The 42,982-nt window shown below is 70.6% G+C and carries 39 protein-coding genes; 13 read left to right on the top strand and 26 right to left on the bottom strand.

What is annotated here, in order from left to right; all coding sequences use genetic code 11:
- On the bottom strand, positions 1-1,437 hold a 1,437-nt coding region (locus IZR01_RS21100), incomplete at its 3' end, for a M20/M25/M40 family metallo-hydrolase (RefSeq protein ID WP_194924832.1).
- Positions 1,438-1,550: 113 nt separating this feature from the next.
- Between IZR01_RS21100 and IZR01_RS21095 the strand changes: the two genes are divergently transcribed.
- Positions 1,551-3,218: a hypothetical protein gene (locus tag IZR01_RS21095; RefSeq protein WP_194924831.1), complete on the top strand. Its 1,668-nt coding sequence runs from the start codon at positions 1,551-1,553 to the stop codon at positions 3,216-3,218.
- A 30-nt stretch (positions 3,219-3,248) separates the two neighbouring features.
- On the opposite strand, the gene IZR01_RS21090 is transcribed toward IZR01_RS21095, so the two are convergent.
- Positions 3,249-3,761 carry a mycothiol transferase gene (locus IZR01_RS21090; protein ID WP_194893642.1) on the bottom strand — a complete coding sequence of 171 codons (513 nt, stop codon included), beginning with the start codon at positions 3,759-3,761 and terminating at the stop codon, positions 3,249-3,251.
- 97 nt (positions 3,762-3,858) lie between these two features.
- On the opposite strand from IZR01_RS21090, the gene IZR01_RS21085 reads away from it, so the two are divergent.
- Positions 3,859-4,653 carry a crotonase/enoyl-CoA hydratase family protein gene (locus tag IZR01_RS21085; protein WP_194924830.1) on the top strand — a complete coding sequence of 265 codons (795 nt, stop codon included), beginning with the start codon at positions 3,859-3,861 and terminating at the stop codon, positions 4,651-4,653.
- A 120-nt stretch (positions 4,654-4,773) separates the two neighbouring features.
- Complete coding sequence (locus IZR01_RS21080) at positions 4,774-5,415, top strand: VOC family protein (protein WP_194893640.1); 642 nt, start codon at positions 4,774-4,776, stop codon at positions 5,413-5,415.
- Positions 5,416-5,612: 197 nt separating this feature from the next.
- Here IZR01_RS21080 and IZR01_RS21075 read toward each other — a convergent pair whose 3' ends face one another.
- From IZR01_RS21075 to IZR01_RS21060, 4 genes are all read right to left on the bottom strand, one after another.
- Positions 5,613-8,324: a CHAT domain-containing protein gene (locus tag IZR01_RS21075; RefSeq protein ID WP_194924829.1), complete on the bottom strand. Its 2,712-nt coding sequence runs from the start codon at positions 8,322-8,324 to the stop codon at positions 5,613-5,615.
- A gap of 127 nt (positions 8,325-8,451) precedes the next feature.
- Complete coding sequence (locus IZR01_RS21070) at positions 8,452-8,919, bottom strand: hypothetical protein (RefSeq protein ID WP_194924828.1); 468 nt, start codon at positions 8,917-8,919, stop codon at positions 8,452-8,454.
- 76 nt (positions 8,920-8,995) lie between these two features.
- Positions 8,996-9,577 carry an RNA polymerase sigma factor gene (locus tag IZR01_RS21065; RefSeq protein WP_194924827.1) on the bottom strand — a complete coding sequence of 194 codons (582 nt, stop codon included), beginning with the start codon at positions 9,575-9,577 and terminating at the stop codon, positions 8,996-8,998.
- A 47-nt stretch (positions 9,578-9,624) separates the two neighbouring features.
- Positions 9,625-10,821 carry a S8 family peptidase gene (locus IZR01_RS21060; protein WP_194924826.1) on the bottom strand — a complete coding sequence of 399 codons (1,197 nt, stop codon included), beginning with the start codon at positions 10,819-10,821 and terminating at the stop codon, positions 9,625-9,627.
- Positions 10,822-11,248: 427 nt separating this feature from the next.
- On the opposite strand from IZR01_RS21060, the gene IZR01_RS21055 reads away from it, so the two are divergent.
- Both IZR01_RS21055 and IZR01_RS52445 read left to right on the top strand, forming a co-directional pair.
- Positions 11,249-11,926 (top strand): uracil-DNA glycosylase, encoded by a 678-nt coding sequence (locus IZR01_RS21055; protein ID WP_194924825.1) that lies wholly within the window; start codon positions 11,249-11,251, stop codon positions 11,924-11,926.
- 118 nt (positions 11,927-12,044) lie between these two features.
- Positions 12,045-12,725: a LysR family transcriptional regulator gene (locus IZR01_RS52445; RefSeq protein WP_194924824.1), complete on the top strand. Its 681-nt coding sequence runs from the start codon at positions 12,045-12,047 to the stop codon at positions 12,723-12,725.
- A 147-nt stretch (positions 12,726-12,872) separates the two neighbouring features.
- On the opposite strand, the gene IZR01_RS21045 is transcribed toward IZR01_RS52445, so the two are convergent.
- From IZR01_RS21045 to IZR01_RS21025, 6 genes are all read right to left on the bottom strand, one after another.
- Entirely contained in the window at positions 12,873-16,880 is a 4,008-nt protein-coding gene (locus tag IZR01_RS21045; RefSeq protein WP_438939701.1) for an ABC transporter ATP-binding protein, read from the bottom strand.
- A 262-nt stretch (positions 16,881-17,142) separates the two neighbouring features.
- A complete protein-coding gene (locus IZR01_RS21040; protein ID WP_194893633.1) occupies positions 17,143-17,631 on the bottom strand; it encodes a MarR family winged helix-turn-helix transcriptional regulator in 489 nt (162 codons plus the stop codon).
- Between the two features lie 228 nt (positions 17,632-17,859).
- A complete protein-coding gene (locus IZR01_RS52440) occupies positions 17,860-17,991 on the bottom strand; it encodes a hypothetical protein (RefSeq protein ID WP_267254857.1) in 132 nt (43 codons plus the stop codon).
- Positions 17,992-18,184: 193 nt separating this feature from the next.
- The gene (locus tag IZR01_RS21035) at positions 18,185-19,294 is read right to left on the bottom strand and encodes a hypothetical protein (protein WP_194924823.1); all 1,110 of its coding nucleotides are present in this window, start codon (positions 19,292-19,294) and stop codon (positions 18,185-18,187) included.
- Between the two features lie 51 nt (positions 19,295-19,345).
- Positions 19,346-21,703 (bottom strand): 2OG-Fe(II) oxygenase, encoded by a 2,358-nt coding sequence (locus IZR01_RS21030; RefSeq protein WP_194924822.1) that lies wholly within the window; start codon positions 21,701-21,703, stop codon positions 19,346-19,348.
- 83 nt (positions 21,704-21,786) lie between these two features.
- Positions 21,787-22,539, bottom strand: coding sequence for an SDR family NAD(P)-dependent oxidoreductase (locus IZR01_RS21025; RefSeq protein ID WP_194893630.1), 753 nt, complete (start codon positions 22,537-22,539; stop codon positions 21,787-21,789).
- Between the two features lie 88 nt (positions 22,540-22,627).
- Between IZR01_RS21025 and IZR01_RS21020 the strand changes: the two genes are divergently transcribed.
- Positions 22,628-23,218 (top strand): TetR/AcrR family transcriptional regulator, encoded by a 591-nt coding sequence (locus IZR01_RS21020; RefSeq protein ID WP_194893629.1) that lies wholly within the window; start codon positions 22,628-22,630, stop codon positions 23,216-23,218.
- A gap of 58 nt (positions 23,219-23,276) precedes the next feature.
- Here IZR01_RS21020 and IZR01_RS53370 read toward each other — a convergent pair whose 3' ends face one another.
- Positions 23,277-24,563, bottom strand: coding sequence for a cytochrome P450 family protein (locus IZR01_RS53370; protein WP_323747062.1), 1,287 nt, complete (start codon positions 24,561-24,563; stop codon positions 23,277-23,279).
- 28 nt (positions 24,564-24,591) lie between these two features.
- Positions 24,592-25,077, bottom strand: a complete 486-nt coding sequence (locus IZR01_RS21010; RefSeq protein WP_194924821.1) for a hypothetical protein — start codon at positions 25,075-25,077, stop codon at positions 24,592-24,594.
- 129 nt (positions 25,078-25,206) lie between these two features.
- Here IZR01_RS21010 and IZR01_RS21005 point away from each other — a divergent pair, with 129 nt between their 5' ends.
- Together IZR01_RS21005 and IZR01_RS21000 are read left to right on the top strand one after the other, a co-directional pair.
- The gene (locus IZR01_RS21005) at positions 25,207-25,812 is read left to right on the top strand and encodes a TetR/AcrR family transcriptional regulator (protein ID WP_228554407.1); all 606 of its coding nucleotides are present in this window, start codon (positions 25,207-25,209) and stop codon (positions 25,810-25,812) included.
- A 117-nt stretch (positions 25,813-25,929) separates the two neighbouring features.
- Entirely contained in the window at positions 25,930-26,649 is a 720-nt protein-coding gene (locus IZR01_RS21000) for a VC0807 family protein (protein ID WP_194893627.1), read from the top strand.
- A gap of 52 nt (positions 26,650-26,701) precedes the next feature.
- On the opposite strand, the gene IZR01_RS20995 is transcribed toward IZR01_RS21000, so the two are convergent.
- From IZR01_RS20995 to IZR01_RS20980, 4 genes are all read right to left on the bottom strand, one after another.
- Complete coding sequence (locus tag IZR01_RS20995) at positions 26,702-27,337, bottom strand: dihydrofolate reductase family protein (RefSeq protein ID WP_194893626.1); 636 nt, start codon at positions 27,335-27,337, stop codon at positions 26,702-26,704.
- Entirely contained in the window at positions 27,337-27,903 is a 567-nt protein-coding gene (locus IZR01_RS20990; protein ID WP_194893625.1) for an SRPBCC domain-containing protein, read from the bottom strand. The genes IZR01_RS20995 and IZR01_RS20990 overlap by 1 nt, the downstream gene beginning before the upstream one ends.
- A 3-nt stretch (positions 27,904-27,906) precedes the next feature.
- Positions 27,907-28,248: an ArsR/SmtB family transcription factor gene (locus tag IZR01_RS20985; RefSeq protein WP_194893624.1), complete on the bottom strand. Its 342-nt coding sequence runs from the start codon at positions 28,246-28,248 to the stop codon at positions 27,907-27,909.
- Between the two features lie 97 nt (positions 28,249-28,345).
- Entirely contained in the window at positions 28,346-28,954 is a 609-nt protein-coding gene (locus IZR01_RS20980; protein WP_194893623.1) for a DUF1707 SHOCT-like domain-containing protein, read from the bottom strand.
- Between the two features lie 88 nt (positions 28,955-29,042).
- Here IZR01_RS20980 and IZR01_RS53365 point away from each other — a divergent pair, with 88 nt between their 5' ends.
- Positions 29,043-30,371: a cytochrome P450 family protein gene (locus IZR01_RS53365; protein WP_323746269.1), complete on the top strand. Its 1,329-nt coding sequence runs from the start codon at positions 29,043-29,045 to the stop codon at positions 30,369-30,371.
- Between the two features lie 46 nt (positions 30,372-30,417).
- Here the strand turns inward: IZR01_RS53365 and IZR01_RS20970 are convergent, their stop codons facing one another.
- From IZR01_RS20970 to IZR01_RS20955, 4 genes are all read right to left on the bottom strand, one after another.
- Positions 30,418-31,155, bottom strand: coding sequence for a hypothetical protein (locus tag IZR01_RS20970; RefSeq protein WP_194893622.1), 738 nt, complete (start codon positions 31,153-31,155; stop codon positions 30,418-30,420).
- 8 nt (positions 31,156-31,163) lie between these two features.
- On the bottom strand, positions 31,164-33,404 hold the full coding sequence (locus IZR01_RS20965) for an FUSC family protein (RefSeq protein ID WP_194924820.1): 2,241 nt from the start codon (positions 33,402-33,404) through the stop codon (positions 31,164-31,166).
- 110 nt (positions 33,405-33,514) lie between these two features.
- Positions 33,515-34,798 (bottom strand): CynX/NimT family MFS transporter, encoded by a 1,284-nt coding sequence (locus IZR01_RS20960; RefSeq protein WP_194924819.1) that lies wholly within the window; start codon positions 34,796-34,798, stop codon positions 33,515-33,517.
- A gap of 28 nt (positions 34,799-34,826) precedes the next feature.
- Complete coding sequence (locus IZR01_RS20955) at positions 34,827-35,576, bottom strand: FadR/GntR family transcriptional regulator (protein ID WP_194924818.1); 750 nt, start codon at positions 35,574-35,576, stop codon at positions 34,827-34,829.
- A gap of 104 nt (positions 35,577-35,680) precedes the next feature.
- Between IZR01_RS20955 and IZR01_RS20950 the strand changes: the two genes are divergently transcribed.
- Positions 35,681-36,112 (top strand): VOC family protein, encoded by a 432-nt coding sequence (locus IZR01_RS20950; protein ID WP_194924817.1) that lies wholly within the window; start codon positions 35,681-35,683, stop codon positions 36,110-36,112.
- 31 nt (positions 36,113-36,143) lie between these two features.
- Here IZR01_RS20950 and IZR01_RS20945 read toward each other — a convergent pair whose 3' ends face one another.
- A complete protein-coding gene (locus tag IZR01_RS20945) occupies positions 36,144-36,764 on the bottom strand; it encodes a TetR/AcrR family transcriptional regulator (protein ID WP_194893617.1) in 621 nt (206 codons plus the stop codon).
- A 92-nt stretch (positions 36,765-36,856) separates the two neighbouring features.
- On the opposite strand from IZR01_RS20945, the gene IZR01_RS20940 reads away from it, so the two are divergent.
- On the top strand, positions 36,857-38,452 hold the full coding sequence (locus tag IZR01_RS20940; protein ID WP_194924816.1) for a carboxylesterase/lipase family protein: 1,596 nt from the start codon (positions 36,857-36,859) through the stop codon (positions 38,450-38,452).
- Positions 38,453-38,470: 18 nt separating this feature from the next.
- The gene (locus IZR01_RS20935) at positions 38,471-38,881 is read left to right on the top strand and encodes a nuclear transport factor 2 family protein (RefSeq protein ID WP_194924815.1); all 411 of its coding nucleotides are present in this window, start codon (positions 38,471-38,473) and stop codon (positions 38,879-38,881) included.
- A gap of 104 nt (positions 38,882-38,985) precedes the next feature.
- Here the strand turns inward: IZR01_RS20935 and IZR01_RS20930 are convergent, their stop codons facing one another.
- Entirely contained in the window at positions 38,986-39,588 is a 603-nt protein-coding gene (locus IZR01_RS20930) for a cupin domain-containing protein (RefSeq protein WP_194924814.1), read from the bottom strand.
- Between the two features lie 91 nt (positions 39,589-39,679).
- Here IZR01_RS20930 and IZR01_RS20925 point away from each other — a divergent pair, with 91 nt between their 5' ends.
- Positions 39,680-40,945, top strand: coding sequence for an alpha/beta hydrolase family protein (locus tag IZR01_RS20925; RefSeq protein ID WP_194924813.1), 1,266 nt, complete (start codon positions 39,680-39,682; stop codon positions 40,943-40,945).
- On the opposite strand, the gene IZR01_RS20920 is transcribed toward IZR01_RS20925, so the two are convergent.
- Both IZR01_RS20920 and IZR01_RS20915 read right to left on the bottom strand, forming a co-directional pair.
- The gene (locus tag IZR01_RS20920; protein ID WP_194924812.1) at positions 40,926-41,915 is read right to left on the bottom strand and encodes a CE1 family esterase; all 990 of its coding nucleotides are present in this window, start codon (positions 41,913-41,915) and stop codon (positions 40,926-40,928) included. The two genes, IZR01_RS20925 and IZR01_RS20920, sit on opposite strands and share 20 nt — an antisense overlap.
- A 63-nt stretch (positions 41,916-41,978) precedes the next feature.
- Complete coding sequence (locus IZR01_RS20915) at positions 41,979-42,692, bottom strand: FadR/GntR family transcriptional regulator (protein ID WP_323747060.1); 714 nt, start codon at positions 42,690-42,692, stop codon at positions 41,979-41,981.
- Between the last annotated feature and the right edge of the window lie 290 nt (positions 42,693-42,982).

Raw genomic sequence — 42,982 nt, 5'->3', positions numbered from 1 at the left:
AGCCACCGGACTCCGCATCCCATCCGCCCCGACCGCCCGCAGCCCGAACTGCACATTGTCCTTCGCGATCGGCAGCGTCACCGTCGTCACGTCCCCCACCGGCAGCACCTCCGTCCACGCCGCCGCCGTCGTCTCCCGCAGCACCACCTCGTACCCCGCCAGCCCGGCGTCGTCCCCGCGGGTCCAGGTCAGCGTCGTGGTGTTGATCCCGCTGAACCCGTCCGGCGGCGTGGTCAGGATGGTCACGCCCTTCGGCGTCCCGGGCCCGGCGGCCAGCGACCACAGCGTGGCGGCGTTGACCCGAGTGACCCGGGCCAGGTAGTCGAAGTCGCAGAACTCTGCCAGGTCGCCGAACTGCACTCCGTCCACGACCCGCGTGTCCTGGTGTTCGTGGTCGAAGTTCTCCCGCGGCTCGGTGAACCGCCCGGCCGGGTAGGCCTGCTCCAGGAACGAGATGTGGTCGCTCCCGCGCAGGTAGCGGTCCCGACGCCAGATCACCCGGATGTCCATGCCGGTGGCGTCGTTCGCGGCGACGTCCCGCGCGAACCGCGCCAGCTGTCGCGACGGCCCGTCGTTCTCCCCGCCGACCTCCTGCCGGATCGCCGCCTGCGCCGCGGTCTCCGACGTCGGCACGCCCTCGACGAACAGCCGTACCGTGTGCGGGCTCGGCGGCGTCCCGTCCCAGGCGCTGCTGGCCCCGATGATGTCGTTGCTGAACATCCCCTGCACGTCCGCCCCGGCCTGCTTCATCTGCGCGGCCATGTAGGCGGAGCCGTAAAGCCCCTGCTCCTCGCCGGCGACCGTGGCGAGCACCAGCGTCCCGGGGAAGCTGCGGGTGGCGAACAGCCGCGCCATCTCCAGCACCGCGGCCACGCCCGAGCCGTCGTCGTCGGCCCCGGGGGCGTCGCTGGTGAAGTTCATGACGTCGGTGACGCGCGAGTCCAGGTGCCCGGTGACCACGTACACCCGCTCGGTGGCCGCGGTGCCCTTCAACGTCGCGATCACGTTCGTGATCGGCGTCGGCACCGGGATCCGCGACGCCACCGGCTGCACGAAGGTCTGCCGCTGCACGGTCATCCGCCCGCCGGAGGTGGCCGCGATCGCCTCCAGCCGCGCCGCTACCCAGTCGGTGGCCGCGCCGATGCCGCGCGCCGGATCGGTCTGGCTGGACAGGGTGTGCCGGGTGCCGAACGTGGTCAGCTTCAGGACGGTGGCCTTCAGCCGCTCCGGATCGATCTGCGCCAGCAGCTCGCGCAGGTCCCGGCTCGGTTTCTGACCGGTGACGCCGGCGGCCGGGGTCGCATCACTGGACGTCGCGGCGGCGGCGACCCCGGCCGCCGACGTGCCGCCGAGCGTGGCGGCGGTCCCGAGTACCGCCGCACCGGAGAGAGCTTGTCGTCTGGTCGGGCCTGAGCGAGCGGATCCATGCTCTGTCACGCTGCGGAACCTACTCCCGGACTCGCCATCCGCAAGCGCCCACGTCGCCGCGCCCGAAGCTCCGATTAACCTTCTTTACTCGATTCCTACCCACCCCCTGTCAGCCTGCTGTCGTGAATCGTCGAGCCCTCCGTGCCCTCGCCGCCCTCCCCGCCCTGTTGCTGACCGCCACCGCCTGCCAACAAAGCCCGAACGCGGCGACCGACAAGCCCTCGTCGGACACCGTCCAGCCGGCTGCGGCAGCGGCTGCGGCCTCTGAAAGCTCCACTAGTGCAAGCTCGACCGCTGAAAGCTCCACCACCTCCTGGATCACCTTCGCCAACGGCCACCTCACCTACGGCGCCGACTCCCAGGGCAACCGCGTCCCCGACTTCTCCTACGCCGGTTACGGCAACGGCAAGACCCCGATCCCGACCGCCCCGGTCGCCGTCACGCTCAAGGCCGCGTCCTCCGGCGATGACACCTCCCGCATCCAGGCCGCCATCGCCAAGGTCAGCGCGCTGCCCCTGAACGCGGCCGGCCTGCGCGGCGCGGTCCTGCTCGGCCCCGGCGACTTCCGGCTCGGCGGTGCGCTCACCATCAGCGCCTCGGGCGTCGTGCTGCGCGGCTCGGGCTCCGGCACCGGCGGCACCCACCTGGTCGCCACCGGCACCCCGCGCGCCGTGGTGGCCTTCGCGGGCACCGGGCAGCGCCAGGCCGCCGGGGCCAAGGTCGCCGTCACCGACGACTACGTCCCGATCGGCGCCACCACCTTCCACGTCGCCAGCGCTGCGGGCCTGAAGGTCGGGCAGGCCGTGGTCGTGCAGCGGCCGCAGGAGCAGAACTGGATCCACGCCATCGGCATGGACAAGATCCCGCAGCGTCCCGGCGGCGGCACGGTGCAGTGGAAGCCCAACGCCGGCCTACAGTTCGAGCGCACCATCACCGCGCTCGACCCGGCCACCAAGACCGTCACCGTCGACATCCCGCTGACCAACGCCCTGGAGAAGCAGTACACGCACGCGGTGGTGTGGCCGTACACCTTCCCCGGCCGGATCGGCAACGTCGGCGTCGAGCACCTGTCGGCCGACGGCATCGCGTTCACCCAGGCCCCTGACTACGCGACCACCGGCTACTTCGCGTCCTCCTTCGCCTCGTTCGACGCCGTGGACGGCGGCTGGGCGCGCGACATCGTCGCCGACGACTTCGGCTCCGGGATGGGCGGCGTGGGGGAGAGCGCCAAGCGGATCACCCTGGAGGACACCTCGGCGCTGGGCATGGAGAAGGCGATCCCGCAGGACGTCCACGCCCAGCCGGTCGCCTACACGCTGGCCGGTCAGCAGTCGCTGGTGCTGCGCTGCCAGGTCTCCGGCAGCAACCTGCACGCCTGGGCCACGCAGGCGCAGACCGCCGGGCCGAACGTGTTCAGCGACTGCACCGCGACCAACGTCGGCGCTAAGCGCTTCGACGCCGGCCCGCACCAGCGCTGGGCCTCCGGCACCCTCTACGACCGCCTGGTGATGCGCGAGGGCGCCGGCGGCACGTCCGCGACCGAGCTGTCGCTGTATGACCGCGACAACGAGGGCAGCGGCCAGGGCTGGGCCGGGGCCACGCAGGTCGCGTGGAACAGCGACACCGGCACCTACTCCTTCCAGAGCCCGCCGACCTCGTACAACTGGTCCTTCGGCGCGCTCGGCAAGGCCGCCCCGCCGCTGGTGCCCGGATTCCCGGCGGTGATGGTCTCGGCCGGGACGCCGGTGCAGCCGGTGTCGCTGTATGCGGAGCAGCTGGCCGAGCGGTAGCGGGTAGCGGGGTAGCGGGGTAGCGCCCGCCTACGCCTCGCGCAGCAGGATGCCGCGGACGTAGGCGGCCTGCCCCGCGTGCTGCAACGTGTCGTTCACAACGCTGACCAGCCGCACGCCCAGGGTCACGGGCGGATCCCAGCGGGTGTCGACGACCCGGTCGAAGTCCCCATCCGTCAGGGTGCCGACATAGGCCAGGGTCTGGGCGTGCACGGCGTCGTGGTAGCCGGTCAGCAGCTCGACCGACGGCACGTTCAGCTTGCCCACCTCGTGGGAGGACTGGCCGTAGCCGACGGCGGCCGTCGGGTACGGCGTGCCGAACTTCGCCTCGAACCCCTGGCCCGACCACACCTGTTCCAGCCCGGCGACCTCGGCGACGTGGTCGTCCTGCACCCGGGTCAGATGCCAGACCAGCCAGCCGACCGGGTTCGCGTCGTCGTCCAGGCGGCGGTGCAGCTGATCGAGGTCCAGGCCGTCGACCGCGGCGTGGACTGCTTCGTGAACCCGCCCGAAGGCGTCGGCGAGGAGTTCGTGTCCTTTCATGGCTCCACCGTACGCGTTCCGCCGTACGCGCCCCTTGCCATCTCGCTCCTGTTGGTAGAACGTGTTCTCGTTTTCCGGACTCAGTGAGGGGACACCCATGGGCGGCACCGAACACTGCACCGTCGAGCGCGACGGCCACACCCTGGTCGTCACGATGAACCGGCCCGAGGCCAAGAACGCGCTGTCGCTGCCGATGCTGGTCGGGATGGCCGACGCGTGGGTGGAGGCGGACGCCGACGACGATGTCCGCTCCATCGTGCTCACCGGGGCGGGCGGCGCGTTCTGTGCCGGCATGGACCTCAAAGCCATGAACATGTCGCAGGACTCGCCCTACGCCGACCGCCTCAAAGCCGACCCCGACCTGCACTGGAAGGCCCTGCTGCGGCACTACAGCCCGCGCAAGCCGCTGATCGGCGCGGTCGAGGGCTACGCGGTGGCCGGCGGGACCGAGCTGATCCAGGCCTGCGACATCCGGGTCGCGGCGGCCTCGGCCACCTTCGGGCTGTTCGAGGTGCGGCGCGGGCTGTTCCCGGTGGCCGGCTCCACGGTGCGGCTGCCGCGCCAGATCCCCTACAGCCACGCCATGGAGATGCTGCTGACCGGCCGCCCTTACCCCGCGGCCGAGGCGCGCGACATCGGGCTGGTCGGGCACCTGGTGGACGACGGCAAGGCGCTGGAGAAGGCGCTGGAGATCGCCGCGCTGATCAACGCCGCCGCGCCGCTGTCGGTGGAGGCGGTGAAGCGGTCGGTGAAGGAGACCTCCGGGATGAGCGAGGCCGACGGGCTGGCGCGGGAGTTCGAGATCGGCTGGCCGGTGTTCGCCACCGAGGACGCCAAGGAGGGGCCGCGGGCGTTCGCGCAGAAGCGCGAGGCGGTCTGGAAACGGAAATAGTATGATCTTTCGTCGCCGCAGGTGACGCCGCGAACGCGCACGGTACCGGGATTCGCGGTAAGGGGCACCCGGTCGGCCCCGATTGGGTTATCGGGGCATCGGCAGGGCAGAGTATGAACCGTGCGTCTCGATCACGTTTCTTATGCTGTGTCCAACTCCGAGCTCGGTTCCACCGTGAACCGGCTCGGTACGCTGCTCGGCTCGACGTTCCGCGACGGCGGCGTCCATCCGCGCTTCGGCACCCGCAACTTCGTGCTGCCCCTGGCCGGCGGCTCGTATGTGGAGGTCGTGGCCCCGCTGGACCACCCCGCCACCGACTCGGCACCGTTCGGCAAGGCGGTCAAGGCCCGCGCCGAGGAGGGCGGGGGCTGGCTGGGCTGGGTCGTGGGCGTCGACGACATCACGCTGTGGGAGCAGCGCCTGGGCCGGCCCGCGGCCCAGGGCCACCGGGTCCGCCCCGACGGCTTCGACCTGCGCTGGAAGCAGCTGGGTGTGCTGGACCTGATGGCCGACCCGCAGCTGCCCTACTTCCTGGCCTGGGAGGTCGCCGCCGACCAGCGCCCCGGCGCGGGCGCCGACGGCGGCCCGGCCTTCGAGCGCCTGGAGATCAGCGGCGACCGCACCCAGGTCCTGGGCTGGATCGGCGGCTCCCCGGACCACGACCCGCTGGAAGAAGTGAAGGTCGACTGGATCGACGCCGAGGAGCCCGGCGTCGTGGCCGTCCACTTCCGTTGCGCGGCCGGCAGCGTCCGGATCGACTAGGGACTGGCCCGACCAGGGCCTCCCCGACTCTTAGGGTGCGGGTGCACACCGGCGATGGCCGGCGGCACCCGCACCGTCGTTTTCCCGCCCGCCGCTCACTTTTCCGCGTTCCGCGGGATCACGCTCAACCTGAGGTCGAGAGTTTCGTTCACCCGATCAGAGGTTGAAGGTGCCCGGACAACCGTCGGGCCGGCGCCTCAGCCGCCGAACCCGAAGCACACGAACCCACCGATCCCGGTCGCCGACGAAGCCTCGGCGAGCGCCGCCGCCGGCGGCCGCCCGCCGGCCAGCGCGGCGTGCAGCGCGAGCATCAACGTGCGGGTGTCGGAGTCATCGACCGGCGTGACACTGGCGATCAGCGTCCGGGTCCCCAGCGCGAACACCGCCGATGCCAGCCCCATCAGCTCATCCCCGGGCCGCACCCCCGACAGCGCCGACTCACACGCCGACAACACCAGCGTCTGCGGCGTCGAACCGAGCCGCTCCAGGTCGTAGACGTACAGCGGCCCGTCATGCGCGTCCAGGCTGGAGAAGAGCGGATGATCGGCCCGGAACCGCCCATGCGTGGCGACATGCGCCAGCGCGGCCCCGTCCAAGGCCCGCGCGGCATCAGCAGCCGTGGCCTGCGCACCGGACAGCACGACAGCATCCGGATACCGCGCCGCCAACGCGGCGATCTCCGGCTCCGCGTGCGCCAGCCCGGGACCGGCCATCAGGACCGTGCCGACCCCCGTCGCCGACGTGGCGACCGGAGCGACGCCGGCCGCCACCAGCCACAGCCGGGCCGACGGCGTCACACTCACCGCGCGGCCCGCACAGGTCGGCAGCGCGGTCCAGGGCAGCGCGTGCAGGGAGCCGGTCGGGACGATGACCAGCGGGCGGCCGGCGGGGTCCGCGCTGGAGTCGGAATCGGAGCTGTCGCCGGTGGCGGCGCCGTCGACGGAACCAGCCGCCGGCACCCCGTCCAGCGCTCGCCGCACCGGCCCGAACAACAGTGCGTCCAGCACCTGCCGGCTGTGGTCGTAGGCCTGCACCGCGGCGTCCTGCATCGCCGACGATCCGAACCGCCGCGACATCCGGTTCATCGTGAACCGCACCACGTCCAACTGCCGCAGCACCGCCGCATAGGATCCCAGCCGATGCCGCCGCACCACCCCGTCCCGCACGGTTACCGCATGCAGTTCGTCATCCAGGCGTACGAACTCCACGAGCGCCCGCTCGCCCAGAGCGCCGGCCAGCGCGGTGGGCGAGAAGGACGGCTCGGGCGCATACGTCCCGCGTGCGTACCGCGATCGGTCCCGGACCGCCGCCTCCAACCGCAGACGCTCGGCGTTGAGTCGAGACATCTCAGAGCGCGAAGCCCCCCGGGTGGTCGGCGTCTGGACCGCGGCCAGCTCCGCCACCACCCGGCGCAGCTCGGCCAAGTCGGCAGCCAGCTGCTCGTCGTCCGGCGGCCGCACCGGTCGGCGCCGTAGCGAAGCCGCCCGCCAGGTCTCAGCCCACCGCAACACCGCGCGCGCGTCCCCACGCTGCAACGCCAGGCGCAGCCCGAGCTTGGCCAACTCCTCGCCGCGTACCGCGGCGTGGGCCCGCAGGTCGGTGGCGCCCAGGACGGCGTTGTTCTCGGCATGCACGCGCAGCCCGGCCCGGACCGCCCGCTCGGCGGCCGAGGGCCGTCCGGTGCTCAGTGCGTGCAGGGCGTGGGCGTGCCAAGCCAGGACCCTGATCTCGGCCACGCCCCGGTTCCGGTGCCGCGCCACCTGCTCGAACAGGGACCGCGCCTGTTCCTGGCGGCCCAGGCCGATGGCCACGCGCCCGGCCAGCAGCCGGGCCTCCAGCGGCGTGACCGGCCACTTGGCGACCGCCATCCGGTCGCCGACCTCGATCGCGACCCGCAGCAGCGCCGGGCTGCGCTCCCCGCTGGCGAACCGGGCCGAGACCTCGACGTGCCGGGCCAGATCCGCCCAAGCTCCGCGGCGCTGCCGGCCGAACATGCCCCGGGCGGTGCGGGCCGCGGCGGTCGCGGCGTCCGGATCGCCGTCGGCGAGGGCGGTGCGCGCGTGCATGAGGTGGGCTTCGGCGAGGTTGTAGCGGAAGCCGCTGCCTTCCTGCTCGGCGATGGAGCTCACGATCGTGGACCGGGCCTCGGCGACCAGACCGGCGGCCAGCAGCATATCGGCGCGGTCGGCGAACAGGTTCGTGCCGCGTTTGCCGTGCTCGGCGTACAGCACCGCGGCGGAGTCGAGCCGGTCCAGCGCCTCGGGCAGGTTCCCCGTCAGCCGGGCCAGGTACCCGAGGTTCAGGTGGATCATGGCGTTGAGAAGCCGGTAGCCTTCGCGCCGGGTCAGCTTCTCGCCGCGCAACAGGTTCGCTGAGGCCTCGCGGTAGTTCCCGACCTGGATGTGCAGGACGGCGCGGGTGTTCAGCAGCAGCGCCTCCCAGCGGGCGTCGCCCGCGGCGCGCAGCACCGGCTGGGCCCGGTCGAACGTCGCCAGTGCCTCCGTCGCCCGCCCCAAGCGCATCAGGACCAGGCCCAGATTGACATCCAGGCGCGCGGAGTCGGCACCGGTCAGTACGGCGGCCGCCAGCGCGGCCTCGGCCAACGCCGCGTCGGTGCTGCCGCGGTCGGCCAAGATCACCACCAGGGACATCCGGGCCTCGGCCGCCCGATAGGGCGCACCGGCAGCCTCCGCCACGGCTATGGCGCGCCGTAGGCTGCGCGCCGCGCGGGCCAGGTCGCCGTTCTCCTTCCACGACAGCCCGACCGCGCGCAGGGCTATCGCGGCGGCCTCGTCATCATTGTTCGCGGCCAATACCGACTCGGCTGTCGCCCGGCCCGCCGCGGGTTGCGCGAGAACCTGGTCGAGTGCTTCTGAGGCACGCGTGAGCCGGTCGGCAGAAGATGGCATGCGGACACTGTCTCAAATTCAGCACGAATTCTCACACCATGGCATGACTCATCGCCGCCGCACCGCGGGTGCGGCAGCGATGACGAGTCGGCGGCGGCCGCGGGGGAAGCGCGGTCGCGGCCGGGTCTTAGACGGTCACCCAGCTGGTCACCACCGCGCCGCCACCGGGTACCGACAGCGCCACCCGGGCCGGTCCGGCCGGCAGCGATTCGGCACTGAACAGGCCCTGCTCGTCCACGGCCACCGTGGTGGCGCCGGCCGGGTGCTCGATTCTCAGGGTGCTCGAACAGGCCGGGATCAGCTGCCCGACGAGTTTGCGCCGCTCCCCGACCTCGGTCACCTCGACCACCACCGACACGCTGGGTGCCTCGAACGTCAGCAGCCTGGTGTCGGTGCCGCGCACGGAGCCGGCCCCGGCCAGCTTCGAGTCCTCGGCGAGCTCGGCCAGTTCGGCGTCGATGGTGTGCCAGGTGAAGGCCGCGTAGCCGGCCCGCACCACTTCCGGCGGTACCGGGTCGATCTCGTCGAACATCGCTCCGAGGGCGGACAGGAGTTTGATGTCCTCCGCTGAGGCCCCGTTCGTCAACTTCGGCATCGTTCCCCCTGGATCAGGTCCTTCATCGTGTGCTCGGGTACTGACTGGTCGGTTCGGGTCCGTGCGGCGCGCCTCATCATCCGGTCCTCTCCGGCACCGAGGTCACCGTTTTCAGGGCCCGTTTGAGCTGTTCCAGACATCTCGAGCGGGTCGGCCCGATCGACCCGATCGGCATGCCCAGGGCCTGGGCGACCGCCGTGTAGCTTTCCAGCGGCGTCACCGCGACCACCCGCAGCAGGTTGCGACAGCGTTCGGACAAGGTGGAGAAGGCCTGCCACAGGTCGGTGCGCTCCTGCTCGGCGACCAGGGCCGTCTCCGGATCGCCGTCGTCGTCGGAGTCACTGAAGAAAGGCGCCTTGTCCTCGGTCTCCTCCGAGTCGGGGACCTCGCGCCGCGTCTTGTGGATCAGGCGCAGCGACTCCCGGCGCGCCGTCGTGGCCAGCCACCCCGCGAGCTGGTCCGGGTTCTGGATCCGGTCGAGGTTCTCCACCAGTCGCAGCCAGGTGGTCTGGCTGACGTCGGCGGCGTCGGCCAGCGACAGCCGGAACCCCCGGGCCACCGACCACACCAGCCGGTTGTAGTCGTCGACGATCTGGTGCCAGGCTTCCGGGTCGCCTGCGGCGGCCGCCTTCAACAACAGCGCGGGGGAGCGGTCCATATGTGCCTTCTCACTCATCTGGGACGAACATCACCGGTGCCGGTCCGTCAGCGGGCGGCCGAGGACACCACCACCCCGAGATCGGGGATGCGGGTAGTGCCGGCGGGATCCAGCAGCTCACCGAGCGCGTCGTGCGCCGTCATGTCCTTGGCCGCCATCAAGGCCGCGATCTTACCGGCCACATAGGGGGCGGCGAAGCTGGTGCCGCTCCACTTCGCGTAGCCGTGGAACTCCTGCCCCTTCTCGTGGCCGTGGGTCAGGAAGGTGCTGGCGATCTTCTCCCCGGGTGCCGCGGCGTCCACCCACCAGCCGTAGTTGGAGAAGGTGGCGCGCTCGGGCTCGGTGCCGGCGGGCTGTTCGGCCAGCGCCGCGACCGCGACGACGTCTTTCAGAGCGGCGGGCCAGAACGGACGGTCGGAGGAGTAGTTGCCGGCGGCTGCCACCACGACGGTGTGCCGGGCCAGCCGGGTCACCGCGTCGGCGAGTACCGGCGAGGGCCGGTCGTCGAAGGTGAAGCAGCCCAGCGACAGGTTCACGATGTCCAGGCGATCGGCGTCGGCGGCCGCTCGGGTCTGCTGGATCCGGGCCAGGCCCTTGAGCAGCGCCAGTTCGTCGGCGACGCCGTCGGTGTCCAGCACCCGCTCCACCCGCAGGTAGGTGCCCGGGGCGTGCTGCAGGATCACCCCGGCGATGAAGGTGCCGTGTCCGGAGTCGGAGTCCAGCTCCAGGTCGGCCTGCGCGTTCAGGGCCTCGTGCTCCTCGTCGGTGCAGGCCTGGTACCAGCCGGCATCGGTGAACCACGGATGCGGGTCGATCCCGGTGTCGACGATGCCGACGATCACTCGGCGGGCCCCCACCTGGTCGGCGACCGGTTCGATCATATCCGCGCTGGCCACCGGGGTGCCGAACGGCCCGCCGGTCACGTCCGGCGTGGCGTGCACGACATGGTTCGGTGTCACGCTGGTCCGCCGATGGGCCCCCGAGCCCCCGCGCAGCTCGTGCGTCAGCTCCGCCGCGTCCACCCCCGCGTCGGCCCGTAGCCGCAGCAGGGTGACACCTGGCGCCGCCGACTCGTGCCGGGAGGCGATCCAGTGCCGTGCCCGCTCGTGCACCTCATTCGCGTGCGTGTCGAGCACCAGCAGTTCGTCGCGCTTGATCAACGCCCCCATGGAGCCGCCGATCTGGACGACCTCTTCCGGGTTTTTCTCCAGAATCCGAGCAATCCGTGCTGCGTGGTCCGTCATCGTTCCCTCCCTGTAAACAACGTAGTCAGCACCCATGTTGCAATGCCAATGACCTCAGGCGGAACTGGACCCCCGTCCCAGTTCCGCCTTCGGCACCCCCCTGGCGGTAGCGTTCCCCCACAGTCCGCTACCGCCGGTCCTGCATCCCCCGGGTTTTCCCCCGTGTTCCCCAGCGTCCCCCCTGGGGTTGGAGTGGTGTGCCGTACCCACCCCCCGGCGTCACGGCACACCACCCTTCTCACCCGGCCTGGCCGGCGGCGAGTCCCCCCTAGAGACACACACCGACTGGTCCACGCCCGCGGGCCCCCCGACCCGCTCACTTACAAGAGCAGCGTGGCGGGCTCCTGATACATGTCGGCCGAAGTTTTTCTGGGGAGTTTTTCCGCTGCCGTTCAGCCCTGTCACAGCCTGCGGATAGGTTCGTCTCATGCGTGAACTCATCCCCGCCTCCTGGGCGCCAGTATTGGCCGCCGAGACCGAGCAGCCGTACTTCGCCGACCTGGAGGCCTTCCTTAAGACCGAGCGTGCCGAGCACCAGGTGTTCCCGCCTGAGGACGAGGTGTTCGCGGCGTTGGAGGCGACGCCGTATCAGGACGTCAAGGTCGTGCTCATCGGGCAGGACCCGTACCACGACGACGGCCAGGCCCACGGCATGTGCTTCTCGGTCCGCCCCGGCGTGCGCATCCCGCCCTCGCTGCGGAACATGTACAAGGAGATGGACACGGACCTGGGCATCGCGCCGGTCAAGCACGGCTACCTGAAGGCCTGGGCCGACCAGGGCGTGCTGCTGCTCAACACGGTGCTCACCGTGCGCGCGCACGAGCCGGCCTCGCACAAGGACCGCGGCTGGGAGAAGTTCACCGACGCCGTCATCAAGGACGTCTCGGCGCGCGAGAAGCCGGTGGTGTTCGTGCTCTGGGGCGCGCACGCGAAGAAGAAGGCGAAGCTGATCGACGCCACCCGGCACGCGATCGTGCAGGGCGCGCACCCCTCGCCGCTGTCCGCGAAGCTGTTCTTCGGCTCCAAGCCGTTCTCCGCGGTGAACGAGGCGCTGGCCGGGTTCGGGCAGGAGCCGATCGACTGGCAGCTGCCTGAGAACGTCTGAGAGCTCTCGCGGTGGCGCGTTCGTCGCGTTGATCGTGTTCGTCGTGTTCGTACGCGGGTCGGCCCGGCGGATGCCTCCGCCGGGCCGACTGTTAGGCCGCGATCGATAGCCTGGGGGAATGGACCGACTGGAGACCCGGGAACTGGCGTACTTCCTGGCGGTGGCCGACGAGCTGCACTTCGGGCGCGCCGCGGCCCGACTGGGCATCGCGCAGCCGACTCTGTCGAAGACGGTCCAGCGCCTGGAGCGCCGCCTGGACGTCAGCCTGTTCGTTCGGACCAGCCGCGCGGTCGCGCTCACGCCAGCCGGTCAGATGCTCGTCCGCGACGCGCGCACGGTGCTGGAGGCATTGTCCGCCGCGACTGTGCGCGCGCAACGGACCGGCGCAGGGGAACGGCGCCTGATCCTGGCCATGAAGCCCGGCGGCGACGCCGGACTGCTCCCCGCCATCCTCGCGGCCTACGACCGCGAACCGGACGTGCCGCCGATCGAAGTGGTGTTCGCCGCCGACCGGGCCGGCTTGCTGCGCGAAGGGAAAGCCGACGCGGCCCTGCTGCACCTGCCGCCCGACGATCTGCATGGGCTGTACAGCGAAACGCTGCTTAGCGACACTTCGGACGCCGCCCCACCGCCCCGCCTGCTCGTGCTCGCCTGGCCCGCGCACCGCACGTCCCCGGCCGTCGCGGCCCTCACTCGGGCTGCCGTGACCGCCGTCGCCGCCGTGACCGCCGTGACCGCCGTGGCCGCCGTGACCGCCGTGGCCGTGCCGGACCAGTCGTCGGCACGCCTGACCCGATAGGGATCCGGCTCGCGGTCGAGCGACCCCGGCTCGCGGGTTGGTACCAGGCGCGCCCTGGCGGAACGGGTATCCCGTCCCACCAGGGCGCGTATCGAACCTTCCGCACTACGTACGGGCCTATATATACGAGGGCCTATATACGGGCTCCTATATAACAGCACCCGCAGTCTCGGTCTCCCGCTCGCCGCCCTCATGCCCGGCGGTGAACGCCTCCCACAGCGCCGCGTACGTCCCGCCCGCGTCGACCAGCGCCGCGTGCGTGCCGTCCTCCACCACCCGGCCGCCGTCCAGCACCAGGATCCGGTCGGCGCGCGCCGCCGTGGTCAGCCGGTGCGCCACCACCAGGGTGGTGCGGGTCCGGCCGTCGGCGCCGTGGTCGGCGGAGCGGGCCAGCTCGGCGTGGGTGACCGCGGCCTCGGTGGCCAGGTCCAGGGAGGAGGTGGCCTCGTCCAGTATCAGCACGTCCGGGTCCGCCAGCTCGGCCCGGGCCAGCGCGAGCAGCTGCCGCTGCCCGGCCGACAGGTTCCGGCCGCGCTCGGCGACCCGGGAGTGGAAGCCCTCGGGAAGCCCCGCGATCATCTCCTCGGCGCCGACCGCGCGGGCCGCCGCCTCGATGTCCCGGCGCGGGGCGTCCGGCCGGGCGTAGGCGATGGCCTCGGCGACCGTCCCGTCGAACAAGTACGCCTCCTGCGGCACCACACCCAGCCGGTGCCGCCAGTCCTCCAGCTCGAACTCGCGCAGGTCGCGGCCGCCGGCGGTGACCGCGCCGCCGGTCGGGTCGTAGAAGCGGGCGACCATCTTCACGAAGGTGGACTTGCCCGCGCCGGTCTGCCCGACCAGCGCCACCGTCTGCCCGGCCGGGATCCGCACGCTGACCCTGTCCAGCGCTGGGCGCGTCTCCTTGCCGTAGGCGAACGTGACGTCGTCGAACACGATCTCGCCGAGCGCCGTCGGCACCGGCACCGGATGGGCCGGCTCCGGCGTGGACGGCGTGGTCCGCAGCAGATCGCCGATCCGCCGCAGACCGACCGCGGCCTGCTGGTACCCGTCGAACACCTGCGAGAGCTGCTGCACCGGCGAGAACACCATGTCGATGTAGAGCAGGTACGCGATCAGCGCACCGGCGGTCAGCTCCCCGGAGTGCACCCGGGAGGCGCCGTTGGCCAGCACCAGCAGCCCGGCGACGTCGGCCAGCGCCTGCACGAACGGGAAGTACGTGGCGATGTACTTCTGCGCGCGCAGCCGCGACACGCGGAACTCGTCGGACAGCCCGGCGAAGCGCGCGGCGTTCGTCCCCTCCCGCCGGAAGGCCTGCGTCACGCGCATGCCCGCGACGTTCTCCTGCAGGTCGGCGTTGACCGCCGAGACCTTCTCCCGGGCCTCGGTGTAGGCCTTGCTGGACTTCGCGCGGAACACCGCGGTCGCGACCAGCAGCGGCGGCAGCACACTGAGGGCGATCAGCGCCATCTTCCAGTCGATGATGACCAGCGCCACCACGATCCCGACGAACGACAGCACACTGACGACCGCCTGCTGCAACCCGGTCTGAAGGAACGAGGACAACGCGTCCACGTCGGTGGTCATGCGGGTCATGATCCGGCCCGACAGCTCGCGTTCGTAGTAGTCCAGCCCCAGCCGCTGCAACTGCGCGAACACCTTCACCCGCAGCGCGTAGAGCAGGCGCTCGCCGGTGCGGCCGGTGACCCGGGCCTGGCAGACGTTCACCACGGTGTCGACCATCACCACTACCAGCGCCGCCACCGACACCCCGACGATCGCCGACAGCGAGTGCGCCAGGATGCCCTTGTCCACGCCGCCGCGGATCAGCGCCGGCAGCGCCAGGCTGGCCGCGGCGTCCGCGGCGACCAGCAGCAGGCCCAGCAGCAGCGCGAAGCGGAACGGCCGCAGCAGCTTGGCCAGCGAGAACACCGGGTCGGCGGCCCGGGCCTGGCCCCGGTCCACGTTCGGGGCGTCGGTGGCCGGGGGCAGCGCCTCGACCTTGGCCAGCAGCTCCGGGGTCGGCGGCATCGAGGCCAGGAAGCCGCCGAAGCCGCCGCCGCCGCCTCCGACGCCGCCCCGGCCGCCGCCTCCGCCGCCCATGCCGGGCATCGCCCTGGTGGCGGTGCCGTTGGCGTTGGCCAGCGGGTTGGCGTCGTCCTCGGTCCGCGGCCACAGGCTCGGGGTGATGCCGTCGACGCGGGCTTCGGTGGTTCCGGTGGCTTCGGTGGCTTCGGTGGTTTCGGAAGCGGCAGTAGTAGCAGTAGTACTTGCGGCGTTCGCCGCGAGTGCGTGGCCGTTCGTGCCCTGAGCCGGTAGGGCCTTCGCCGATCCGGCGTTCGCCGATCCGCCCGTCGTCGATCCGGCCTTCGCCGCCAGTGTCAGATCCCCGGCGTCGATGCCCTCGGCGTCTTCGCCCGGCCCGGACAACAGCAGCCGGTACAGCGGGCAGCGCTCGGTCAGCTCCTCATGCGTGCCGATGTCCACCACCCGGCCGCGGTCCAGCACCGCGATCCGGTCGGCCAGCGCCAGCGTGGAGCGCCGGTGCGCGATCAGCAGCGTGGTGCGCCCGGCCATCACCCGGCGCAGCGTGTCGTGGATCTCCGCCTCCACCCGGGCGTCCACCGCGGAGGTGGCGTCGTCCAGGATCAGCACCCGGGGATCGGTGATCAGCGCCCGGGCCAGGGCTATGCGCTGGCGCTGGCCGCCGGACAGGGTCAGGCCCTGCTCGCCGACCACGGTGTCGTAGCCGTTCGGCAGCTGTTCGATGAACTCCTCGGCCTCGGCCATCCCCGCGGCCAGCCGGACCTGCTCGTCGGTGGCGTCCGGGCGGCCGTAGGCGATGTTGGCGCGGACCGAGTCGGAGAACAGGAAGCTGTCCTCCATCACCAGGCCGATCGCCTCGCGCAGGGAGTCCATGGTCACGTCGCGCACATCGGCGCCGCCGACCCGCACCGAACCGCCCTGCACGTCGTAGAAGCGGGGGAGCAGCATCGACACCGTGGACTTGCCGGAGCCGGACGTGCCGACCAGCGCCACCGTCTCCCCGGGACGCACCGCCAGGTCCAGACCGCGCAGCACCGGACGGGAGGCGACGTAGCCGAACACGGCGCCGTCGAACTCCACCCCGGAGGCCTGCTTCGGCAGCAGCGCGGCGTCCGGCTTCTCGGTGACCTTCGGCTGGGAGTCGATGATCTCGAAGATGCGCTCCACACTGGCCCGCGCCTGCTGCCCGATGGTGACCAGCGAGGACAGCATCCGCACCGGCCCGAGCATCTGCGCCAGGTAGGTGGAGAACGCCAGGAACGTGCCCAGCGTGATCGTCCCGCGCAGCGCCAGCCAGCCGCCGAGGAACAGCACCCCGACCTGCCCCAGCGCCGGGATCGCCATGATCGCCGGGTTGTACCGGGCCGAGAACCGCACCGCCCGCAGCCGCGAGGCGAACAGCCGCTCGCCGGCCGCCTCCAACTTGCCGAGCTCCTGCTCCTCCTGCCCGAACCCCTTCACCACGCGCACCCCGCCGACCGCGGCGTCCACCACCCCGGCCAGCGCCGAGGCCTGCTGCTGGGCCTCCCACGTGGCCGGATAGAGCCGCTTGCGCGCGGCCACCGCCACCAGCCACAGCAACGGCCCGGTCGCCAACGCGACCAGCGTCAGCATCGGCGACAGGAACGCCATCACCGCCAGCGCGACCACGAACAGCAGCGCGTTGCCGGTCAGCATCGGCAGCATGCCCAGCAGGCCCTGCACCATCGTGACATCGGAGGTGGCCCGCGAGATCAGCTGACCGGTGGCCAACTCGTCCTGCCGCGCGCCGTCCAGCCGCGACAAAGCCCCGAAGATCCGGTTCCGCAAATCGAACTGCACGTCCAGGGACAGCTTGCCGCCGACATACCGGCGCAGCCGGGTCCCGAAGAAGTTCGCCAGCGACAGGCACAGCGCCATGATCACCCACGGCGCCAGCGAGGACCGGCGGGTGATGATGACATCGTCGATGATGTGCCGCTGGATCAGCGGCATCGCGGCGGTGGCGAGCATCGCCAGCAGCGAGCCGCCGAAGGCGACCAGGACACTGCGGCGGTACACCCAGCTGACCGAGGCCAGCCGCCGGATCCAGGAACTGGCGGCGGTGTCGCCGCCTTTGCCGGTCCGCTCGATGCCGTCGGCGCCTTTGTTTCCGCTCGGGTTACTCAGGTTGCCCAGGTTCTCGCCCTGCTCGCCCTGGTTCTTGCCCTGATTCTTGCCTTGGCTCTTGATCTTGCCCTGGCTTTTGCCTTGGTTCTTACTCTTGTCGTTGCTCTTGCTACTTGAATCGTTCTTGTTGCCTGAATCGTCCGTGGTGTCACCGGATATCCCGGCCCTGCTCTCGGGCGCGCCCGTGCGCTCGGCGTTCGTCACATCCACCCCTTGTCGTCGTTCGTCACTCAGCGCGGGCCGCCATCTGCCGCGCCCGATGCTCGCTCAACCGCCGGTCCAGCGCCCCACCCAGAGCATCGAAGCAATCCAGCAGGGCCTCACCGCCACCGGCGAGCTCCCCGGCGGCGTCACCGAACAGCGGCGCCAACGCGGCAGCCAACTGCTCCTCGGCACTCCGCACCGCGGCCAACCCGGCCTCAGTGATCCGCACCCGCACCACCCGCCGATCCCCGGGATCGGCCTCCCGCTCCAAAAACCCAGCAGCCACCAACGCATCCGCGGCAGCCGTCAACGTGGGCTTACGCACCGCGAGCTTGTCGGCCAACCGAGCCGACCGCTCACCCCCGCCCCGCACCATAGACAGCAACTGGTACTGAGGCAGGCTCAAACCGGTGTCCACCCGCTCCAACGACCGCCGCAGGCGCACCAGCACCTGCACGGCGTCGACCACCCGCTCCGCGGGCAGCCCGGACAGTTGGTTCGACTCACTCATGGTTAGAGTGTCGAACATTCTATGCCGTCAGTCAAGTTGCTCACCTGGGCTAAGGGCGGACCTGGGGCTCAAAACGACGACCCGATACTTGCGCCACTGCTCTCTCGAGGGACTGGGCGCCACGATGTGTGCAGGGTTCATCGCTTTAGGTAGCGAATATCGTGGAGACGCCGCTTCGCGTCGGGTGGCGGCGCGAAGCAGCGTCGTCGAAGGCGCGAGGCGTTGTAGCTACTGAGTCCAGCGACCGGTCTGGGGGTCTACGTAGCCGGCGTGGGCCGCGGTGGCCGTCGGGACAGCCAAGGTGATGGCGGTCAGGGCGACGGAGGCGAGCTTGCGGGAGAGTTTCATGATCACAGTCATGCCATGACGCTGCTCGGGTTCGAGGGTGGCGCGCGGGGCGCTGGGCCGAACGGGCGCCGAAGCCGCCTCGGACCGGGCCGGCCGAGCGGGAGGCCGGCCGGTCAAGGTCCTGGCCCTGGTCCTGGTACTCGGGACGAAAGCTCTGGTGCTGACTTTCCGGATGCGTGGGCGTGGTTGAACTGTATGGCCGCTGTCAGGGGGCGGCGATTCCGCGCTGGGCGAACACTTGGCGAGCCGCCTCTGGCAGCTCAGCCCCGATCTCGGTGGCCAGGTTGAAGAATCCTTGATGCCCGGGTAGTTCCCGCAGCCCGGCGTTGATCAGGGTGTGCGCCTGCTCGACGTCGCCATCGGCGAACGCCAGTCTGGTCTTCAAGACGACGATTTCCGAGCGGGTCGAGGCCAGCGCGGGGTGCTCCGCGATGCGCGCCAAGCGATCGGCGGCGTCGTAGTCGGGTAGCCGTTCGAGAAGCAGCTCGTGCCAGGCCGCGAGGTCGTTGCCGCGTTCCTCGCGGTCGAAGGCGCCGTGGTCGAAATCGCCGTGGCGGACGGAGACGGAGATGTAGCCGTGACTGCCCATTCGCTGACCGGGAGGGGACTCGGCAAGATGGTCCAACTCGGCCAGGTAGGCGTCGACACACGCGATCCACGCGGCGGGATCCGGTAGCAGCTCGGCGACGATCGAGGCCAGCGGCCGCTCACGCTCGGCGGTCGCCCCGTAGCCGCTGCGGGTCCACCCGTACTGGCTTTCCCAGCGGACCAGCTGAGGCATTGCCTGGGCGGCGAACTCGGTGATGCCGCGGCGACGCAACACCGACGTCCACAAGTCGGCGACCGCGTCGGAGAGGACGAACCGTGCCGCGGCCACCGGGTCATCGGAGTGGACGTAGTCGCTGTCCTTCATGGCGCGGGCCAGGCCGATGAGCAGCTCCAGAGCCTCCTCGGCCGGTTTCGGGTCGGGCGCGGCCAGCGCGGCCCGGGCCTCGGCGGCCAGAGCGCCGAACGTGAGCCGCCACTTCGAACGCTCCGTGCGCGACACGCTCCGATCGCCGGCCATGTAGGACCCGCTGCGGACCTGGGCGACGAAGTCGCCGACTGCGCCGCGCACTACGACTGGATCGCGGACCTCGGCTCGAGACTTGACGCGTGAGGCTTTCGGGGCCGGACTGGTCTCTTCCTCGATCCGTTCCCGAACCGGCGCCGTACCGCGCCAGTACAGGTTCCACAGGGCTTTCTTCAAGCCGTCCTGGTCCAAAGCGGCCAGACGTGCGTAGAAGTCCTCCCGGTTCATCCTCTCAACTGCCACGGCTGAGATGGTACCGGTGGCGGCTATTGCCAAGCGCTACATCACGCTATGTCAGGTGGCTGAGGCCGTGGCTGCGGAGGGCCAGACAGTGATGATCCATCGCAGGTCTGCCTCATCCTCGGCGCGCAGTGCCCGCTCTCCACTGAACAACGCGTCCTTCTTCGCCAGCATCAGGGTGTAGGGGCGGCCCTCGCGTCGTGTCTGGTGGTCGACCGGAAGCTCGGCCGCGTCGATGCGGGAGTGGACGTGTCGACGCTTCTGCTCGGCCAGCGGCCAGTCCCGGGTCCGCAGCGTCGGATCGGCGAGGAACTCCGTCAGGGCCTCGCACAACGGACATGAGCAGCCTTCGGGCAGCGCGATCGACCAGTCGTTCGCGGCGCGCGTCGGCCGCGCCAGCCGCCTGGTGAGTCGGAGGCCGCAGTTCGCCGCCACGGCCGCCGGCAGCCGGTCTCCTGACGCCTCGCTGTGCACCGTTGAGAATGAGCGGAGCCCCGAGAGCAGCCAGGGCAGCGCCTCGTCGCCGAGCCCGGCCAGGTGGGCCGCGATCACGTCGCCCATCGCGGTCGCCGCCGGGTCGGCCGCGGCGGCGATCACCGCGGCCAACGGCGCGCCGATTTCTTCCAGGCCGGCGGCGCGGCGGCTGGGAGGAGATGATTCGAGTCGCAGTGCGGCGGTCGCCACCAGCCGCTGCCACGCTGCTCGCAGCAGCGCCCCGGCCGCGACGGCGCCGTCGCGGCCGGAAGCCGTCAAGCCCGTGCACAACGCCGGCAGCGCTGAATACCAGTCACGGCTCTCGGGCGCGTGGCCGTAGACATCGTGTTGGCCGCCGACGGACCAAGTGCCCAGGATCCCGCCCAGCCAGGCGCCGCCGTAGCGTTTCGCAAGGCGACTCAACGGTGTCGCGTGCTTGGCGAGCAGGTCCTCGGACCGGAACGCGGCCAGCAGCATGGCCGCGACCGCCGGATCTTCCACGGCGTGCGCGGCTTTCAGCGCCGGGCCGAGGACGCCGGCGCGGGGGCCCGGGCTCACCGTCGCGGTCCAGAACGATTCGAGCGAAGCGGCGTCGGCGCGGGCGCCGGCGACGTCCCCAGACCGCGCCCGCTCGGCTACCTGCCGCATCGCCCAGGCCGGGGCGGCCTCGGCCCGATTGGCGAAGGCCAGGCTGTCCGGGAACACCACTACCGCCGCACGCCGATACCAGCGGTCCAGGGTGTTGCCGTAGTTGCCCATGTAGCCCTCGTACTGCTGCTCATACGGGGCGAAGTCGGCGGTCGAGGTCCTGGAACAGACCTCGTCCTCGCTCAGTTCGAGGCTGATCGACTCGGCCCTCCCGGTCTCCGGGTCGATCCAGCAGGACAGCGTCGTGGTGCGCTCGATCAGATCGTTGAGCTCATGGTTGTCGTTGTCGTCACCGTCGGCATCGCCGTCCGCGTCCTCGCCGTCTTCCCAGTCTTCGTCTTCGTCGTCCCATCCTTCGTAGTCGGATCCCTCCGGCTCGACGTCCCAGGTCTCCTGGATCTTGGTGACCGCCAGCATGATCCGGCAGCCGGCCTGTTCGGCCGCCGTCCGCAGCAGTGCCGCCCGGTCGGCGTCCCCGCCCTTGAGCCGGTTCCAGTTCAGGCCCCGCTCGGTGTACTCGTGATCCAGCAGGTACACCAACCGCTTGTGCGCCGCGGCCTTCCCCCACGAGTGCGCCGAGGACCGGGTCGCGAAGTGGCCGTCCAGAAGCCGTGCCGCCTCGTTCACCAGGTCGGCGCCCGACGCCCGCGGCGCGCCGCCGTCCAGCAGCAGGTTGAACGTGACGGCGATCCGGTATCCGGACTTCACCGGCCGCACCTCGTGGCGGCAGTCTGCGTAGAACGCGCAGAGCGCCAGCCGGGACGCCGAGCCGGAGCAGGTCTGGCTCCGCCCGCCCTGCGTGATGACGAGCTCGCCGCCGCTGTGCCGGGATGGCAGCGTCACGGCCAGCGTGCCGACCATCGCGTCGTGCTTCTCAGAGTCTTGATGCGGCAGGAAGAACTGGCCCGGCCCGTAGACCAGCAGCGAATGCAGCTCCGCCCGGAGTGTCGCCGAGACCGGCAGCCCCAGTTCCTCGCGCATCCCGTCCAGCACCTTGTCGAACCGCGGCGACCATGACAGGTGGACCGCGGCCCGCGGCACCTCCCAGGTGTCTCGGACCGACGCGTCGGTGAGCGTCTGCTCGCCGCGTCCGTAGCGTGCCGGAGCGCCCAAGGCGCACAGCTTGCGTGCCTGCGCCGCCGTCACCGGGTACTTCAAACGCCCCACGCCGTCGACCTCGACGTCGAGCAGCGTCGGATCGGCCTGCTCGACGACGGCGAACGGCGGCTCGCCGAACTCCCTGGAGAGGACCGCGGCGAGTTGGTCACGTGCCGCGAGCTTCGTCCTCACTCCACGTCCTCACTCCACATCCTTCTCCTCGCCCGGGCCGTGTCCAACCCGACCGCCGTCAATCTCAAGCTATCGGAACCGGGTCAGATCTGGGCCTGTCCGCCGTCGACGAAGTGCTCGGCGCCGGTGATGAAGGAGCTCTCCGGTCCGGCGAGGAAGGCGGCCAGCGCCGCGACCTCTTCGGGGCGGCCCATGCGTCGCAGTGCGGTTTGCGCGGCCAGTGCGCCGTGCAAGTCTTCGGTGCTCACGCCGAACTTGTCGGCCAGGCCTTCGATCGCGGGGGTGGCGATGGGGCCGGGGGTGATGACGTTGACCCGTACGCCGCGCGGGGCCAGTTCGGCGGCCCAGGTGCGCCCGAGGCTGCGGACGGCGGCCTTGGACGCGGCGTAGACGCCCATGCGGTCGGCGCCTTGGTGGATGGTGGTGGAGCCCAGCAGGATCACCGAGGCCGTCTCTGCGAGCAGGGGCAGGGCCTTCTGCACGGTTAGCAGGCTGCCCTTGGTGTTCACGCCGAAGACGTGGTCGAACTGCTCCTCGGTGACGTCGGTGAGGCGGGCTCCGTCGCCCAGCCCGGCGTTGGCCACCACGACGTCGAGCTGCCGTCCGTCGCCGCGGATGACGTCCATGACGCGATCGAGGTCGGCGGCGAGCGAGACGTCTGAGGGCACGGGGACCGCGTTGGGGCCGATGTCCTTCGCCGCGGCCTCGAGTTCGTCCGTGCGCCGGCCGGTGATGTAGACGCGGGCGCCGTCGTCGGCGAAGCGCTTGGCGATCGCCCGTCCGATGCCGACGGAGGCTCCGGTGACCAGGGCTGTCTTTCCGTCCATGGGGCTCATGATGCCGATCCTCTCGTTGTTCTTGACTGTCTAGTCCAGAACGTAGCCCATTCTGGACTGGATGGTCAAGAACTTGTATCGTGGAGCCATGGCGCGCCCCCGGAGCTTTGACGAAGACGAGGTTTTGCGCGTCGCCACGGACCAGTTCTGGGCGACCGGCTACGCGGCGGCCAGGGTGGACGACATCGCGGCGGCCACCGGCCTGGGCAAGGGCAGCCTCTACGGCGCCTTCGGCGACAAGCGCCACCTGTTCCTGCGCGCCTTCGACGTCCACTGCGCCGGGCTGGTCGAAGGCGTGCGCCGGGCCCTGGACGGCCCCGATGCCAGCGCGTTTGAGCGGCTGCGCGCACACGTATTGGCGGTTGCGGACGCCACCGCCTCAGACGTGTCCCTGCGCGGCTGCCTGCTCGCCAAGGGCACCGCCGAGCTCTCGGGGCAGGATCCGGCCGTCGTGGCCACGGCCCGCCGGACTTTCGCGGCCATCGACGAACTGATCGCCTCCTGCGTTGCCGGAGCGCAGCGGGCGGGCGACATCGACCCGGACGCCGACCCGGCCCGACTCGCCGGACTCCTGCTGGCCGTGTTGCGTGGCATCGAAGCCCTGGGCAAGGCGGACACCAGCCCTGATTCGCTGCGCACCATCGCGGAAACGGCGTTGGCTGTCTTGCCCCGGCCGTAGAACTTGCCCCGGCCGTAGAAAGGGCATGGTCCGGACCGGAAGACTGCCCGCGGTGGGTTCAAGCAGCCTCTGTCGTGAACGTGACGGGCAACGCGGTCAGGGCGTGCTGGCGGTGGTCGAGTTTCCAGGGCAGGTCCTGCTCGGGGATGGCGAGCGTGAGGTTCGGCAGCCGGTGAATCGCGGTCCACAAAGCGGTCCGCACCTCCATGCGCGCGAGTGAGGCGCCGAGGCAGTAGTGCGGGCCGTGGCCGAAGCCGAGGTGGCTGCTGGCGGCGCGGTCGGGGCCGAAACCGAGGTGGCCGCTGGCGGCGCGGTCGGGGTCGACGTCGTCGGGGTCGGTGATGTACCGCGGGTCGCGGTTGGCTGAGCCGATCGCCAGCAGGACGGTCTCGCCCGCGGGCACCACTTGCTCACCGATGCGGAGGTCTTCGAGGGGGAAGCGTCGGATCGCGGTGAGCATGGGCCCGTCCCGCCGCAGCAGTTCCTCGACGAGGGCGGCCATGCGCGGCGTGTGCGGATCAGGCTCCTCGCGGACGAGGTCGGCGAGCCGCGGTTCGCTGAGCAGCGTGGCGATGCCGTTGGCGATCAGGTGCACCGTGGTCTCGAAGCCGGCCCACAGGATGAGGAAGGCCAGCGAGGTCAGCTCGTTCTCGGACAGCCGGTCGTCCCCGTCGCGGGCGGTGATCATCGCGGTGAGCAGGTCCTCGGCCGGCTCGGCGCGCTTGCGCTCGATCAGGTCCACCAGGCAGGTGTGCAGGCCGGCGACGAGGTCGCCGGTGGCGGGCCGATTCGGATCGTTCGGCGTCATCAGCGAGCGGGTGTAGGCCTGGAAGGCGGCGCCGTCCGACTCCGGGATCCCGAGCAGGCCGCAGATGACGACCACGGGAGTCGGGGCGGCGAGTTCGGCGACCAGGTCGGCGTGGCCGTTCGGGGCGATCGTGCCGATGAGGCGGTCGACGGCCGCTTGGACGCGCTCGCGCTGGGCTTCGACGCGGCGCGGGGTGAATGCGGAGGAGACCAGGCGACGAAGCCTTGCGTGCGCCTGGTCGTCCACGTTCATCAGGTGCTCGTCGAGAGCCGGTGGCAGGCCGAAGCCCTGGTAGCCGTGACGGGAGTTGCGCGCTTCGATGGACATCCGCGGGTCGGAGAACAATGCCTTGACATCGGCGTGGCGGCTGATCACCCAGACCTGCCCGCCGCTGGGCTTGACCGCCTGGTGGACGCCACCGGCCTCCCGCAGCCGCGCGTACGCCGCATATGGGCATCCGGACAGATGTGGCACCATCTCGATCGGCTCGGAGAACGGCTCAGAGATCGGCTCGGAGAACGGCTGGCTGGCGGTCACGCAATCAAGATAGGGCGAGGACCGCCCCCTAACCGATCACGACCCGCCACGCGGTCCCCTCCGCCACCGAGGGGTGGATCATGTCGTTCTCCTTGACGACCAGCTGCGCCGCCTCGTTGACGAAACCGGCGGGTACGAGCGGTTCCCACTCCGTGACGTCGCCGTCGACGAAGCGCTCGCTCGGGGCCAGTAGGCCCGGGTCGGTGCGGGCGCCGATCAGTTCGCGAACGTAGTCGATGGTGTTTGGGGCGGGGGAGCGGATGGCGATGCAGTAGAGGCGCGCGCCCTGGAAGATCGTCGCGTTGGTGTCGCCGTCGTGGAAGGAGCAGCGCTTCAGGCGCTGTGGGTCCAGGGTCTGGAAGAGGACCTGGTACGCCTTCGGGCCGTAGAACCCGCCGCCGAGTGCGTCGATGTCGAACAGGATCCCGATCTCGGTCTGCTTGGCGGCGGGTTGTTCTGTCGCTGGGCGCCCTGCCGGCGCGGTCTCGGGGTTCTTCTTGCGGAACAGCCTCATGCCTTGTCCTTTCATTTCCACAACAGCTGCCCGCGTATCAGCCGCTGTACCCGTCCAGCGCAGCAGCCGATGAGTTGATGCCGGATTTACTCGGGTGCCGGATTTACTCGGGTGATGTAATCTTTACTCATGCGAGTAAACGACGGCGAGACAGACCGATCGTTCACGGCCACCGCCCGCCGGGCGCAGATCGTGGCCGCGACCATCGAGACCATCGCTGACCTCGGCTACCCGCAGGCTTCGTTCGCCCGCATCGCCGAGCGGGCCGGCCTGTCCAGCACCCGGCTGATCTCCTACCACTTCGCCGGCAAGAGCGAGCTGATGGAGGCGGTGGTCACCGAGGTCTATGCCGAGGTCGGCCAGTTCATGGCGGTCCGGATGGCCGGGCTCACCGGCGGCCGGGAGCTGCTGCTCGGCTACATCCAGGGCTACCTGGAGTTCATCGCCGAGCACCGGGTCCAGATGAAGGCCCTGCTGGGCATCTTCCTGGCCGGGGCCCTGGACTACGACCCGGAGACGTCCGAGCTGGTGGTGCTCGATCCGGTCGAGCGGATCCTGCGCCGGGGTCAGGAGACCGGCGAGTTCCGCGACTTCGATCCGCGGGTGGTCGCGGCCAGCGTGCAACGCAGTGTGGACGGCGTCCCGATGCTGCTGGAGACGTATCCGGAACTGGACCTGGAGGTGTGCACGGCCGAGTTGTGCACCCTTTTCGACCTGGCCACCCGCAAGGACTGAAGGGTCGAAGGGCTCAACGGCCGAAGGACTCAACGATCGAAGGGCTAAACGGCCGAAGGACTCAACGGCCGAAGGACTCAACGGCCGAAGGACCGAACCTGTAAAGGGAGCACAGACATGAGCGCACAGGAAGCGGCACCCACCAGCCGGGGGAGAGCCGCGCTCGCCCTCGTGTGGGACGTCGGCGCGCCGATCGGCATGTACTACCTGCTGCACGGCCTGGGCCTGAGCACCTTCCTGGCGCTGTTGCTCTCCGCCGTGCTGCCCGGCCTCACCTCGGTCTACCAGGTGGTCCGCTCAAGGAAGTTGGACGGGCTCAGCCTGTTCATGGTGTCCATCACGGTGCTCTCGGCCCTGGCCTCGCTGATCTCCGGCTCGCCGAGGTTCCTGCTGGCCAAGGACGGCTACCTGACCGCGTTCGCCGGAGCCTGGCTGCTGATCACCGCGCGGTCGGAGCGGCCGGTGGTGTTCATGTTCGCCCGCGCGCTCCTGGAAGGCCGGGTCGGTCCGCACGGCGAGTCCTGGGACGTGCTGTGGGAACGGCTGCCCGGATTCCGCAGGATCTGGCGGGTGGCCGCGGTGATCTGGGGCACGGCCACCATCGCCGACGCCGTGGTGCGCTTCGCCATGGCCTACACGTTGCCGGTCAACCAGGTGCCCGCGCTCAACGGCGTCCAGTGGGGAGTGCTCTTCATCTTGCTCCAAGTGGTCACCAACGTGTACTACCACCGGGCTGGACTCTACGACCCGCGCTCGGCGCTGTATGAGCCGCTGTTCGACAGAGCCCCGATACTCGCGGAACCAACGACGGCCCGACAGTCAGCGGAACTCCAATAGTGCACTGGTGGTTCTCAATCCATCTCAAAACAATGCGGTCATCACAATGCGGTCATCGCTTGTGGACTCCGTAGGTCAGGTGGGTCACTCGCTGCGTCGGCTCCGCGCGGACCTGCTCCAGGGCCACGCGGCCGGCGTCCACGCCCGCGAACAGGCTGGTCCCCGAGCCGAACAGCACCGGGGCCAGCGCGAGCGTGAACTCGTCGACCAGGCCGGCGTTCACGTACTCCAGGATCGCCGTACCGCCGCCTGCGATGCGCACGTCCCGGTCGCCGGCGGCGGCTCGGGCCTGGTCGAGCGCGGACTCGATACCGTCGTTCACAAAGTGGAAGACGGTACCGCCGGGCCGCTCCCAGGAGTCGCGCTTCTCGTGCGTCACGACGAAGACCGGAGTGTGGAACGGCGCCTCCGGCGGCCACGCCTTCTCGCCGAGCTCGAACATGCGCTTACCCATCACGCTCGCGCCGGTCCGCTCGTACGTCTCGCGCGCGATGTCGTTGTCGCGCCCTTCTTCGCCGCCCTCGCCGAGCTTCAGGTTCTCCCGGAAGAAGCGCAGCGGGAAGATCCACTGCTGGAGTTCCATCCACTGCGCCGTCCAGCGCTGCTGATCCGGGTCGTCCTCGCGCTCCTCCGGCGCGATGAACCCGTCCAGCGACATCGACACGCTGAAGAACACCTTCCCGGCCATCAGTTCCCACCTTCCTTGTGTTCCTTGTGTTCCTTGCGCTCTTCGCGAACGATCTCGGCGATGTATTCGGCCAGGTTGTCCAGGGTCTGCCGGCCGCCTTCGACGGCGTGGTACTTCTCCACGGCCTCGTCGCGCAGTTCCTTGGTGGGGAACAGCGTCTGCATCTCGATCCGGGTGGCCGCGCCGTCGGAGGCGAAGGTGAGGACGGACTCGAAGGCGTTCGGGTCGTCCCGGGACTCGCCGTGCCGCAGCGCGATCCGCTCCGGTGCGGCGATCTCGGTCCAGGAGATCCACTCCTGGTAGTCCGTCCCGTCCGGTCCGTGCATCACGAAGTCCCACGCCCCGCCGACGCGGAACTCGAAGGTCCGCGTGGTGGTGGTGAATCCGTCCGGTCCCCACCACCGGGACAGGTGTCGCACCTGGGTGAACGCCTCGAAGACCAGCTCTCGTGGGGCGCTGATGACCCGGGAGATCACGATCTCGCGGTCGGCCGTCGCGGACGACGCCGGGGTTTGCGGCCCCGTCGCGGCAGACTGCGCCGGCGTTCCTCGTCCCGTCGCGCTCATCAGCTACTCCTCCTGCCGTGCTTGCTTGAGCTCCTGCACGTATGCGTCCAGCCGGTCGAAGCTCTCGTTCCAGAACTGCTCGAACCCGCCGGCCCACTCGTGGACCGGCCGCAGCCCGCGGGCGTCGAGGCCGTAGAGGCGTTGCTTGCCCGCCTTGCGGTCCCGCACCAGCCCGACCTCCCGGAGCACCCGCAGGTGTTTGGAAGCGCCGGGCTGGGTCATCCCCAGCTCCCTGGCCAACTCGGTCACCGGCCGCTCACCGGTCCGCAGCAGGACCAATATGTCCCGGCGCTGCGGCTCGGCGATGGCGTTGAAGACGTCCGACGTCGTCGCTGCTCGTGCCATGGGCACGATCATATTCCCTTATGGGTATGCGTCAAGTCGGACGGCCGCTGTCGGGTGGCCATTGCCGAACGGGCGGCGCCGCGAATCCGGCGCGCCGTCAGCGCAATTTGCGGGGGTAGCGCACGACGAGGTCGCCGCCGCGCAACCGGCCGGTCACCTCGATCCGCAGCTCCACCGGGTGGTTCGGGTCCTGCTGCGGCGGGCGGACCTTCAACTCGCCCATCCGGACGATCACGTCGTCGGCCGTCACCACGATGCCGGGCCGGGTGATCAGCAGCAGATCACCGCCGATGCCGAGGTCGACGTCGATCACCAGCCGGTCGTGGGCATACGCGGCGTCGGTGAAGTCGAGCTTGGCGTTGCCGACCGTCAGCTTGATCTCCATCCGGCGCGGGACCACCCAGGTCCCGTTCCACTCGACCCTGCCGATGCGCTTCTCGATTCTCACCACGTCCTTGGCCGGGACCGCCAGCTCCGCGCGCCGCGGCTGCTCCGGCAGATCCCTGGTCAGCGCGGCCAAGTCGCGCAGGGTCCGCGCGACCAGCGCCGCCTCCACCCGGTGGTCGAGCTCTTCGGGGGTCAGCCGGCCCTCGGCTGCCGCGTCGCGGATGATCTCCACGACCTCGTCCCGGTCGGCGTGCGAGACCAAGACGTCCGCGGCGGGCACCCGCTCCAGGGCATCGTGTGATGATTGTTCGTCGTTCATAGGGCCAGCCTGGCCAGTCCGTACGGCACTGTGCAACATGGACCGGGAGTCAGGGAATCAGGGTTCGATGATCTACTAGGCTGGTCGGGTGACTGTCAAAGACGCGGACATCGCCCGGGCGCTCAACCCCGTTCTGGGCGCCGACCACGAGGCGGTGGCCGCACGGCTGCACGCCGAACCCGGTGGTGTGCACTGCACGCGGCTCGCGGGCGGCGAGCGGATCTGGGTCGTCAGCCGCTACGACGACGTGAAGAACCTGCTCGCCGACCCGCGGCTGGCCCTGAACAAGAAGGCCTCGCTGGCCGGGTACGAGGGCTTCGGCCTGCCGCCCGCGCTGGAGGCGAACCTGCTGAACCTGGACGGCGAGGACCATGCGCGGTTGCGGCGCCTGGTGTCGTCGGCGTTCACCGCGCGGCGGGTGGAGGGGCTTCGCGGGCGGATCCAGGCGCGGGCGGATGCGCTGGTCGACGCGTTGGCGGGCGAGGGCTCAAAGGATCAGGATCCTGAGGCGGCCGCCACCGACTCCGACTCCGACTCCGACTCCGACCCCGGCACCGACCCCGGCACCGACCCCGGCACGGCGGACCTCGTCGCCGCCTACGCCGCACCGCTGCCCATCGCAGTGATCTGCGACCTGCTCGGCGTGCCCGAAGAGCAGGGCGCGACACTGCGCGGGCACACCCAGGTACTCCTCGCCCCGGGCGAGTACCCGCCGACGGCGATGGCCGGAACGCTCCGCGGCATCATCGGGCTCCTCGTCGGGTTGCTCGCGGCCAAGCGGGACGCCCCCGCCGACGACCTGCTCTCGGCGATGATCGCGGCCCGGGACGGGGCCGACCGGCTGTCCGAGGAGGAACTGCTCTCGCTGGCGTTCCTGATCCTGTTCGCGGGCTACGAGAACTCGGTGCACGTGATCAGCGCGGCGGCCGCCCGGCTGCTCGCGGACCCGGCCGCCGCGGACGCGGTGCGCGCGGAGCCGGATCCGCACACGCCGGGCATGACCGCGCTGGTTGAGGAGGTGCTGCGGCGGGACCAGCCTGGGACGACTGCGATCCGCCGCTTCCCGACCGAGGACGTCGCGCTTGACGACGGTGTCGTGATTCCGGCCGGGGACACCGTGTTGCTGTCGGTCAGTTCGGCGAATCGGGACTTGCCGGTTGCTGCGGACTCGGGCGCCGCTCCGGGCGCCGGGCACGTCACGTTCGGCCACGGCGTGCACTACTGCTTGGGTGCGCCCCTTGCCCGGCTTGAGGTGCGCATTGCGCTGTGGACGTTGTTGAACAGGCTGCCCGAGCTGTCTTTGGCGGCGGCCCCGGAAGAGCTGGTCTGGCGGTCGGGTCACCGGCAGCGGGCGCTCGCCGCGCTTCCGGTCAGGGTTGGGAAGGTGCTGCCCGCCCTGCCGACGATCGGAGGCTAGAGGCAATCGGCTATCGGCTATCGGCTAGCGGTTACCGGATTTCCGCTTATCCGGCCGCCGCGTGGCACGTGGTCTCGGCTTTGCTCGCGCCCCTCTTCGGGATCGAGAAGTCCAGACTCAGCCCGGACGGGCCGGGCCGCACCGCCGTGAGGGCCGCGCCGTCGGGCAGGCCGGGCAGCGCGAACACCTTCGGGTCCAGCTGCCGGGCCAGGTCCTTGACCAACAGCAGCGACCGTAGCGACGCCACCGACATCTCCTTGCCGAAGACCACGACCGTCGTGGGCGTGATGGTGAACCCGTCCGCGCTGCTGCTGATCGAGGTGTGGACGGTGACCGGGATCCCGGACCGGCTGCCGGTGATGACCAGCCCGGCGCCGTCGGGCGCCATCGACGGATCGGTCAGCCCGGACATCTGCACCAGCTGCTGCGTCATGGCGCTGTAGGGGGCGGAGGCGACGGCCGTGCCGCCGCTGGTCGACCCGCCCGTGGTGACGTCGTGCAGGACCGCGTCGACGTGCGCCGTGACGCCGTCGCGCTGGACGCCGTCGGCCCAGACGTGCACGTCGCCCACGTCGCCGAACACCGCCCCGAGCCCGGCGAACGTCCCGGGCAGCGAGTCGCCGACGGGCCCGCCGGCGCTCAACTGACAGCCCGCCAAGCGCGCTATCCGCCCCTCGGCGACGTGCTTGATCACGACGTTGCCGACGCCGACCGCGACCAGCACCAGCACTACGGTGACCGCGATGGCGATGACGGACGAGCGACGGCGTAGCCGGGTCAGCATGGCGCCAACTATGGCATTGGCGGCTCGTGCTGGGTCGCCCGATTCTGAGCCGGGGGAGTAGTGGCAGCCGGAGGCGCCGTGTCGAGCGCGGTCAACAACTCCTGTAGCCGGGTGGCCTCGGCGGCCAGGCGTGAAGCGTCCCGCAGAATCGCCGCCGACGTGCCGTCGTTCGCGCCCTTCCACGTCGCCGCCGCGCCGTCGAAGTCCGTCGTGGTGACCGTCTGGCCGTGACGGACCTGCGTGGCGGTGGCCAGGAGCGCGTCGCGCAGCGTGTGGGCGAATACCGAGCCGGCGGGCCGGGGTGGTTCGTCGCCGGGCGGTTGGTGCGCCTGCACGATGACGGCTGCCTCGAACAGGCGGGCCAGGGCGCGGTGGGCGCGGGTGAGGCCTTCGCGGCTGGGCCCGCGGTCGCGGACCGGTTCCTGCGCGGCCGCCAGTGCCGCCGACTCCAGCGCCAGGTAGGCGTCGCGCGAGTCCAGCAGCGCTTCGCGGGCCCGTCTGCGGCGTGCCGGTCCCGGCTCGGCGACCGCCTCGATCGTGGACGCGGCGTACCTGCCGGTGGCCTCGATCAGGTCGGCCAGGCGGCCGGCGAGGGTGACGGTCTGCCAGGACGGCCACAGCGCGTAGGAGCTGAAGATGATCAGCCCGCCGAGCAGCGTCAGCGCGACGCGCTCGCGCACGGTGCTGGCCAGGGCGAGTCCGTCCATGGAGAGCAGGAAGACGATGTAGGCGGTGATCAGGGTGCTGGCGACCAGGTAGCCGGACTGCATCACCAGGTAGAGCGCGCCGGTGCAGGCGGCGGCCAGCGCCGCGGCCACCCACGGGTCGGGGTGGGAGAGCAGTACGACGGTGGAGGCCAGGGCGACGCCGACCAGGGTGCCGGCGAAGCGGGCCACGCCGCGGCTGAAGGTCTGGGAGAAGTCCGGCCGCATGACCATCATGACGGTCAGCGCGGCCCAGTAGCCGTGCTGCACGTTCAGCAGCTTGCTGATTCCGTCGGTCACCGCGACCACCACGGCTACCCGCAGCGCGTGACGCAGGATCGGGGAGTCGCGGCGGAGTTCGTGCCGGACGGTGCGGCGGGCTTGGGCCAGGCGCTGGCGGAGGTCTGGGCGGTGGAGGATGCCGGAGCGGTTGCGGTTGTTGTTTGTTGCTTGCCCTTCCCGCTCCGCATCCTCGCTTTCCTCGGTCTCCCGCAGGACCGCGTCAACCTGACTGAGCAGGTCGATCAGCTTCTCGGCGGCGTCCCCGGCCGACTCCCCGACCAAGCTGTTGCGCGCCGCCTGCTCCATCGCCGTGAGCAGCGCGGTCGACGGCGGCACGACGGCCCCGGTGCGGATGGAGCGGGCCGCGGTGTCCAGGACGCCGGCCGCGGCGTCGAGCAGGTCCCGGACCTGTGCGCGTTCGGCGTCGGGCATCGCCTTGCCGGCGTCGGCGAGTGCGAGCAGGACGGCCCGCACCTCGTCCATCAGGACCCGGATGCCCGACAGCTCCGACGGCCGGCGCCGCGCCTGGCGCGGGGTGAGCGTGGCGGCGGCCCGCGCCTGGGCCAGCGCGTTCGGGTCGAAGACCGCGTCCCGGCCGCGGCTGAGCCGGCGCGCGTAGTCGGCCACCGAGGCGCACGCGTCGGCCAGCGCGGCCCGCTGCGCGTTCCAGGAACGGTCCGGCCAGGCCAGCGCCAGCGCGACTTGTACGGCCCCGCCGGCCCCGATGAGCAGCGCGAACTGCACGGCGTCGGCGACATCGCGGGGCGCGCGCACGATCGTGAGCATCACCGGCACGGTCATCGCCGCGGCGATCCCCTGCGCGGTCCCCAACGCCCAGAACATCGCGGCCCCGAACGCCCACACCGCGAGCACCAGGACGAACAGTGCCGGCCAGGGGGCCACCGCGTTGCCCACGAACGCACTGGCGAACAGCCCGAGCGCGGTCGCGACGGTCAGCCCGGGTCCGCGCCGATATCCGGGCAGCACGTTCGTCATGCCGGTCAGCTGCGCGCCTAGTGCGGGCAGCACCGCGTGGGTCGGACCAAGCCAGGCCAGCGCGCCGAACAGCGCGATCGCCACCCCGAGCCCGGAGCGCAGCGCGGCCGCGGGATCGTTGAACGCCCGCTCGACCCGCATCCCGGACCGCGAGGCCGTCTTGACCGAGCGGTACCACGCCGCGCCGAGGCCGCTCACTCTCTCGACGCCGGAGCCCGAGCCCGAGCCGGAGCCGGAGCTCGCGCCCGAACGCTTTGACCTAGCCACAACCCAACAGTGTCCTGGTATCCGCCGCCTGATGCATCCAGGCAGGGCGGGTGAATGCGATACCGCGGCGTGAGAATGCTCTCAGTGGTGCTCTCTCAGCGGTGCTGCTCTCAGTGGTGCGCCAGCCGATCGCGCCCCGCCCCATACCCGGCGCCGGCCATGACGACGCTCACCACCACCAGCAGCGAGAGCGGCAGGGTCCAGCCCTGGCCGCCGTGGTGGAGGACGCCGAGCAGTAGGGGGCCGGTCGCGGCGATGAGGTAGCCGATCGACTGTGCCATGCCCGCTAGTGCCGCCGCGTCTCCGGCGCTGCGGGCGCGTTGGCTCTGGAAGGTCAGTGCGAGTACCAGGGTGGTGCCGCCGCCGAGGCCCAGCAGCGTGCAGGCCACCAGGTAGGCCGACGGTGCGGCGGCGAGGAGGGCGAAGCCGGAGGCGACGATGAGGGAGCTGCCGAGCGCGATCCATCGCTGGTCGGCGCGGCCGCGGGTGAGGAAGGGCAGCAGGCTGCTGGCGATCAGGGCGACGAGTTGGTAGTAGAACAGCACCCAGCCCGCTGCCGTGCCGGACAGGCCGTGGCGGGCCAGGATGCTCGGCAGCCAGGCGACGGCCGTGTAGAAACCCAGGGATTGCAGGCCCATGAAGAACGTGACCTGCCAGGCCACCCGGGACTTCCACGGGATCGGGCTTCGGGTCGCTCCGGCGGTTGCTTCGTGCTTGTCATTCCGGATCCGTGGCAGCCACACGGCGAGCGCCACGATCGTGAACACGACGCCCCAGGCGAGCGAGGTGCGCCAGGATCCCGGCAGGACGTGGGCCAGCGGCAGCGAGATGCCGGAGGAGACCGCGGCGGTCAGGCCCATGACCGTGACATACAGGGCGCTGATCGAGTGGATCCGTTGTGGCGGCACGCTTCGTCGGATCAGTGCCGGCAGGACGACGTTCCCGAACGCGATCGCCGCCGACAGGATGACGGTGCCGATGAACAGGCAGGCCAGCGAGGGCAATGACCGCACGACGGTGCCGACGATCAGTGCGGCGAGGGCCGCGACCAGCAGCCGCGCCGTGCCGAAGCGGTGCGAGGCGCGGGCCACCAGGGGCGAGGTCACCGCGAACGTGAGCAGCGGCAGCGTGGTGAGCAGGCCGCTCCAGCCCTCGGTCAGGCCGCTGCCGTGCTGGATCGTCGGCAGCAGCGCACCGACGCCGGTGAGCGGGGTGCGCAGGTTCCCCGCGACGAGGACGATGCCGATCAGCAGGGCCGGCGACACCGCGCGGCGGGCGGGATGGCCCGGACCGTGGCTGTCGTGCTGTCCGGCGTGGTCGGGGTCGGTGGTGGTAGTGGCGGTGGTAGTAGTGGCCGGGGATGTCCCGGTCGTGGTTGAGAGTTCCGTGTCCATTGTTCTGCCTCCCCTTACTGGCTACTGGCTACTGGCCTTTGGCTTTCCGGCTTGCGTGCTTGGCGCCGTGTCCAGGCCCGGGCTCGGGCTCGGGCTCGGCGGCGTGGTTCCGGGTGAGGCCGACGATCGTCGCGGCGACGCGTCGTGCTCCGTCCTCGTCGCGGGCCTCGATGGCGTCGACGAGGCGGCCGTGTTGCTCGGCGTGCTCCGCGGCGGCGGTGTCGGACCACGGAAGGCCGCCGAGCGCCGAGGCCAGGGCGGTGCCGAGGTAGTCGTAGACCTCGATGAGCAGGCTGTTCCGGCTGGCCTGGACCACGGTGCGGTGGAAGGTGCCGTCCGCTCCGGCCAGCGCGGCCATGTCCTCGGGGGTGCTCACCTTCGCCATGAAGTCCGAGAGCTCCCGCAGCTGCCGGACGTCGTCCTCGCTGCGCCGGAGCGCCGCGATCCCGGAGGCGTACTCCTCTAGGACGGCCCGCAGTTCGAGCACTTCGGCCCGTCGTCCGGCGCTGGCCCGCCGCACCATCACCGACTGGAGCTCGCTTGAGGCGCGCACGTAGGTCCCGTCGCCGACCCGCGCTTCCAGCAGGCCCAGGTGCGACAGCGCCCCCAGCGCCTCGCGCAGGGTGGAGCGGCCGACGCCCAACTGCTCGACGAGGACCTGTTCGGGCGGGATGCGCGTCCCGACCGGCCACTCGCCGCTCTCGATCAGTGCTCGCAGGCTGTCCACCAGCTGCGATGCCAGGCTGGCCACGCGCTGGGGCGGTTTGATCTCGTCCATGATCTCTATGATAGCCGAATGTCTGACATTTGGAGGATGCAGGGTCCCGCGTGCCTTGGGTACGACTCACTTCGAACTTTGCGCTTAGAAAGGGAAACCCGACTATGTCAACGCTCGAATCACCGATCCCGCGCTTCCACCTGGCGATCCCCGTCGACGACCTGGACGCCGCCCGCCGCTTCTATGGCCAGGTCCTGGGGCTGCCCACCGGCCGCAGCACCGACACCTGGATCGACTGGAACCTGCACGGTCACCAACTCGTCACGCACCACGCCCCGGCCCGCACCACCCGGATCCACAACCCGGTCGACGGCCACGACGTCCCGGTCCCGCACTTCGGGCTGATCCTGACCGTCGCCGCCTTCCACGACCTGGCCACTCGCCTGCGTGCCGCCGACACCGCGTTCGTCATCGAGCCCTACGTCCGCTTCGAAGGGCAGCCCGGCGAGCAGTGGACCATGTTCCTGCTCGATCCGGCCGGCAACGCCCTGGAATTCAAGGCCTTTGCCGACGATGAGCAGGTCTTCGCGACCTGACCGGTGACGCGTCCGGGGGAGCGAATACCGCTCAGGCCTCGCCGCTGAACAACCGCTCAAGATGCTGGTCGACCGCGGCCAGGGCGGCCTCGGGCTCGATCACGCCCAGCTCGATGAGCGGCGTCAACCCGGTGAGCGCCAGCAGCAGGTTGGTCTCCGTGGCCGGGTCGCGGTCGGTGCCGATCCGGCCGTCCGCGATCGCCTGCCGGACGATCTGCTCCACGAGCCCGCGGCCGTGCTTCAGCCCGTCGCGGGCGCGGGTGTGGATGTTCGCGTCGTGCAGCGCCTCCAGGACGTAGGCGGCGCTCATCCGGCTGGTCGCGCGGGCGTCCGGGTGCAGCGGGAGCATCTCCGTGAGCATCACGCGCAGCAGGTCGCGCGGGTGCGGCGGGTCGGACGGGTGGGCCGGGTCGCCGAACGCGCGCAGGCTGTCAGCGACCCGCCGCGCGGTCTGCTCGGACGCGAAGTCCATGGCGAAGACCAGCATCTCCTCCCGCGTGGCGAAGTAGTGCTGCACCGCGCCGTGCGAGATGCCCGCCTCCTGGGCCACCTCGCGGACGCTGGCGTGCGCGATGCCGCGCTGTTCCACGACCCGCCACAGCGCTCGGGCGATGGTCTCGCGGCGCTCGCGGTGGTCCACCTGCTTGGGCATCGCCGGCCCTCCTTTTCCATACGCTTGACATATTACAGCTGACCGATAAAAGCTGGAAGCCGGTTCACGACAGTGTGGAGGAAGGTGTGGGCATGTCCGAACAACCCAGGGCACGGACAGCGGAAGGCCTCGTCGAAGGGCGCTGGCACGGGGATCACGCGGTGTTCCGTGGTATCCCGTACGCCCAGCCTCCCGTCGGGCCGCTGCGCTTCCAGGCACCCGTGCCGATGGAGGCGTGGAACGGAACGAGGCAGGCGGTCGAGTTCGGTCCCGTGGTTCCGCAGGCGGGGCCGACGGCCGAGAGTTCGGCCGGGGACGACTGGCTCACGCTCAACGTCAGTACGCCGGCAATCGGGGCAGTCGGTCTGCCCGTCCTGGTGTGGATTCACGGCGGCGCCTACATCGCCGGCGCTTCCAGCGATCCGATGTACGACCCCGCAGCCCTGACCGGCGCGGGCCTGGTCGTTGTCAGCATCAACTACCGGATGGCCGCCGAGGGCTTCATCCAGCTCGACGGCGCCCCGGCCAACCGCGGATTCCTCGACCAGATCGCGGCCCTGGAGTGGGTGCGGCGCAACATCGCCGCGTTCGGCGGAGACCCCGACCGGGTGACGGTGGCAGGCCAGTCTGCCGGCGCGGGATCGATCGCGGCCCTGCTGGCGATGAAGCAGGCGCGCGGACTGTTCCACCGGGCCATCGCACACTCGGTACCGGGCCTGCTGGCCACCCCCGCGCTGGCGAAGGACGTCGCCGCGGCGCTCGCGAACCGGGTCGGGGCGGCACCCGACGCCGAAGCCCTGTCCCGCATCGACCCCCGGCGTCTGGCCGGCGAACTCGCCGCCCTCGGCGCCGAGCTCCCCGGCCGCCGCCAGAGCTGGGGTCGACTGTCGCAACTCGGTGTCGCGGTGTGCCCGGTGCTCGATGGCGTGCTGCTCACCGAAACGCCTTGGCGGGTTTTGGCCGGCGGCCGCGCAGAAGGCATCGAGCTGATCGTCGGCCACACCCGCGACGAATTCCGGCTGTTCAGCGTCATGATGGGCCGGCTGGGCACCTTCACCGAGGACGACGCTCGTCTGGCCCTGGACCTGTTCGCGCCGGAGGGGGCAGGAGCCGACGCCTACCGCGCCGCGTATCCCCATGCCACCGCTGAAGAACTGGTTGAGATCGTGTACTCCGACGCCCTCTTCCGGATGCCCTCACTGCGACTGGCCCAGGCGAACCAAGCCGCCGGAGGCACATCGTTCCTGTTCGAGCTACAACTGACGGCCCCGGCCGCCGGCGGGATTCTGGGCGCCTGCCACAGCCTTGACGTGCCGCTGGCGTTCGGCACGTTGGACAGCCCTTCTGGTCGCCAGCTCTTCGGCGACCAACCGGGGCCCGAGATTGTGGCCGTGTCTCGCGAACTCCGACAGGGATGGGCCCGCTTCGCCACCTCCGGCGACCCCGGCTGGCCCGCCCACGAGCCCGAGCCCGGGCGGCAGCTGACTCGCGTCGTGGATATCGCGTCGGTGACCTCGCCGTATCCGGAAGCCCGGTCTCGCGATATCTGGGCGGGGCACGATCCCGTGCCCCTGGACCTCGCAGATGCCGCGGATACCGATGCCGCGGATACCGATGCCGCGGATGTCGATGGCGCGGATACCGATGCCGCAGGGGCCGCAGACGTCACGGCGGCGGGAATCGGGTGATGCCAGTAGCATCGCCGCATGGCTTCTGAGTCTCCCGCGCAGACAGTCCAACGCCTGTTCCCGCTCCTGGCGGCCGGAAAAGCCGAGGAAGCCGCGGCCCTGTTCGCCGACTCGGTCTCCTTCTCCATCCCGCACCCGCCCGGCATCCCTTGGGTGCCGGAGGTCGACTCGGCGCGCGGCATGCAGACGTTCTTCGAGCTGCTGGGAACGCACGTCCAGGCCAAGGAGTTCGATCTGCGTCAGGTCGTCGCCGACGGCGATGACGTGGTGCTGTTCGGCCGCATGCTTTCCGAGGTGAAGAAGACCGGCCGGGACATCGACACCGCGTTCGCCCTGCACACCACGGTTCAGGACGGCCGGATCACGCGCTACCACCTGTATGAGGACACCTACGCCGTCGCCCAGGCGTACTACGGGGACGATGCGTAGCAGCCTGTTCGCCCCCGTCCGCGCCGGGATGAAGGTCGTCCCGTAGCGGAGCGGGGAGCGGACCGTCCTGGTCGACGCGGGAAGTTCGCCCCCGCCGCGGCTGCTCAAGATGATGTCGCCGCCGGCCCGTCGCCGGTGTCGCCGCGTCGGTTTCCGGGGCCGTGCAGATCCTCGGGCATGCGGGTCGGAGCATCAGCCCGAGACAGTGCCCTGATCAGCTCTGCCTCCCGCGGGTAGCGCCGGGCCAACTCATCAGCATCGCCGCCCTCGAAATCAGCCGGCATGAACCCGGGAGCCATAGTCGTCCCGAACAGCGACCAGTCCCCGCCAGGCGTGACCCGCGCACCCATCCAGCATCCGGCCGGCACCACGGTCTGCACCAGCTGCCCGTCTCCCAGGTGCCGCACCTCGGCGTGTCCATCCGGATGCAACAACAGCAGATCCAGCAGGTCGCCACGATAGAAGTGCCAGACCTCGTCGATCGGCAGCCGATGCATCGCCGAGAAGTCTCCGGGCTCGGACGTCAGCAGCATCAGGATCGCCGTCCCCTGCGGCCTCCCGCTCGCGTCCCGCGGCCCGGCCCAGGTCTGGCGGAAACGTCCGCCCTCGGCCGGAAGCGGCTCCAAGCCGTAGTGGGCGGCGATGGCGTCGGCCTCTTCGATCACGTCGTGGCTCTCCTGATCTTCCGGGTATCTATTAGGTGTCATTAGATACACCCGGACAGTGGCACTACATACACCCCACATACGCCATGTAGGGCCATCGTGCGAGCGCATCGCGCCGCGCAGACTTTGAGGCATGAAGAGAGTCATGATGCGTTCGAAGCGTTCGAAGTCCGTAGCGCTCGGCGCGGTCGGCGCGTTGCTCCTGACCGCCACGTCGGCCGGCGTGGCCAGCGCCGCGTCCGCGGGGTCCGGCCCCGGCGCCGTGGAACTCGGCCGGCACCACCAGGAACGCGGTCGGCTGCTGTCGGTCACGGAGGTCGCGGCGCTGTCCCCGGCCCAGGTGCAGGCCGCGGTCGTCCCGTTCTTCGGTGACACCAAGCGGGTCCACTACGCCGTCACCGATTACCGGATCACCTACAGCACGATCGATCCGCACGGCCGGCCGACGACCGCCAGCGGGCTGGTCGTGCTGCCCACCGGCGCCGGAAGCCAGCTGAACGTGATCTCCTACGACCACGGCACCAACCCGACCCGCGACGCCGTCGCCTCGGTCACCGCGGGCGACGGCGACCGCGAGGCCGTCGAACTGTTCGCCTCGGCCGGATACGCCGGCGTCGCCCCGGACTACCTGGGGCTGGGCACAGGTCCGGGGGACCATCCGTACATGGACCTGGCCTCGGAGGTCACCGCGTCGCAGGACATGCTCACCGCGAGCCGCGACCTGGCCGGACAGCACGACGCGCGGCTGAACCCGCGGGTCCTGGTCACCGGCTTCTCGCAGGGCGGCGCGGCGGCGATGGGCTTCGCGCACGCGCTCCAGCAGGGCCAGGCCGGCGGGTACTGGCGCCTCGGGGCGGTCGCGCCGATGAGCGGGCCGTACGCCGTGCGCACCGCTGAGATCCCCGCGCTCCTGCACAACACGCTCGACCCGGAGAGCGAAGTCCTCTATATCTCGTACTGGACCGTCGCGATGAACCGTCTCTACCACCTCTACGACAACCCGGCCGAGGTCTTCCAGCAGCCCTACGCCTCAATCGTCGAAGGCCTCTACGACGGCGACCACAGCGAGCAGGACATCCTCTCGGCCCTACCGGGCAGCCCCTCCGCGCTGCTGACGCCGCAGTACATCGCGCGCCTTCAGCACCCCTCAGGCGCCTTGTTGAACGCCATGAAGCAGAACGACATCTCGTGCGACTGGCACCCGAACGTACCGACCCAGATCTACGCCGCCGACGGCGACAAGGACGTCGCGTTCGCCAACGCGCAGCAGTGTCAGGCGCAGCTGGCCACGCACGGCGTCCAGGTCAAGCTGGTGGACGTCGGCGACGTGGACCACAACACGTCGGCCGAACTGGCCACCCCGCAGGTCTTGGCGTTCTTCAGTGAAGTCGAGCACTGAGAGACTGAGAGTCGGTGAAGAAGGCGGCGATCAGTTGCGCGGCGTCGATCGTGTGTGTGGTGCCGCCGGGGCCGCTGGTCACGGTGGCACCGGGCCAGGTGTGGCCGCCGTCGGCGATGTCGTAGTTGACGACTTCGGTGCCGTCAGTGCACGAAGTCAGGGTGCTGCGTACAACGTCAGCGCCAACGGGTGTGTTGGTGCTGGAGCCGGTGCAGCTGTCGCGCTGCTGCCACAGGGCGAGCCAGGCGTTGGTCGAGTACAGGCCTCGGGTTGTGCTGCCGTTGTAGGGGATCACCGGGTCCTCGGCGCCGTGCATGTTCATGACGGGGAGCGGTCGGCCGGTCGGGGTGCAGCGGGTGTCGGCCTGGTAGAAGGCCCCTGAGACGGTCGCGACAGCTGCCACTCCGCTGGTCACGCAGGCTGCGGAGGCGGCGAAGCCGGCGCCGTCGGACTTGCCGGTCAGGCCGATGCGGTTCGCGTCCACGCACGGTGCGCCGGCCAGCCAGTTCACCATGTCCGCGGCGAATTCGTAGTCGTGGGCTGATGCTCCCGCGTAGGGGGTGGCCTCCCAGGTCGACTCGCCGTCGGTGCCGTCGAGGCCTTGGGCGTAGAGGACGATCGTGTTCGTGGAGTCGAGCTGCGAGTAGCCCTCGATCTGGGCGGCGGATTCGCCGCGGCCGGGAAAGACGATGATGGCGACGTACTTCGTGCTCGCGGCGAAATTCGACGGTAGATGCTCGATGAAGGTGCGGGGGTGGCTGGCGACGTTCATGGTGTGGGAGGTGGAAGCGCCGGCTGTACCCGCGCAGGCCGCAGCAGAACTTGGTGTGGTGGTCGTGGCGGTGGCGGTGGCGGTGGCGGTGGTCGTGGCAGGAGCGGAGGCCGTCGCCGAGCGTTGGTGCCGTGATGCGCATCCTGCGACGGTGCCGAGCAAAGCCAATGCGGTGCCGAACGCGGCCAATCGCCGCATGATCCCTCCCACAGGGAAATCGGTCAGTCTGTTTTTCTGCCAGCCAGCCAGTCCGTCTGTGAGTCAGTCCGTCTCGGCCACCTGGGCCGCGGTGTTCTCCCGCAGCTCGATCAGGTGGCTCCTGGTCAGCTCTTCCGCCAACTCCGCGTCCCGATCACGGACCGCCTCGAAGATCGCCCAATGCTGGTCGAGGTCCCGGGCCCGATCCGGCACCAACCGGCGTAGCGCACGCTGCTCGCCGGCGCGCGCCGCCAGCAGCGAGTCGACGACTTCGTACAGGACGGGGTTGCCGCACGCGCCGGCCAGTTCCCGGTGGAAGTTGGCCCGCTTGCGGCGCTCCGAGCCCTGGGCGGTCCCGGCCCCGCTTCCTGCTTCAGCACCCGGAGTCGCGCTCGCCTCAAGCCGCGCAAGCTGCTCCGCGCTCCGATGCCGGGCTGCCAGCGCCGCGACCCCCGGCTCGATCGCCAACCGTGCCTCGACGAGGAAGAGGACCTGCGCGCCGTCCACGGGGATCGGATTCGGATTAGGCATCAGCGTCCGCAGCACGCCCGGCCCGACGTAGATGCCGGACCCGTGCCGAAGCCGCACCGCATCGGTCGCCTCCAACCTCCGCAACGCCTCCCGAATGGTCGGCGCGGTCACGTCTAACCGCTCGGCCAAGGCCCGCACCGTCGGAAGCGCGTCGCCCGGCGCGAGCCGTTCGCCCGCGATCAGGGCGAGCAGCGACTCGGCGAGCTGTTCGGACAGCCCCGGCCGGCGTCCCGCGACCTCGTCCACGATCACCTCCAGATTGACTAATTGATTTAATCAATCTGCACGCGCCGAAGCAACCCGCCCCGCACCGGTGTGGCGCATGATCACGAACGAAGGAATAGGGCACCCTGATCGAGGAAAAATCGTCGGCGATCGGAGGGCGCTGTGGTCACATCGGCGGACCGGCACTCACACGAGCCTGAGACCATGCGCGAGCCCGAGCCGCATTCTGCGCCAGACTCCGAGCCCGAGCGCGAGCGCGAACCCAAGCCCGAGCCGCACTCCGCGCCGGACTCCGAGCCCCATCCCAATCC

This window comes from Catenulispora pinisilvae, from assembly GCF_015356865.1.
Classification (GTDB): Bacteria; Actinomycetota; Actinomycetes; order Streptomycetales; family Catenulisporaceae; genus Catenulispora; species Catenulispora pinisilvae.
The sequence above is the reverse complement of the archived record's forward strand: the minus strand, read 5'-3'. Positions and strand labels throughout refer to the sequence as shown.

What these genes read in the sequence shown, in the direction of transcription:
- IZR01_RS20980 (WP_194893623.1), bottom strand. Translation starts at nt 28,954, where the DNA reads ATGAACGACGAACAATCATCACACGATGCCCTGGAGCGGGTGCCCGCC.
- IZR01_RS20945 (WP_194893617.1), bottom strand. Translation starts at nt 36,764, where the DNA reads ATGCCCAAGCAGGTGGACCACCGCGAGCGCCGCGAGACCATCGCCCGA.
- IZR01_RS21055 (WP_194924825.1), top strand. Translation starts at nt 11,249, where the DNA reads ATGCGTGAACTCATCCCCGCCTCCTGGGCGCCAGTATTGGCCGCCGAG.
- IZR01_RS20935 (WP_194924815.1), top strand. Translation starts at nt 38,471, where the DNA reads ATGGCTTCTGAGTCTCCCGCGCAGACAGTCCAACGCCTGTTCCCGCTC.
- IZR01_RS20955 (WP_194924818.1), bottom strand. Translation starts at nt 35,576, where the DNA reads ATGGACGAGATCAAACCGCCCCAGCGCGTGGCCAGCCTGGCATCGCAG.
- IZR01_RS21000 (WP_194893627.1), top strand. Translation starts at nt 25,930, where the DNA reads ATGAGCGCACAGGAAGCGGCACCCACCAGCCGGGGGAGAGCCGCGCTC.
- IZR01_RS21085 (WP_194924830.1), top strand. Translation starts at nt 3,859, where the DNA reads ATGGGCGGCACCGAACACTGCACCGTCGAGCGCGACGGCCACACCCTG.
- IZR01_RS21075 (WP_194924829.1), bottom strand. Translation starts at nt 8,324, where the DNA reads ATGCCATCTTCTGCCGACCGGCTCACGCGTGCCTCAGAAGCACTCGAC.
- IZR01_RS20960 (WP_194924819.1), bottom strand. Translation starts at nt 34,798, where the DNA reads ATGGACACGGAACTCTCAACCACGACCGGGACATCCCCGGCCACTACT.
- IZR01_RS21065 (WP_194924827.1), bottom strand. Translation starts at nt 9,577, where the DNA reads ATGGACCGCTCCCCCGCGCTGTTGTTGAAGGCGGCCGCCGCAGGCGAC.
- IZR01_RS20995 (WP_194893626.1), bottom strand. Translation starts at nt 27,337, where the DNA reads ATGGCCGGGAAGGTGTTCTTCAGCGTGTCGATGTCGCTGGACGGGTTC.
- IZR01_RS20970 (WP_194893622.1), bottom strand. Translation starts at nt 31,155, where the DNA reads ATGCTGACCCGGCTACGCCGTCGCTCGTCCGTCATCGCCATCGCGGTC.
- IZR01_RS20990 (WP_194893625.1), bottom strand. Translation starts at nt 27,903, where the DNA reads ATGAGCGCGACGGGACGAGGAACGCCGGCGCAGTCTGCCGCGACGGGG.
- IZR01_RS21020 (WP_194893629.1), top strand. Translation starts at nt 22,628, where the DNA reads ATGGCGCGCCCCCGGAGCTTTGACGAAGACGAGGTTTTGCGCGTCGCC.
- IZR01_RS21005 (WP_228554407.1), top strand. Translation starts at nt 25,207, where the DNA reads ATGCGAGTAAACGACGGCGAGACAGACCGATCGTTCACGGCCACCGCC.
- IZR01_RS21010 (WP_194924821.1), bottom strand. Translation starts at nt 25,077, where the DNA reads ATGAGGCTGTTCCGCAAGAAGAACCCCGAGACCGCGCCGGCAGGGCGC.
- IZR01_RS21040 (WP_194893633.1), bottom strand. Translation starts at nt 17,631, where the DNA reads ATGAGTGAGTCGAACCAACTGTCCGGGCTGCCCGCGGAGCGGGTGGTC.
- IZR01_RS52440 (WP_267254857.1), bottom strand. Translation starts at nt 17,991, where the DNA reads ATGACTGTGATCATGAAACTCTCCCGCAAGCTCGCCTCCGTCGCCCTG.
- IZR01_RS20940 (WP_194924816.1), top strand. Translation starts at nt 36,857, where the DNA reads ATGTCCGAACAACCCAGGGCACGGACAGCGGAAGGCCTCGTCGAAGGG.
- IZR01_RS20985 (WP_194893624.1), bottom strand. Translation starts at nt 28,248, where the DNA reads ATGGCACGAGCAGCGACGACGTCGGACGTCTTCAACGCCATCGCCGAG.
- IZR01_RS21025 (WP_194893630.1), bottom strand. Translation starts at nt 22,539, where the DNA reads ATGAGCCCCATGGACGGAAAGACAGCCCTGGTCACCGGAGCCTCCGTC.
- IZR01_RS20920 (WP_194924812.1), bottom strand. Translation starts at nt 41,915, where the DNA reads ATGCGGCGATTGGCCGCGTTCGGCACCGCATTGGCTTTGCTCGGCACC.
- IZR01_RS21060 (WP_194924826.1), bottom strand. Translation starts at nt 10,821, where the DNA reads ATGACGGACCACGCAGCACGGATTGCTCGGATTCTGGAGAAAAACCCG.
- IZR01_RS21070 (WP_194924828.1), bottom strand. Translation starts at nt 8,919, where the DNA reads ATGCCGAAGTTGACGAACGGGGCCTCAGCGGAGGACATCAAACTCCTG.
- IZR01_RS20930 (WP_194924814.1), bottom strand. Translation starts at nt 39,588, where the DNA reads ATGACACCTAATAGATACCCGGAAGATCAGGAGAGCCACGACGTGATC.
- IZR01_RS21090 (WP_194893642.1), bottom strand. Translation starts at nt 3,761, where the DNA reads ATGAAAGGACACGAACTCCTCGCCGACGCCTTCGGGCGGGTTCACGAA.
- IZR01_RS20950 (WP_194924817.1), top strand. Translation starts at nt 35,681, where the DNA reads ATGTCAACGCTCGAATCACCGATCCCGCGCTTCCACCTGGCGATCCCC.
- IZR01_RS52445 (WP_194924824.1), top strand. Translation starts at nt 12,045, where the DNA reads ATGGACCGACTGGAGACCCGGGAACTGGCGTACTTCCTGGCGGTGGCC.
- IZR01_RS20925 (WP_194924813.1), top strand. Translation starts at nt 39,680, where the DNA reads ATGAAGAGAGTCATGATGCGTTCGAAGCGTTCGAAGTCCGTAGCGCTC.